General features: G+C 69.5%; 52 protein-coding genes (2 of these 52 only partly in view). 32 read left to right on the top strand and 20 right to left on the bottom strand.

What is annotated here, in order from left to right:
* A protein-coding gene (locus KF689_03080; GenBank protein MBX3132360.1) for a hypothetical protein crosses the window boundary here: on the top strand, window positions 1–26 show its 3' end. It extends 457 nt beyond the left edge of the window; 26 of the gene's 483 nt are visible here — the last part of the coding sequence; its start codon lies off the left edge, out of view; the stop codon is at window positions 24–26.
* Between the two features lie 24 nt (window positions 27–50).
* Here KF689_03080 and KF689_03085 read toward each other — a convergent pair whose 3' ends face one another.
* Both KF689_03085 and KF689_03090 read right to left on the bottom strand, forming a co-directional pair.
* Entirely contained in the window at window positions 51–1046 is a 996-nt protein-coding gene (locus tag KF689_03085; GenBank protein MBX3132361.1) for a hypothetical protein, read from the bottom strand.
* 26 nt (window positions 1047–1072) lie between these two features.
* Window positions 1073–3181, bottom strand: a complete 2109-nt coding sequence (locus KF689_03090; GenBank protein MBX3132362.1) for a dehydrogenase E1 component subunit alpha/beta — start codon at window positions 3179–3181, stop codon at window positions 1073–1075.
* Window positions 3182–3338: 157 nt separating this feature from the next.
* On the opposite strand from KF689_03090, the gene KF689_03095 reads away from it, so the two are divergent.
* Both KF689_03095 and KF689_03100 read left to right on the top strand, forming a co-directional pair.
* On the top strand, window positions 3339–4202 hold the full coding sequence (locus KF689_03095; protein ID MBX3132363.1) for a hypothetical protein: 864 nt from the start codon (window positions 3339–3341) through the stop codon (window positions 4200–4202).
* A 286-nt stretch (window positions 4203–4488) separates the two neighbouring features.
* Window positions 4489–4893: an HNH endonuclease gene (locus tag KF689_03100; protein ID MBX3132364.1), complete on the top strand. Its 405-nt coding sequence runs from the start codon at window positions 4489–4491 to the stop codon at window positions 4891–4893.
* A gap of 189 nt (window positions 4894–5082) precedes the next feature.
* Here the strand turns inward: KF689_03100 and KF689_03105 are convergent, their stop codons facing one another.
* A complete protein-coding gene (locus KF689_03105; GenBank protein ID MBX3132365.1) occupies window positions 5083–5973 on the bottom strand; it encodes a methylated-DNA--[protein]-cysteine S-methyltransferase in 891 nt (296 codons plus the stop codon).
* A gap of 133 nt (window positions 5974–6106) precedes the next feature.
* Window positions 6107–7954, bottom strand: a complete 1848-nt coding sequence (locus KF689_03110) for an NAD+ synthase (GenBank protein ID MBX3132366.1) — start codon at window positions 7952–7954, stop codon at window positions 6107–6109.
* Window positions 7955–8088: 134 nt separating this feature from the next.
* Between KF689_03110 and KF689_03115 the strand changes: the two genes are divergently transcribed.
* Window positions 8089–10086 (top strand): PBP1A family penicillin-binding protein, encoded by a 1998-nt coding sequence (locus KF689_03115; protein MBX3132367.1) that lies wholly within the window; start codon window positions 8089–8091, stop codon window positions 10084–10086.
* Between the two features lie 62 nt (window positions 10087–10148).
* On the top strand, window positions 10149–11072 hold the full coding sequence (locus tag KF689_03120) for a hypothetical protein (protein ID MBX3132368.1): 924 nt from the start codon (window positions 10149–10151) through the stop codon (window positions 11070–11072).
* Window positions 11073–11075: 3 nt separating this feature from the next.
* Here the strand turns inward: KF689_03120 and lon are convergent, their stop codons facing one another.
* Window positions 11076–13625: an endopeptidase La gene (gene lon, locus KF689_03125; protein ID MBX3132369.1), complete on the bottom strand. Its 2550-nt coding sequence runs from the start codon at window positions 13623–13625 to the stop codon at window positions 11076–11078.
* 225 nt (window positions 13626–13850) lie between these two features.
* On the opposite strand from lon, the gene KF689_03130 reads away from it, so the two are divergent.
* Together KF689_03130 and KF689_03135 are read left to right on the top strand one after the other, a co-directional pair.
* Window positions 13851–15749 (top strand): protein kinase, encoded by a 1899-nt coding sequence (locus KF689_03130; protein MBX3132370.1) that lies wholly within the window; start codon window positions 13851–13853, stop codon window positions 15747–15749.
* Window positions 15742–17778 carry a protein kinase gene (locus tag KF689_03135; GenBank protein MBX3132371.1) on the top strand — a complete coding sequence of 679 codons (2037 nt, stop codon included), beginning with the start codon at window positions 15742–15744 and terminating at the stop codon, window positions 17776–17778. The genes KF689_03130 and KF689_03135 overlap by 8 nt, the downstream gene beginning before the upstream one ends.
* Here KF689_03135 and KF689_03140 read toward each other — a convergent pair.
* Complete coding sequence (locus tag KF689_03140; protein MBX3132372.1) at window positions 17755–18585, bottom strand: alpha/beta hydrolase; 831 nt, start codon at window positions 18583–18585, stop codon at window positions 17755–17757. The two genes, KF689_03135 and KF689_03140, sit on opposite strands and share 24 nt — an antisense overlap.
* 272 nt (window positions 18586–18857) lie before the next feature.
* Here KF689_03140 and KF689_03145 point away from each other — a divergent pair, with 272 nt between their 5' ends.
* The 3 genes from KF689_03145 (at window position 18858) to KF689_03155 (ending at window position 22214) form a co-directional block, all read left to right on the top strand.
* Entirely contained in the window at window positions 18858–19862 is a 1005-nt protein-coding gene (locus KF689_03145; GenBank protein ID MBX3132373.1) for a hypothetical protein, read from the top strand.
* Window positions 19859–20746: an alpha/beta fold hydrolase gene (locus tag KF689_03150; protein MBX3132374.1), complete on the top strand. Its 888-nt coding sequence runs from the start codon at window positions 19859–19861 to the stop codon at window positions 20744–20746. The genes KF689_03145 and KF689_03150 overlap by 4 nt, the downstream gene beginning before the upstream one ends.
* A 373-nt stretch (window positions 20747–21119) precedes the next feature.
* Entirely contained in the window at window positions 21120–22214 is a 1095-nt protein-coding gene (locus tag KF689_03155) for a DEAD/DEAH box helicase (protein MBX3132375.1), read from the top strand.
* Window positions 22215–22305: 91 nt separating this feature from the next.
* On the opposite strand, the gene KF689_03160 is transcribed toward KF689_03155, so the two are convergent.
* The gene (locus KF689_03160; protein ID MBX3132376.1) at window positions 22306–22734 is read right to left on the bottom strand and encodes a GspH/FimT family pseudopilin; all 429 of its coding nucleotides are present in this window, start codon (window positions 22732–22734) and stop codon (window positions 22306–22308) included.
* Window positions 22735–22813: 79 nt separating this feature from the next.
* Between KF689_03160 and KF689_03165 the strand changes: the two genes are divergently transcribed.
* From KF689_03165 to KF689_03190, 6 genes are all read left to right on the top strand, one after another.
* Entirely contained in the window at window positions 22814–23062 is a 249-nt protein-coding gene (locus KF689_03165; protein ID MBX3132377.1) for a hypothetical protein, read from the top strand.
* 119 nt (window positions 23063–23181) lie between these two features.
* Complete coding sequence (locus KF689_03170) at window positions 23182–24264, top strand: ATP-dependent 6-phosphofructokinase (GenBank protein MBX3132378.1); 1083 nt, start codon at window positions 23182–23184, stop codon at window positions 24262–24264.
* Window positions 24265–24313: 49 nt separating this feature from the next.
* Complete coding sequence (locus KF689_03175; protein ID MBX3132379.1) at window positions 24314–24829, top strand: hypothetical protein; 516 nt, start codon at window positions 24314–24316, stop codon at window positions 24827–24829.
* A 161-nt stretch (window positions 24830–24990) separates the two neighbouring features.
* Complete coding sequence (locus KF689_03180) at window positions 24991–27522, top strand: DEAD/DEAH box helicase (protein MBX3132380.1); 2532 nt, start codon at window positions 24991–24993, stop codon at window positions 27520–27522.
* A 188-nt stretch (window positions 27523–27710) separates the two neighbouring features.
* On the top strand, window positions 27711–28307 hold the full coding sequence (locus KF689_03185; protein MBX3132381.1) for a TetR/AcrR family transcriptional regulator: 597 nt from the start codon (window positions 27711–27713) through the stop codon (window positions 28305–28307).
* 27 nt (window positions 28308–28334) lie between these two features.
* Window positions 28335–28940, top strand: coding sequence for a sigma-70 family RNA polymerase sigma factor (locus KF689_03190; GenBank protein ID MBX3132382.1), 606 nt, complete (start codon window positions 28335–28337; stop codon window positions 28938–28940).
* A 71-nt stretch (window positions 28941–29011) separates the two neighbouring features.
* Here the strand turns inward: KF689_03190 and KF689_03195 are convergent, their stop codons facing one another.
* Window positions 29012–29647: an ABATE domain-containing protein gene (locus KF689_03195; protein ID MBX3132383.1), complete on the bottom strand. Its 636-nt coding sequence runs from the start codon at window positions 29645–29647 to the stop codon at window positions 29012–29014.
* 36 nt (window positions 29648–29683) lie between these two features.
* Here KF689_03195 and KF689_03200 point away from each other — a divergent pair, with 36 nt between their 5' ends.
* Window positions 29684–30253 carry a DUF84 family protein gene (locus KF689_03200; protein ID MBX3132384.1) on the top strand — a complete coding sequence of 190 codons (570 nt, stop codon included), beginning with the start codon at window positions 29684–29686 and terminating at the stop codon, window positions 30251–30253.
* 158 nt (window positions 30254–30411) lie between these two features.
* Here KF689_03200 and KF689_03205 read toward each other — a convergent pair whose 3' ends face one another.
* Window positions 30412–31332: a universal stress protein gene (locus KF689_03205; protein ID MBX3132385.1), complete on the bottom strand. Its 921-nt coding sequence runs from the start codon at window positions 31330–31332 to the stop codon at window positions 30412–30414.
* 120 nt (window positions 31333–31452) lie between these two features.
* Between KF689_03205 and KF689_03210 the strand changes: the two genes are divergently transcribed.
* Window positions 31453–31884 (top strand): acyl-CoA thioesterase, encoded by a 432-nt coding sequence (locus tag KF689_03210; GenBank protein MBX3132386.1) that lies wholly within the window; start codon window positions 31453–31455, stop codon window positions 31882–31884.
* Here KF689_03210 and sthA read toward each other — a convergent pair.
* Entirely contained in the window at window positions 31862–33331 is a 1470-nt protein-coding gene (gene sthA / locus KF689_03215; protein ID MBX3132387.1) for a Si-specific NAD(P)(+) transhydrogenase, read from the bottom strand. The two genes, KF689_03210 and sthA, sit on opposite strands and share 23 nt — an antisense overlap.
* Before the next feature lie 95 nt (window positions 33332–33426).
* Between sthA and KF689_03220 the strand changes: the two genes are divergently transcribed.
* The 9 genes from KF689_03220 to KF689_03260 all read left to right on the top strand — a co-directional run bounded on the left by KF689_03220 (window position 33427) and on the right by KF689_03260 (window position 41065).
* Window positions 33427–34641, top strand: a complete 1215-nt coding sequence (locus KF689_03220; GenBank protein ID MBX3132388.1) for a 4-hydroxy-3-methylbut-2-enyl diphosphate reductase — start codon at window positions 33427–33429, stop codon at window positions 34639–34641.
* 5 nt (window positions 34642–34646) lie between these two features.
* Complete coding sequence (locus KF689_03225; protein ID MBX3132389.1) at window positions 34647–35615, top strand: hypothetical protein; 969 nt, start codon at window positions 34647–34649, stop codon at window positions 35613–35615.
* Window positions 35612–36499 (top strand): hypothetical protein, encoded by an 888-nt coding sequence (locus KF689_03230; protein MBX3132390.1) that lies wholly within the window; start codon window positions 35612–35614, stop codon window positions 36497–36499. Before KF689_03225 ends, KF689_03230 begins: the two co-directional genes overlap by 4 nt.
* Complete coding sequence (gene fahA, locus KF689_03235; protein ID MBX3132391.1) at window positions 36496–37815, top strand: fumarylacetoacetase; 1320 nt, start codon at window positions 36496–36498, stop codon at window positions 37813–37815. Before KF689_03230 ends, fahA begins: the two co-directional genes overlap by 4 nt.
* 22 nt (window positions 37816–37837) lie before the next feature.
* Window positions 37838–38704, top strand: a complete 867-nt coding sequence (locus KF689_03240; protein ID MBX3132392.1) for a PD40 domain-containing protein — start codon at window positions 37838–37840, stop codon at window positions 38702–38704.
* On the top strand, window positions 38701–39456 hold the full coding sequence (locus KF689_03245; protein ID MBX3132393.1) for a class I SAM-dependent methyltransferase: 756 nt from the start codon (window positions 38701–38703) through the stop codon (window positions 39454–39456). The genes KF689_03240 and KF689_03245 overlap by 4 nt, the downstream gene beginning before the upstream one ends.
* Complete coding sequence (locus tag KF689_03250; GenBank protein MBX3132394.1) at window positions 39453–39893, top strand: response regulator transcription factor; 441 nt, start codon at window positions 39453–39455, stop codon at window positions 39891–39893. Before KF689_03245 ends, KF689_03250 begins: the two co-directional genes overlap by 4 nt.
* A 114-nt stretch (window positions 39894–40007) precedes the next feature.
* Window positions 40008–40529, top strand: coding sequence for a DUF4199 domain-containing protein (locus tag KF689_03255; protein ID MBX3132395.1), 522 nt, complete (start codon window positions 40008–40010; stop codon window positions 40527–40529).
* Window positions 40530–40609: 80 nt separating this feature from the next.
* Window positions 40610–41065, top strand: coding sequence for a hypothetical protein (locus KF689_03260; protein ID MBX3132396.1), 456 nt, complete (start codon window positions 40610–40612; stop codon window positions 41063–41065).
* Between the two features lie 19 nt (window positions 41066–41084).
* On the opposite strand, the gene KF689_03265 is transcribed toward KF689_03260, so the two are convergent.
* Window positions 41085–43019, bottom strand: coding sequence for an ABC-F family ATP-binding cassette domain-containing protein (locus KF689_03265; GenBank protein ID MBX3132397.1), 1935 nt, complete (start codon window positions 43017–43019; stop codon window positions 41085–41087).
* A complete protein-coding gene (locus KF689_03270; GenBank protein MBX3132398.1) occupies window positions 43016–44788 on the bottom strand; it encodes an acyl-CoA dehydrogenase family protein in 1773 nt (590 codons plus the stop codon). Before KF689_03270 ends, KF689_03265 begins: the two co-directional genes overlap by 4 nt.
* Window positions 44789–44872: 84 nt before the next feature.
* On the opposite strand from KF689_03270, the gene KF689_03275 reads away from it, so the two are divergent.
* A complete protein-coding gene (locus tag KF689_03275; protein MBX3132399.1) occupies window positions 44873–46489 on the top strand; it encodes a mechanosensitive ion channel family protein in 1617 nt (538 codons plus the stop codon).
* Here KF689_03275 and KF689_03280 read toward each other — a convergent pair.
* From KF689_03280 to KF689_03290, 3 genes are read right to left on the bottom strand one after another with little or no spacing between them, the layout of a single operon-like run.
* Window positions 46477–47061: a nucleoside deaminase gene (locus tag KF689_03280; GenBank protein ID MBX3132400.1), complete on the bottom strand. Its 585-nt coding sequence runs from the start codon at window positions 47059–47061 to the stop codon at window positions 46477–46479. The two genes, KF689_03275 and KF689_03280, sit on opposite strands and share 13 nt — an antisense overlap.
* A 2-nt stretch (window positions 47062–47063) precedes the next feature.
* Complete coding sequence (locus tag KF689_03285; protein MBX3132401.1) at window positions 47064–48197, bottom strand: FAD-binding oxidoreductase; 1134 nt, start codon at window positions 48195–48197, stop codon at window positions 47064–47066.
* On the bottom strand, window positions 48194–49504 hold the full coding sequence (locus tag KF689_03290; protein ID MBX3132402.1) for a PLP-dependent transferase: 1311 nt from the start codon (window positions 49502–49504) through the stop codon (window positions 48194–48196). Before KF689_03290 ends, KF689_03285 begins: the two co-directional genes overlap by 4 nt.
* Between KF689_03290 and KF689_03295 the strand changes: the two genes are divergently transcribed.
* The gene (locus KF689_03295; protein ID MBX3132403.1) at window positions 49476–49979 is read left to right on the top strand and encodes an Lrp/AsnC family transcriptional regulator; all 504 of its coding nucleotides are present in this window, start codon (window positions 49476–49478) and stop codon (window positions 49977–49979) included. The genes KF689_03290 and KF689_03295 overlap by 29 nt on opposite strands.
* A gap of 21 nt (window positions 49980–50000) precedes the next feature.
* Window positions 50001–51299, top strand: coding sequence for a cation:proton antiporter (locus KF689_03300; GenBank protein MBX3132404.1), 1299 nt, complete (start codon window positions 50001–50003; stop codon window positions 51297–51299).
* Here the strand turns inward: KF689_03300 and KF689_03305 are convergent.
* The 5 genes from KF689_03305 to KF689_03325 all read right to left on the bottom strand — a co-directional run bounded on the left by KF689_03305 (window position 51296) and on the right by KF689_03325 (window position 56483).
* Window positions 51296–52444, bottom strand: coding sequence for an aminotransferase class I/II-fold pyridoxal phosphate-dependent enzyme (locus tag KF689_03305; GenBank protein ID MBX3132405.1), 1149 nt, complete (start codon window positions 52442–52444; stop codon window positions 51296–51298). The two genes, KF689_03300 and KF689_03305, sit on opposite strands and share 4 nt — an antisense overlap.
* 65 nt (window positions 52445–52509) lie before the next feature.
* Window positions 52510–53697: a divalent metal cation transporter gene (locus KF689_03310; protein MBX3132406.1), complete on the bottom strand. Its 1188-nt coding sequence runs from the start codon at window positions 53695–53697 to the stop codon at window positions 52510–52512.
* Window positions 53667–55040 (bottom strand): sodium:solute symporter family protein, encoded by a 1374-nt coding sequence (locus KF689_03315; protein ID MBX3132407.1) that lies wholly within the window; start codon window positions 55038–55040, stop codon window positions 53667–53669. The genes KF689_03310 and KF689_03315 overlap by 31 nt, the downstream gene beginning before the upstream one ends.
* A 7-nt stretch (window positions 55041–55047) precedes the next feature.
* Window positions 55048–55989 (bottom strand): hypothetical protein, encoded by a 942-nt coding sequence (locus KF689_03320; protein ID MBX3132408.1) that lies wholly within the window; start codon window positions 55987–55989, stop codon window positions 55048–55050.
* On the bottom strand, window positions 55986–56483 hold the full coding sequence (locus tag KF689_03325) for a VOC family protein (protein ID MBX3132409.1): 498 nt from the start codon (window positions 56481–56483) through the stop codon (window positions 55986–55988). Before KF689_03325 ends, KF689_03320 begins: the two co-directional genes overlap by 4 nt.
* 25 nt (window positions 56484–56508) lie before the next feature.
* On the opposite strand from KF689_03325, the gene KF689_03330 reads away from it, so the two are divergent.
* Both KF689_03330 and KF689_03335 read left to right on the top strand, forming a co-directional pair.
* Complete coding sequence (locus tag KF689_03330) at window positions 56509–57363, top strand: hydroxymethylglutaryl-CoA lyase (GenBank protein MBX3132410.1); 855 nt, start codon at window positions 56509–56511, stop codon at window positions 57361–57363.
* Window positions 57364–57470: 107 nt separating this feature from the next.
* Window positions 57471–57671 carry the 5' portion of an SDR family oxidoreductase gene (locus tag KF689_03335; protein MBX3132411.1) on the top strand. Its footprint extends 537 nt past the window's final position, so only the first 201 of its 738 coding nucleotides appear in the window; its start codon is at window positions 57471–57473; its stop codon lies off the right edge, out of view.

A 57671-nucleotide genomic window follows, 5' to 3' on the forward strand; every position in this document is an offset into this window, starting at 1 on the left:
AGGTGGTCACCGTCGAGGTGCGCTAGCGGGATTGCGCTGGGGCGCGTCGGCTAGCGCGACGCCGCCTCAGCGCGCCGCAGCCGCGTGAAGGGAAACCGGCCGCAGCCGGTGCGCGGAGTGGCGGGGCGGGCGCTGGTGTCCGCCTCCGCCATCGCCGCCGACACCTTATCGTAGGCGATGATGCAGTACGCCCACTCCCACGGCGCGCCGTCGAGGGGTACCCAGTCAATGCGCATCCAGGTGCCGCGGCTCGTGTCGGCCGCCGGCACTGTTTCGGCGAGGAGATAGCGGCGGCTCGGATGCCAGGCGCGAATCGCGCTGGGCGTTGAGTACCCGTGCCGCCACTCGGTGGCGCTGATCTCGTGTGCGGCACCGTAGTCGTCTACGAAGCTCCCGGTGGGGAACGGCGGCGCTGTCGGCACAAAGAGCTCGTCGTCCGCCTTCTCGGGAAAGAGCCGGGCGAGCTCCGGACGGCTCACCACGCGATACGCTGGTCGGTATGCCTCGAGGTACGCCGAGGAGTGACCGAGGAGTTCGTGGTCTCGATCCGTCACGCGGCGCAAGAAGCTTCGCACGGAGTCGCCATTCCAGGGCAGGGTGCCGGCATCGGCGAGCTCGGCAAGCTCGCGCAGCCCGTGCGCCAGGCGGAACGGACGCGGCGTCACCGACCGGCCCGAGCGCAGGAAAGCCACGAGCAGCGAGTCCGGCGCGCCGCCGGCGGCGAGGAACGGTCGCAGGTTGAGACGCACCACGCTCGTATCGCCAGCGATGGCTTCGGCGATGGGTTCCGCCGGCCCGGCTGGCAGCGTGGCCAGTTCGCGCTGCAGCCAGTTGGCCGCGCCGGCAGAGTCACCGGTGCCGTGCGCAGGGCCAAGCGCGCCGTGGAGCAGCGCGCTGTAGAGGTCTTCGAGCCCGGCGAGCGGGTAGCGCTCCAAGTGTGCGCGCACGACCGGCTCGATCGACGGCGTGGTCTCGCGGCAACCGAGCACGGCGACCACCACTGCGGCGAGTGCCGCCGCGCGCAGGAGCCGGAACCGACGAGCCACCGTGCGCGCGCTCGGAGCGAGACGCGCTAGAACCGCGCGATCTCCTCGTAGGCCGCCTTGAACGTGCTCACCTGTGGCAGCGTCGCGTCCTCCAGGCTCGGCGCGTAGCCCACGAACGTATCCGTCGACGCCACGCGCTTCACCGGCGCGTCCAGCCAAGCGAAGCAATCGTCGGCGATGCGCGCCGCGATCTCCGCGCCGTAGCCCCACGAGAGCGAATCCTCATAGGCCACGATGACGCGCCCGGTCTTACGCGCCGAGGCGTAGACCGCCTCTTGGTCCCAGGGCGAGAGCGTGCGCAGGTCGATGACTTCCACTGAAAGTCCGCTCTCCTCCTCGACCTGCTTGGCCGCGACCAGCGCGCGCTGCACCGTCGCACCGTAGGTCACGACCGTGACGTCCGTGCCTTCCTTGACCGTCTTGGCCTTCCCGAACGGAATCATAAAGTTCGGGCCGGGATACGCCGCCTTGTTGTACGTCTGGCGGTAGAGATGCTTGTGCTCGAGGAAGATCACCGGATCGTCCGAGCGGATGGCGGTGCGCAGCAGGCCGTTGGCGTCGAGCGCGTTGCTCGGGCAGACCACGCGCAGGCCCGGGCAGTGCGTGAACAGCGAGGCACCGGTCTGCGAGTGGTAGATGGCGCCGCGGATGTAGCCGCCGTAGGTGGTGCGCACCACCATTGGCGCGGCGAACTCGTTGTTGGAGCGCCAGCGCATCGTCGCGAGCTCGTCGCGCAGCTGCATATAGGCGGTCCAGATGTAGTCGAAGAACTGGATCTCGACCACCGGCTTGAAGCCGCGGATCGCCATTCCGATCGCGCGCCCGATGATGTTCGCTTCGGCCAGCGGCGAGTTGAACACGCGGGTGCCGCCGAACTCCTTCTGCAGTCCCCACGTGACCTTGAAGACGCCGCCCTTGCCCTTGACCTTGCCGAGGTATTCCTCGCGTGAGACGTCGGCCACGTCCTCGCCGAACATCACGATGCGCTCGTCGCGCCGCATCTCGTCTTTCATACAGGCGTTGAGCAGGTCCACCATCGTGGTCGGCTCGCCGGAGAACTGCGGGTCGTCCTCGGTGTCGAACTGCTCGCTGGTCGGGTCTACGTCCGGCGAGTACACGGCGAAGGGCACCGTGCTCCCGTCCGGCTGCGGCTGCGCGAGCGCGTCGTCCGTCGCGGCCAGCACGTCGGCGTCCACTGACTCCTGGATCGCCTTGATGTCGGCTTCGGTGCAGTAGCCCTCGTCCACCAGCCACTTGGGGAAGGTCGTGATCGGGTCGCGCGCGGCATCCGCTTCGCGCTCGGCGTCGGGGCGGTACATCACCTCGTCGTCGGAGAGCGAGTGCGAGTACGGGCGGATCACCTTGGCGTGCACCAGCGCCGGTCCCTTGCGCTTGCGGGCATAGTCCACGGCCTTCTGCATCACCTCGTAGGAGGCCAGCAGGTCGCAGCCGTCCACTTCCTGGATGTAGAGGTCCGGGAACGACGCCACGAGCTTGGAGATCGAGCCGCCCGCGGTGTTCACTTCCACAGGCACCGAGATGGCGTAGCCGTTGTCCTCGACGAGGTAGACGACCGGCAGCTTGAGGTTGGAGGCCGTGTTGAGTGACTCCCAGAACTCGCCCTGGGACGTGGTGCCGTCGCCGGTGGAGACGAAGACCACTTCGTCCTTGTCGAAGCCCTCCTTGATGCCCAGCGCCTTGGCGCGCACGGAGGCTTCGGCCGAGCCGACGGCCTGCAGGAACTGCGTCCCGGTGGGCGAGGAGGTGGAGACGATGTTGAGCTTCTTGTGCCCCCAGTGCGAGGGCATCTGGCGGCCGCCCGAGTTGGGGTCAACCGCTGCGCCGACGGCCGAGTACAGCATCTCGGCGGCCGTCATTCCCAGCTGGAGGCAGAGAGCCCGGTCCCGGTAGTACATATAGAACCAGTCGTAGCCGGGCTTGAAGACCATTCCCGCGGCCGTGAGCACGGCCTCGTGGCCGGCGCCGGAGATCTGGAAGAAGATCTTGTTCTGCCGCTTGAGCTGGATCTCCTTGTCGTCGATGCGACGCGACAGGAGCATCGTGCGGTAGGCGGCGAGGAGTTGGTCCTTCGTGAGGCCGTGGGTGGCGCGACGGGCCTTGGCGGAGGTGGCCATTGGACGCTGGGTTTAAGGGAAGCCGTTGAGACTCCGCAATTTACTATGTGGCGGGGGGTTTGGGACGGATGACGGAGGACGGAAGCGGAGGGCCGTGCATCTCGACCCTGAGGCTCCCACGAGGGTAGTATTCGGTTGACCCTGACCCTGCACGCGTATGTCCCGACTTCCCTCGATCCGACTCTCCGCGCTGGCCCTGACGTTCGCGGCCAGCATCGCTGCCCCCGCGTCCGCCGTGGCGCAGGACGCCGAGCCGCAGGTCCGCGAACCCATCAAGGCCGTCGAGATCCGTGACCGCACGGGCCAGCCGATTCCCTACGCCGTCGTCTCGATGGGCGCGGGCGCCCCGCGCGTGGCGGACATTATGGGCATCGCCGAGCTGCCCTCGGCGGTGACGGCGGACTCGGTGCAGATCGTGGTGCGGCGCATCGGCTACCGACCGTTCGGGGAGTACGCGAGCGTGATTGAAGACGGTCGCTTCGTGGTCACGCTCGACCCCCTGCCGCGGGCGCTGAACCCGCGGACCATCACCGAGCGGCGCGACACGCCGCTGGCGCGCCGCGGCTTCTACGAGCGGATGGAGCGCGTGCGCACGGGCGCCAACCTCGGCCGATTCATCACCCCAGAGGAGCTGGACCAGCGGCACGTCACGCAGGTCTCGTCGATCCTGGCCGGCGAGCAGTACCTCGTGATCCAGCGCTACGACCGCCGTCCCATCCTCTCAGGCCGCGGGGCTGGTTGCGCCGTCACCGTCCTGCTCGACGGGATGAAGATGACGAATATGGTCGAGGAGATTTACACCCGCGAAGGTCAGGATGAAATCCAGCGGCTCGGCGGCCGTCTGAATGGCACGGCGCGCTTCCTGGCGGGCCGGCAGTCGGTCGATGACCTCATCTCGGCGCTGTCGGTGGCCGGCATCGAGATCTACCCGACGGCAGCGGGCGCGCCGGTGGAGCTACAGCGCGCGGCGGGCAACAGCGCCTGTACGATTGTTGCAATCTGGAGCGGCAACAGGCAGTAATGACGCGCAATATCACAAATATACGACCTTCCCGCTTTCCCTTGCGTACACTCACGTGACCTCGCAATCATAGGCTCGTCAAACCCACACAGGAGCGTGGCTCGGAATCACTAGCCGCTGCGCTCCGCGACGGGAGGCCTGTGACCGTAACGTACGGACAGCCGTTCCAGCCGCAGTGGCCACGGTCGCTCACCGCGATCGCGAGCTGGAGCCTCCCCCACACTGAACGCACCCCGCCCGGGCCAGATGGCCTGTCGCGGGGTGTCGTCATTTCCGGCGAGGTTCGATGTCACACAGGGGCGTCCACCATATCGCTCTCGCCCGCGCCCCGCGCGGGCTATCCCGTAACGCTCGCCGCCTGCTCCACCAGCAGCACAAGCGTCAGGTCAAGCGTGCGACCTTCCGGGATTGTGGACGTCGCTGTGTCTATTGCGGGACCGGTCTCGGCCTCGAGAACGCCACACTGGATCACGTGATCCCGCTCTCGCGCGGCGGCTCGCACCAACCCGGCAACCTCGTCTCGGCCTGCCAAGCCTGCAACCAGCGGAAAGGCTCGCTGCTACCCACAGAATTCTTCGCCCGGTATCCTGTGGCCGGGCAGAACTTCATGCGGTACGCGCGAGCGGTGCACCGGCAGCTGAAGCGCGGTGCGAGGCGGGCGGTGAGCTTGTACTACGCACAGGCCGCGTAAGAGACAGGGGACGGAAGACTGAAGACGGAAGGGCGCGCCGAGATTCTCGGCGCGCCCTTCTCGTCTCCCTCTTCCCGTCTCCCAACCCTCTCCCGTCTCCCAACCCTCTCCCGTCTCCCAACCCTCTTCCGTCTCCCAACCCTCTCCCGTCTCCCAACCCTCTCCCGTCTCCCAACCCTCTCCCGTCTCTCAACCCTCTCCCGTCTCCCCTCTCCCCGCCATCACCCCCCTCCCCCCTCCCATCTCCCGTGTCAGCACCTCCCTCGCCAACATCACCTTCTTCCTCTCCACCCCCCACGCATACCCACCCAGCTCCCCGCTCGCCCGAATCACCCGGTGACACGGAATGAGATACGACACCGGATTCGCCCCCACCGCCGAGCCGACTGCCCGCGACGCATTGCGATCCCCAAGCCGCGCCGCAATCGCGCCGTAGGTTGTAACCTCCCCCTGCGGAATCGTCAGCAGCGCGCCCCACACCTTGAGCTGGAAGTTCGTGCCCTTCACGTGCAGCGCGAGTGACGGGACGGCAGCGCTGCCGGGCGGTGGGAACGCTTTCGCCGCCGCGGCACGCGTCGCGTTCTGATCCGGCACGAGCTGCGCCAAGGGCCAGTCGTGCGCGAGTCGCGCCAGCGCATCCTCGCGCGACACCGGCGCCACGAAGGCCAAATGACAGATGCCGCGCGACGTAAGCGCCAGCAGGCACTCGCCGAATGGCGTGGGATGGAAGCCGTAGCGCACGGTCACGCCCAACCCTCCGCGCTGCAGCTCGCCCGGCGTCACCGCCTCGGCGTTCACGATCAAATCGTGCAGGCGCCCCGGCCCGGAGAGCCCGGCTTCGTACGTCGCCTCGAGCACCGGCCGTCGCTCACGCAGCAGGCGCTTCACCACCTCGGCCGTGCGATGCTGCACGAAGCGCTTGGGCGAGATGCCCGCCCAGCGCGTGAACATCCGCTGGAAGTGCGACTCGCTCAGCCCTACGTGCGCCGCCACCGCGGCCAGCGACGGCGCCGCCGCACGCTCGCGGTCGAGGAAGCGGATGGCCCGCTCGATGCGGGCGTAGTCGGTTGCAGCGTCCATCGCGAACTCCAGTGAGGTCTGACGGAATGTCGCGGGGGCGGGGTGGGGGGGCGACCCGAAACTTGCGGTGAGTTAGCGACGGAGGACGGATGCTCACTGCTTCCGTCATCCGTCCTCCGTCTTCCGTCTTCCGTCAATAGTCGACTGGCCGCAAATAGCTCTCCCCGATCGCCGCGCCACTCACCATCGCCACCGTCGGCAGCTTGCGCTTCCAGTGCGTGGAGTCGAGCCGCTTCGTCACGAGCCGCAGGGCTTCGGGGTCCACGCCCTTGGCCAGCAGTTCCTCGCGCGTCCAGCCGTGCAGCAGCCAGTTGAGGATCTCGTCGGCGACGGCGTAGCTCACGCCGAAGTCGCTCTCGTCGGTCTGGCCGGCGATGAGATCGGCGCTGGCGGGCTTCTTCACGATCTCATCGGGCACGCCGAGGTAGGTCGCGAGCTGCCAGACCTGCGTCTTGAACAGGTCGCCGATGGCGTTCACCGGCGGTGAGTCGTCGGCGTGCCAAGTGAAGTAGCCGAGCAGGCGCTCGCTCTTGTTGCCGGTGCCGAGCGGCAGCGCGCGGTGCTTGGCCGAGAGATCGAAGAGCGCGATCATCCGCACCCGCGCCATCACGTTGCCGCGGCGGGCGGCGTCGGCCTCAGGCTCCTGCGCCAGGTAGCCGTCCACCGCGGCGGAAATGTCGAGCGTGCGCTGCTCGATGCCAAGCCGGTCCATCAGCAGCTGTGCGTGCGCCAGCGAGTCGGCGCTCGACGTGCGGTAGGGCAGCCGCACGCCGATGACGTTCTCCTTGCCCAGCGCCCGCGCCGCCAGCGCCGCCACGACCGCCGAGTCCACGCCGCCGGACACGCCGACGACCGCCTTGCTGAAGCCGCGGCGCTGGAACTCGTCGCGCAGGAAGGCCACCAGCCACTGCTCCACCAACCGCGCGTCGATGTCCAGCGAAGGCGGCGCGTGCGCCGCGCCGACGACCAGCGGCAGATGGTTGACGGCTGCGAGCGGCACGTCCCTCGGCGCTGCGGGACGGAAGTCGGAAGCCGGATGGGGGGTGCCGGAGCCTTCCGTCTTCCGTCTTCCGTCTGATCCCAACACCCGGTCCAGCTCCGCACGCAACGACGGCAACTGCGCCTTCAAGTCGCTCAGTAACGGCAACTCCGCCCGCACCCGCGCGATGTCGGCCAGATTCACCGTCGCGGTAACCATCGCCTCCTCGAAAATCGGCGCGCGCACGCGCACGTCGCCGCGCGGCCCGACGACCATCGACCCGCCCTGGAACATCCGGCCGCCTTCGCTGCCGACGAGGTTCACGAGCGCGGCGTAGACGCCGTGCTCGTCGGCGATGTCGCGGATGAGCCGCTCCCAGCGCGCGACGCTGCCGGGCTGCGAGCCCTCGTCGCGGGGCGTGACGCCGCGCGCCGGGGCGGCGGCGACCACGCAAACCACCTGCGCGCCGTCGAGCGCGGCGATGGTGCCGGTGAGCGAATGCCAGGCATCCTCGCAGATCAGGATGGCGAGGCGTCCCCACGAGGTATCAAAGGCCTGCACGCCGTAGCCGCGCTCGACGAAGCGCTCTTCGTCGAACAGGCCATACGTCGGCAGGAAGTTCTTGCGATGCAGGTGCCGCAGTCGCGACGGCTTGCCGCCCTCGACGGCGATGCAGGCCGCGCTGTTGTGTAGCGTGCCGTCCGCGGCCACCTCGTAGAATCCGAGCACCACGTCCATCGCCGGCAGGCTCGGCGCGAGACTGGCCAGGCGGCCGTCGAGCTCCGCCACCAGCTGCTCCGCGCTCAACGCCAGCTCGCGCACCCCGCCTTCCACGAAGTAGCCCGTCGTCACCGTCTCGGCGAACACCACCAGCTGCGGCTGCGGGTCGAGGCCGGCGGCCTGGGCGACCAAGGCGGCGATCCGGTCGAGGTTCGCGGAGAGGGCGGCCTTGGCGGGGCGGAACTGGGGGAGGGCTAGGGTGAGAGCTGGCACTCTGGAAATCTACGAGGGAGAAGGGAGGGGGGAGGGGGGTGACGGCGGGGAGACGGGAGGAGGCAGAGGGTCGGGAGAAGGCAAACGGCGCACCGCCAACCTCTAGTAGGCTGGGTGGCTCCCTCTGGGGTAGAATGCAGTCCGTGCGTACCCTCCTCCGACTTTCCTTTACCGCGCTGCTGTTGGCGCTGGGGTCCCGCCTGGAGGCGCAGGGGGAGGCGTCGCGTATCGTCACGCCGCCGCAGAGCTCGGTGGTGCTCGCCCGCGACGGGTCCTTGATCGGGCATATCGGGCGGGAGTGGCGCACGAACGTCTCGCTGTCCTCGTTGCCGGCGTATGTGCCGGCGGCCTTCGTGGCGGTCGAGGACCGGCGCTTCTACCAGCACGATGGCGTGGATGTCGTGGGGATCGCCTCGGCGTTGCGCGACAACCTGCTGGGCGCGAGCCGCGGGGCAAGCACGATCACGCAGCAACTGGTCGGCAATATGCATCCGACCATCATCGACCGGACCGACCGGTCGCTCTCGCGCAAAGTCCGCGAGCAGCGCGCCGCGCGCGAGATGGAGCGGCACTACAACAAGCAGCAGATCCTCGAGGCCTACCTCAACCAGATCCATTTCGGGCGGAACTGGTATGGCATCGAGTCGGCGGCGCGGCACTACTTCGGCAAGGCGGCCGCCGAGCTGAACATCGCCGAGGCCGCGTCGCTGGCGGCGCTGCCGAAGGGGCCGGCGATCTACGACCCGATTCGCTATCCCGACCGCAACAGGAACCGGCGCGACGCGATCCTCGGCTTGATGGCCGAGCAAGGGTACATCACGCGCGCGCAGATGACGGCGGCGCGCGCGGAGCCGCTGCGCACCGCGCCCACTGCCGGGATGTCGGTGGCGGCGCCGTACTTCGTGGACGCCGTGCGGCAGCAGCTCGAGCGCGCCGGAGTGGCCGTCGGCAGCGGCGGGTATCGCATCCAGACGACGCTCGATCCGGCGCTGCAGCGCGCCGCCGCGAGCGCGCTGGTGGAGGGCATCCAGGGCATCGAAGCGCAGAGCGGATATCGCCACCCGACCCCGGCCTCGGCGCCGCGGGCGGCGGCGGAGCATCTGCAGGGCGCGGTGGTCGCGATCGATCCCGCCACCGGCGACGTGCGTGCGCTGGTGGGCGGGCGCGACCACGCGACGGCGCCGTTCAACCGCGCGACCAACGGCGTGCGGCAGCCCGGCTCGACGTTCAAGCCGATCGTCTACGCGCGGGCGCTGATGGATTCCATCCCGCCCACGGCCATCGTGCCGGACACGGCGATCGCCATCGCGTACGACGCCGAGCTGTACTCGCCCAAGAATGCCGACGGAGAGTTCCTCGGGCCGATCACGCTGCGCACGGCGCTGGCGCGTTCGCGCAATCCGGTGGCGGTCACGCTCTGGCAGCGCGAGGGCGCCGACTCGGTGATTGCCTTGGCACGGGCGATGGGCATCACGTCGCCGATCGCGCCGTACCCGTCCAGCGCCATCGGCGCATCGGCGCTGCGCCCGATCGAACTGGTGGCGGCGTTCACCGCCTTCGCCAACCTCGGCAGCGCGGTGGAGCCACGCTTCGTCCTGCGCGTGCAGGACGCCGTGGGGCGCACGGTGTGGGGCGAAGGCACGCGCGTCCTGCCGCCGGCGATGGATTCGGCAGTGGCCTATGTGGCCGTGCAGTTGATGCGCGAGGCCGTGGACAACGGCACCGGCGGGGCGGCGCGGCGCGGCGTCGCCGAGGAGGTGCAGGTTGCCGGCAAGACCGGTACCACCGACGACAACACGGACGTGTGGTTCGTGGGAATGACGCCGAACCTGGTCGCGGGGGTATGGCTCGGGTTCGACCGTCCGCGGACCATCACGCCGGGTGCGGGCGGTGGCGGATTGGCGGCACCGGTGTTCGGCACGATGCTGGCGCGCTGGGGTGGTGCGGTTCCGGGCGGATGGCCGCAGCCGGAGGGCGTAGTGCTCGCGGAGATGGACCGCGAGACCGGCGACCTCGCGGAACCGTGGACGCCGACGGAGCGTCGGTACGTGGAGAGCTTCGTCGCGGGGACGGAACCGGGCGCGCTGCGGGTGGACGCCCGGCGCTTCATCCTGACCTTCGGACCGTTGCCGGTGTTCTGAGTCCAGTTGTGTGATGCAGGTCCTCCGTATTGCGCCGGTCCCCCTACGATATTTCGTCCTCTATGCGTCCGTCATTCCGTCGGTTGGTCCTCCCCTTCGCCGCCGTGGCGCTCGTGGGCAGCTGTGGCAAGGATCCCGGTCCGTCCGAGGATTCTCCCTTCACGCTCGAGCTGATCTGGCTGGGCACGCTGCCCAATGCCTCTACACGCTCGTCGTTTGACGCGGCGGGCAATACGATCCGCGCGACGATCACGGCGCCGCTGACGACGGTGGCGATCCCGCCGACGTTCACGAACCTCAGCCAGTGCGGGCTGAACGGGCACCCCGACATCGCGCGCGACAACATCCGCGGGCTGCGCATCTACGCGGTGATCGAGCCGATCGATTCCGTCGGCGGCACGCTGGGCCAGGCCGGCCCCTGCCTGATCCGGGCCAACGACATTCCCGCGCTCGGGATTATGCGCTTCGACTCGTGGGACGTCGCCGCGCTGCAATCCAGCGGACGCCTGACGCGCGTCGTGCTGCACGAGATGCTGCACGTGCTGGGCTTCGGCACGGTGTGGTTCGACCAGGTGCTGATCGACACGGTCACCAACGCGTCCGACGCGCGGTTCCTCGGCGAGAACGCGCGTGCTGCCTGCGCCCTCACCAACGGCGGCGCGACGCAATGTGCGGCGACGGTGCCCGTTCACAGCGCCGACGGCGAGGGCTCGCGGTTCTCGCACTGGCGCGAGTCCACCTTCGGGAACGAGCTGATGACGCCGTTCCTCAGCGCCGGGGCGACGCCGTACTCGGCCACGACGATCCGCTCCCTGGCCGACTTGGGCTACCAGGTGACGTTGGACGTAGCGGACCCGTACACGCTGCCCGGTGCGGCGCTGATGGCGAGCGAAGCGGCTCCGAGCCTGGTGACCTTCCCGGAGCCGATGCTGCCGCGCTGGCAACTCGACGGGCGCGGTGGGATGCGCCCGGTGCGTCCCCGCTAAGCCTTAGGCGACGGCCACCAGCGGCTCGCCCGCGCCCTTGCCGGGTTCGGGCAGCAACGCCAGCGCCAGCACGTCTTCCAGCGTCTCCACGAAGTGGAAGCGCAGTTGGCCGCGCGCCTCGTCCGGCACGTCCTCCACGTCGGCTTCATTGGCCTTCGGCAGGATCACGTCGGTGATGCCGGCACGCAGTGCGCCGAGCACCTTCTCCTTGACGCCGCCGATCGGCAGCACGCGGCCGCGCAGCGTGATCTCGCCGGTCATCGCGATGTCCTTGCGCACCGGACGGCCGCTGAGCTCGCTGGCCAGCGCCGTGGAAATGGCGACGCCGGCGGACGGGCCGTCCTTGGGGATCGCTCCGGCGGGCACGTGGATGTGCGTCTCCACCGCGCCGAGCTTGCCCTTCGGGATGCCGAGCTTCTCGGCGTTCTTGGTGACGTAGGTGAACGCGGCGCGGGCAGATTCCTTCATCACGTCGCCGAGCTGTCCGGTGAGGATCAGGCTCACCGGCGCGCCACCTTCGGCGCTGGGCGCGGCGAGCGCGCGCACCGAGGCCTCGACGAACATAATGTCGCCGCCCATCGGCGTGTAATACATCCCGGTGGCGATGCCGACTTCGTGCGCGACGTTCGCCTTTTCCGGGTGCACCTTCGGCCGGCCGAGCAGCTCGCGCACTTCCTCGGCAGTGAGCACGCCGTCCACCGTGGGATCGCTGCCTTCCTTGGTGGCGATGCGCCGCGCGACCTTGCGCGCGACCTTGCCGATCTCGCGCTCGAGCTGGCGCACGCCGCTCTCGCGCGTGTACTGGCTCACCAGCGAGGCGATCGCGGCGTCCTCGAACGTGAGCTTCTTGTCCGAGAGGCCGTTCTCCTCGAGCTGGCGCGGGATCAGGTACTTCTTGGCGATCTCCTGCTTCTCGCGCTCGGTGTAGCCGGCGAAGTCCACGACTTCCATCCGGTCCAGCAGCGGCCCCGGGATGTTCTGGATGAAGTTCGCCGTCGCGATGAACAGCACCTCGGAGAGGTCGAAGGGGATGCCGAGGTAGTGGTCGGTGAACGAGTCGTTCTGCGCCGGATCCAGCACTTCGAGCAGCGCCGACGACGGGTCGCCCTGGAAGGACTGGCCGAGCTTGTCGACTTCGTCGAGCAGGAAGACGGGGTTCTTGGTGCCGGCCTGCTTCATCCCCTGGACGATGCGGCCGGGCATCGCGCCGACGTAGGTGCGCCGATGGCCGCGGATGTCGGCTTCGTCGCGCGCGCCGCCCAGCGCCACGCGCACGTACTCGCGCCCCAGCGCGCGTGCGATGCTCTTGGCGATGCTGGTCTTGCCCACGCCCGGCGGGCCGGAGAAGAGCAGGATCGGGCCCTTGGCCATCGCGCGGGCCTTGGCCTCGCGCTTGTCCGTGATCTGCCGGTCCTTGTCCTCGTGGTTGGTCTTCTTGGGAATGGACGCGCTCGGCGCCTCCTCGGCCGTCGTCTTGAGCTTGGCGGCCGGGAACTCACCGGTACGGTCCATCTCCTCCGAGAGCTGCTGCGCGCGCAGCTGGCGCACGGCGAGGAACTCCAGCACGCGGTCCTTCACGTCCTGCAGGCCGTAGTGGTCCTCCTCGAGCACGGTGTGCGCGTGCCGGAGGTCGAGCTGGTCGTCGGAGCGCGTGTTCCAGGGCAGCTCGGCGATCCACTCCAGGTACGTGCGGATGACCTGCGCTTCCATCGACTCGCGGCCGGAGCGCTCGAGGCGTCCGAGCTCACGCTCGACTTCGGTGCGCGCCTCCTTGGGCAGCTCGAGCTTGCTGAGCTTCTCGCGCAGCTCCTCGATCTCCTTGGACTGGTCGTCGTCGCCGAGCTCCTTTTGGATCGCCTTCATCTGCTCGCGCAGGAACATCTCGCGCTGGCGTTCGCCCAGCTCTTCCTGCACCTGCGACTTGATCTCCTCCTGCGCCTCGAGGAGGGAGATCTGGCGCTGGACCATCACCAGCACCTTGCGGAGGCGGTCCTCGACTGAGAGGGTCTCGAGCAGGCCCTGCTTCTCGGCCACGGTGAGTTCGATGTAGCCGGCCACGAGGTCGGCGAACTTGCCGGGCTCGGTGACCGAATCAAGCACCTGGTGGACGACTTCCTCGGGCAGGCCGCGACGTTCGCCGAGCTCGGCGGCGCGCTCGCGGATCTCCTTGTGGAGGGCCTCGAAGGCGGCGTCCTTGTCGTCGAGCGGCCCCATCTCCTCCGTCTGGGTGACCACGGCCGCGAGGTAGCCTTCGGTGGTCTGGTACTGCAGCGAGGTGGCGCGCTGCTCGCCGTGGAGCAGCAACTGCACGCCGCCCAGGCCGCGCTGCACCTGGCCGATGCGGGCGATGACGCCCATCGAGTAGAGGATCTCGGGCGCCGGCTCCTCGGTGTTGTCCTTCTGCGCGACGGCGAAGACCAGTCGGTCGCCCTTGAGGGCGCTCTCGATGGCGCGCAGGGTGCCGGGGCGACCCGCCGCGATCGGGGCGGTCAGCCCCGGGAAGATGACCGTGCCGCGCAGGGGCAGGACGGGAAGGGTCTGGCGGGTGCTCATCAAACGGAGTCCTGAAGGGGAATCGGGTGCAATGCGTGAAGTAACCCGCAGGCGCAAGGACCGTTCCGCTCTGACTTACGACCTTTTGGCGGGGATTGCAACTTTCACGTGCCGTCCTGACGTACGGACTGCCACGCTCGTGAGACCGGGTCTGGCGTTTGGTATCCGGACCCTTCGGGCCGTATCTTTGCCGCTCCAGCTGTCCCCCCACATCACGACGCCTTCGTGAGCGAGTCGCGCCTCTCCCAATCCGACGCCGAACTGCAATCGCACATCGTGCGGGTGCTTGAGGCGCAATACGACGTGGAGCAGGAAATCGGCCGCGGCGGGATGGGCATCGTCTACCGCGGGCGCGACAAGCGTCTCAAGCGCCCCGTCGCCATCAAGCTGCTGCCGCCGGAGCTGGCCTTCCGCTCGGAGATCCGGTCGCGCTTCCTGCGTGAGGCCGAGATGGCGGCGCAGCTCTCGCACCCGCACATCGTGCCGATCTACAGCGTCGATGAGCGCGAAGGGCTGGTGTACTTCGTGATGGCGCTGGTGGAGGGCGAGAACCTCGGTAGCCGCATCGCGCGCAAGGGTGCCGTGGCGCCGGAAGAAGCGCGGCGTATCCTGCGTGAGGTGGGCGACGCGCTGGCGTACGCGCACTCGCAGAACACGGTGCACCGCGACATCAAGCCGGACAACATCCTGATTGACGGCGCGACCGGCCGCACGATGGTGACGGACTTCGGCATCGCCCGGGCGGTGAGCGAAGGCAGCGAGTCGAAACTCACGGCCACCGGCATCGCCATCGGCACGCCGGCGTATATGAGCCCCGAGCAATCGGCCGGCGACCGCGACATCGACGGACGCACGGACCTGTACGCGCTTGGCATTGTGGCGTACCAGATGCTCTGCGGCGACCTGCCGTTCAACGCCACGAGTGCGCCGGCGCTGCTGGTGAAGCACCTGAGCGAGAAGCCGGTACCGATCGAGCAGCGCGCCCACGTGCCGTCGGACCTGGCGCGCGCGGTGATGCTCTGCCTCGAGAAGAACCCCGACGACCGGTTCCCGGACGCGCGGGCCTTCGTGCAGGCGCTGGAGACGGGCAACGTGCCGCAACTGCCGGCGCGGATGGGCAATGCGTATCCGCAGGCCGCGCCGACCTGGTCGCCGCCGGCGGACTTCGACCCCGATGCGCCCACGCCTGAAGAACTGGTGCGCTGGCACGATCCGGCGGTGGTGTCGTTCCGCAAGGCGATTGCGCCGTTCCTCTTCGTGACGACGGCCTTCGTCGTGGTCAACTTCGTCGGCGGTCCCAACCTGCTGTTCGTCTCGGCGTTCTGGGGCATCAGCGTGGCGTACAAGTACGCGCGGCTCTGGAGCGACGGTTTTGACTGGCGCGATGTGTTCAAGCAGCCGCGCGACAAGATGATCGTGGACGTGGCCGCTGACACGGTGGACAGCGCCAAGGCGATTTTCGACCGCGAGAAGCGGGCGGAGGTGCGCGAGAAGGCGCGCCGTCGCCGGCTGTCGGTGGGCAACGCCTCGCCGGAAGGCGGGATGCGCGCGCTGTCGTCGGCCGATGCGGCGGCGCTGGGCTCGGGTCCGCACGCGGCCACGGCGCGGCAGGCGCTGCTCGACCGCGAGGAAGTGCTACGGCTGGTGGAGTCGTTGCCGCAGTCGGAGAAGGCGCGGATTCCCGAAGTCGTCCCGACGGCGCGGCAGTTGGCCGAGAGCGTGATGGGCCTGGCCTCGGCGCTGGGCGGTGTGGAGCGCGACCTCAACGGCAGCAGTGCCGCGGCGATGGAGAAGGAGATCCTCGCGCTGGAGGCGCAGGCCAACCCGCTCGACGTGCAGGCCAGCGAGGCGCGCGTGCGCCGGCTGGCCCTGCTCAAGCGCTCGCGGCGCGCCACCGCGGAGCTGGAGCAGCGCCGCAGCGACCTGCAGGCCAAGCTGGAGAACGTGGCGCTGACGCTGCAGAACCTGAAGTTCGACGTCCTGCGCCTGAAGGCAGGCAACCAGAGCTGGCAGCACGTGACGACGATCGCCGAGCAGGCGATGGCGCTCGCGCGCGAGGTGGACAGCGCGGTGTATGTGGGCGACCAGATGGCCCGCTTGGATCGCAGCAAGCCCCGTGGCTGACGACGCGCTGCGCCAACGCTGTGCCGCCGCGGTCGCGGGCCATTATGAGATCGAGGCGGAGGTAGGGCGCGGCGGAATGGCCGTCGTCTACCGTGCCCGCGACGTGCGCCTGCGCCGGAAGGTGGCGCTCAAGGTGCTGCCGCCGGAGCTGGCCTTCCGCGACGAGGTGAAGCGCCGCTTCCTGCGCGAGGCGGAGATGGCCGCCGGACTCGCGCATCCGCATATCGTGCCGATCTACACGGTGGACGAGAACGATGGCCTCGTGTGGATGGCGATGGGCCTGGTGGACGGCGAGTCGCTGGCCGAACGCCTGCACGGTGAGCCGCGCCCGCCCGTGGACGTGGTGCGCCGCGTGCTGCGCGAGGTCTGCGAAGCACTGGCCTACGCGCATCGCGAGGGCGTGGTGCACCGTGACATCAAGCCGGACAACCTGCTGATCGAACGCGAGACGGGGCGGGTGCTGGTCACGGACTTCGGGATCGCGCGGGCCGCCGAAGGCGACCAGCGCCTCACGGCCACCGGCATCGCGGTGGGCACGCCGGCATATATGAGCCCGGAGCAAGCGATGGGCGAGCGCGAGGTGGACGGGCGCGCCGATCTCTACGCCCTCGGCGTGGTCGGCTACCAGATGCTCGCGGGTGAGCTGCCGTTCCAGGCGGCCAACACGCCGACGATGCTGATGAAGCACCTGAGCGAGCGGCCGCGGCCACTGCGCGATGTGCGCGCCGACCTGCCGGACAATCTCATCTATGCGATCGATCGCGCGCTCACGAAGGGCCGCGACGACCGCTGGCGCACGGCCGACGAGTTCCGGGCGGCGCTGGCCGAGGACGCCGAACCGCCCAGCGTGCGCCGCCGCTCGACGGGGGCGTCGCAGGCGGTCGTGGGGCGCCCCAGCACGGGCGCCGCAGCAAGCGGCGCGAGCGAGCCGCTGCCGGCCGCCGACCCGCTCGACGACCTGAAGGCGCGCACGCCCGTGCCGGGACCGGAGTTTCCGAAGCTCCCGCCGGACTGGATCGCCGACCCGGAGAAGCGCGACGAAGGCGCCGAGGCGCTGCGGCGCTGGCGCGAGGAGGCGCGGCGTTGGCGCGAGCAGGTGCGCCACCAGCCGCGCGCGCAGCGCGAGGACCTGCGCGTGGCCGCGCAGCGGATGAGCGCCTTCGAGCTGCAGCAGAAGACGCCGGAGCAGCGCATCACCGCAGTGCGGCGGCGAATGGCGGCCGGAGTGGTGACGGTCGGGATGCTGGCGCTGATCAACGCGATCGTGACGCCGGGCTTCCCGTGGGTGCTGTTTCCGGCGATTGGCATCGGCTTCGGCGTGGTGAAGCGCCTCGCGGATCTTTGGTCCGACGGTATCCCGATCCGTGCAGTGTTCCGCAAGGCGAGGCCGGCAGCCGTGCGCGGCGACGAGTCGCCGCTGCGGCGGCTCGAACCCAAGCTCCCGGCGCCGCCCGCCGCGACGGCGGCGCAGGCCGTGCTCGACGCCGTGCCGGCCGACGTGCTCGCCAGCGCGCAGGGGCAGGCCGTGCGCGATGCCTTCAGTGCGCGCAGCAAGATCCGCGGCGTGCTGGCGCGCCTGCCGGAAGAGGAGCGCACGCTGTTGCCGGAGATCGAGCCCACGGTGGATGCGCTGGTGGAGCGTGTGCGTACGCTGGCCATTGCGCTGCACGCGCTCGACACCGAGGCCAATCCGGACGCGATGGTGCGCCTCGAGACGCGCATCGCTCAGGCTGAGCAGATGCCGGAGGGCCCGGAGCGCGAACGGCGCCTGGAGCTGCTGCAGCGGCAGCGTGCGACGCTCATTGACCTCGCTGAGCGCCGCGGTAGCCTCGCGGCGCAACTGGAGCAGGCCGTGCTGGTGCTGGAGACGATGCAGCTCGACCTCGCGAAGCTGCGCAGTTCCGGGATGGCATCGCGCGTGGCCGACCAAGGGCCACTCACCGAGGAGATGCGCGCCATCGCCCGCGACATCGAGCGCGTGGCCGAGGCTGTGGATGAGTCGCGGCTAGACCGCCGTCCCGGCAAATAGCGGCTCGAGCGCAATCCGCAGGGCGGCGGGTGCGTCCTCGGGCACGAAGTGCGCCGCCCCCGGGATGACCGTGAACGTGGAGCCCCGGAGCGCGCGATGCAGCCGCTCGCCGAGCTGCACTGGATAGAACGGATCGTCCTCGCCCCAGACGACGACGGCAGGGAGGTCCAGCTCGCCGAGCCGTGCCGACCAGGCGCTGGTGTCGCAGTGCCGCATCACCGCTAGGTGCGAGGCGAGGGCGTCGCGGCCGGCGGCGGTGGTGAAGTGCTGCAGGCAGGCGTCGAGCGTGAGGTGCGAGCGCTGGGCGTCGGCGAAGCCGCGGCGCACCGAGCCGTGTACGAGCCCGGCGAGCAGCGCGGGCGGCGTGTGACGCGCCAAGGGACCGAGGGCCCGCGCGAGGCGGGCGAGGCGCCGCGGCTTGATGCCGAACCCCGCACTGCTGACCAGCGCCAGGCCGCTCACGCGCTCGGGCCATTGCACGGCGAAGGCCTGCGCGACGCCGCCGCCAAGGCCGTGCCCCACGATGAAGGCGCGTTGGATAGTCAGGTCGTCGAGTAGGCGGCGAATCGCATCGGCGTGGGTGTCACAGCCGACGACCCCGCGGCCGAGCGGGTCGCTACGGCCGAAGCCTGGGAGGTCCACGATGATGAGGCGGTGCCCCGGTGCGAACTCGGGCGCCATCGCGCTCCAGAGGCGCGAGGCCAAGGGGAATCCGTGGATCAAGACGACCGGATCGCCGGCCCCGCGGGTGCCCGCGGCGTAGTAGTACAGCCTCGATCCCCCCACATCCACGAATTCACCGCGCATCAAGTGAATCTGGCGGAATCCGCAGGAAATGGTATCCTTTACGCTTCCTCAGGGTATGGGGACAGGCGTGCCGAGGATTTACGGCAGGCTAGGTGAGTCAAGTTGTTTTCTCGTAAGGCGTTAGCCACGGCCCCCGTTTGACGACTCCGATAATTTCTCCCGCATCGATCTTCGCGCCGCCCCCGCCCCCGGAAGCAGAAGTGACATTTCCGGTGACTTGGCTCCTCGACAACTCGCCAGCACCGATTCAGTATCGAGCCATTAACGATGTTGTGAAGCCGACCGATGGCACGGCGTTCGAGCCCGGAATCCTGCCGATGGCCCACCGGCCGGCATTGGAGCTCGCGGTGCAGGCCGACGTGCACGGCGTCTGGAACGACGCGATGCTCGCGCTGCCGTCGCAACGGGCGATGCACTTCGAAGGCGTCGGCACGATTCCGGCGATGCGGCGCCTGCTCGAGTACGGCTGGGACAAGGACTCGCCGCCGCTCGTCCACACGAAGCGCGTGCTGTTCCGGCTCCTGGCCGAGGACGCTGATCCGGCACAGCTCTACGAGTTGCGTCCTACGCGCGGCAAGGTGGAGGAAGAAGTCCTGGCCGCGCATCGGCAACTGCTGCGCGAAGCGGCCGGCGCGGCGCTGGCGACGGCTGGCTTCGAGGCTGACCCGCGGCTGCGCGGGCTGGCGCGGCGCACGATCGACCGCATCGCTGAGTACCTGCGCTCGCCGCTGGCCGAGAAGCCGTGGATCCGCGTCGGCAACAAGCAGGTGCTGGATCCGGACGCGGCGCCGCCGAGCATCTACGCGCTGCACCTGATCGCGCATATGCCGCTGTTCCAGAGCGAGCACTACGAGGCGATGGAGCTGCTGAACGCCTACCTCGCGCGGCCGATGCCGCGCCAGGAGTCGGTGCAGCAGGTCGGCACGACGCTGATGCCGATGCCCTACGCCGTCCTCGGCGACCCGCTGCCGCACCGCAATGCGGTGGAGGCGGACGTGCCGAAGGCGCTGGCCTGGCTGGAGCTGATGGCGCGCTTCGGCTTCCTGCGGCGCAACGAGACGTGGACGAAGATGTACGAGCGCTTCGTGGACGACTGCGGCCGCGACGGCGTCTGGCATCCGCACAAGGGCTTGGCGATGCCGAAGAGCACGGATCCCTATGTGTGGCCGATGTTCCCGCTGGTGGAGCCGCACGGCGGCGAGGAGCGGTGGTGCGACGTGACGTTCCGCATCGGGCTCATCGCGCGCGCGGCGGGGCGACCGATCGCGCTCGTGTGAGTCCCAGCGGCACGCGGCTGCCGCCGGCCGAGTGGTTTCCGGCGGGCGTCGAAGGCATCACGGTGCGTCGCGTCCCGCTGGCGGGGGGCCTGACGTTGCGCGTCCTCGAGGCCGGGCCCCCGACGGGCCCGGCCGTGCTGTTGGTGCACGGTTGGGCGGTGAGCGCCTACCTGTGGCGGCACAACATCCTGCCGTTGGCGGCCGCAGGGTATCGCGTGATCGCGCCAGACCTGCCGGGCCACGGACTCAGTGATGCGCCGTCCGCCGCAGGCAGCTACACCGAAGAGGCCTTCGCGCGCAGCGTGATCGAGTTGCTCGACGCCTGCGAGGTGGAGCGCGCCGTCGTCGCCGGCCAGAGTATGGGCGGCAAGGTGGTGGTGCGCGCGGCGCTCGATGCCCCGGCGCGGATCTCGCGGCTCGTCTTGTTTGGCCCAGTCGGATTCGGGCTCATCCCGCCCTGGCAGGCGCTGTCACCGCTGATTCCGACGCCGCCGGGCGAGCTCATCGCGAAGTTCATCCCGCGCGAGGTGATCGCGTTCGTGCAGCAGCGCGTGTACGGCAAGTTGGGCTTCTTCACCGAGCGCGACGTCGATGAGTACTGGGCGCCGACGCAGTTCCCGGCGGTGGTGCGCGCGCAGTTCCAGATGCTGCAGGAATTCCGCTGGGGACTCTGGGACGCCGCCACGCTGCACGCCCTGCACCAGCCGACACACGTAGTCTTCGGCACGCGCGACCGCACGGTGCGGCCGAGGACGGCCGAGGAGTTGGCGCGCGAGCTGCCGAACGGGCGGCTGACGTGGATCGAGGATGGCGGGCACGTGGTGATGGAGGAGGTGGCGGGGCGCGTCAACGAGCTCTTGCTCGGCGAGCTGCGGGGTGGGTGACTAGGTTTTGTTTACGATGACTAAACGGCAAGAGAGAGAAGGGGAGGCGGGTGAAGGCGGGGAGAAGGCGCCTTCGGCACGGAAGACGGCGGGGGCACGGAAGACGGCGGGGGCACGGAAGACGGCGGGGAAGACGGGCGGGAGACGGAAGTCGGGAGAGGGGGAGGCAACTGCAACCTCAACCGCAACGGCAACCGTAACCGCAGCCGCAACTCCAACTCCAACCGCAACCGACGCGACCGTGCTCGCGACGGGCACGCTCCTCCCGCACAGTGCTCCGGACGTCGTCTCGCCGGAGCTGGCCAAGTCGCTGGCGGAGCGCGAGGCCGCGACGGTGGACGTCACCTTCGCCGACCTCGGGCTGAGCGAGGCGATGTTGGCGTCGCTCGAGCGGAGCGGGTATGCGCGGCCGACGCCGATCCAGCAGCAGGCGGTGCCGCTGGCGCTCAAGGGGCGCGACCTGATGGGGCTCGCGCAGACGGGCACCGGCAAGACGGCGGCCTTCACGATCCCGATCATCGAGCGGCTGATGGACGGCCCCAAGCGCACGCGTGCGCTGGTGCTGACGCCGACGCGCGAACTCTGCCAGCAGGTGGAGGCCAGCGTGCGCAAGTACGGCGAGGGCGCGGGGCTCGAGGTCATCTCCGTGTACGGCGGCGTGGGTTACGAGCCGCAGACGGACGCGTTGCGTGCCGGCGTGGACGTCGTCGTCGCGACGCCGGGGCGGCTGATCGACCACCTCGAGAAGCAGAACGTGGTGTTCGACGATCTCGAGGTGCTGGTGCTCGACGAGGCCGACCGGATGCTCGATATGGGCTTCGCGCCGCAGATCAACCGCATCGTCGCGCAGATCCATCCGTACCGGCAGACGCTGCTCTTCTCGGCGACGATGCCGCCTGAAGTTGAGGCGCTGGCGCGGAAGTACCTGCGCAAGCCGGTGGTGGTGCAGGTGGGACGCCGCTCGCAGGCGGCGGCGACGGTGCGGCACTTCGTCTACCCGGTGCCGGGGCACCGGAAGATCACCCTGCTCGCGCACCTGCTGCGTGAAATGGCCGCCGACGACTCGATCCTCGTCTTCACGCGCACCAAGTCCGGCGCTGATCGCGTCGTGCGGCATCTCGAGGACGAGGGCGTGAAGGCCGACGCACTGCACGCCGACAAGAGCCAGGGGCAGCGCGAACAGGCGCTGCAGCGCTTCAAGGACGGTAAGACGCGCGTGCTCGTGGCCACCGACATCGCCCAGCGCGGCCTCGACATCTCGGGCATCTCGCACGTGATCAACTACGACGTGCCGCAGCAGGCCGAGGATTACGTGCACCGCATCGGCCGCACCGGCCGCGCCGCCAAGGAAGGCGATGCGTTCACGTTTATGAGCACCGACGAGATCGGGATGGTGCGGACGATCGAGCGGGTGATCGGCCAGGAGATCCCGCGGATCTCGGTGGCGGGGTTTGACTTCGGGACGTGAGTCGAGGACGGATGACGGATGACGGATGCGAGAATGGCGCGCCGATTGCAGATCAGAGCGCCCCGCAAGCTTCCGTCATCCGTCATCCGTCCTAATAACTCACCCTCGCCCGTCCGAGTCGCGACACCACCACGGTCTCCGCCCGCGCGCCGATGCTGACGACGATGGTCGAGTTGGCGACGCCGTAGCCGAGTCCGTTGGCGCCGAAGGTGACGGTGTCGCGCGTGGCGTGGAGGCGGACGCGATGCTGGCGCGCGAGGTCGCGGCGCCAAAGCGTGTCGCTGCCGGATTCGACGCGGATGGAGCCGGCGGGACGATCGACGACCAAGCGGGCCTGGCTGCCACGGCGGATGGCGGCGGCCCGGGTGAGCGTGACGGCACCGCTGACCTCGTGCGCGGCCTGGCGGATGCGCAGCCCGTCGAGCAGGTACTTGCCGCGCGGCAGTGCCACGCCGGCGAGGATGCCGACGAAGGCGCAGACGAGCACGAGCTCGAGCAGGGTGAAGGCAGGGCGCGTCACAGGGCGAGGATGCATAGATTCGTCGCGTAAGGCCGCATCGTCCCATCGCCGCCATCACCCGTTCGCCCCGGAGCCCGCCGTGTCGCGCCTCGCCCGCCTTGCCATCTTCGCCGCCGCCGCCACCGCGCTCGGCGCCTGCTACCAAGACCCCGAACAGCAGATCGCCCAGCAGCAGATGATGCTGGATATGAGCGACGCCGTGAACGACATCGGCCTCCAGCTGGCAGACTTGCAGGCGAAGGTGGATTCCCTGCGCGGCGTCATCGCGAAGCAGGACACTGCGATCTACCGGATGGCGAACATCACGGGTGTGCCGTACGTGAGATAGAGGAGAGAAGAGAGCGGACGAATCGCTACGTTGCCCTTCGTCTTCCCTCTCCCAGCCTCCTCCCCTCTCCCATCTCCCCGCCGTCACCCCCCTCCCTCCTCCCCTCTCCCCCTGTCCGAATGCGCATCGCCATCTCCACCGGCGGCGGCGACGCCCCCGGCCTCAACGCCGTGATCCGCGCCGCCACGCTCTCCGCCATCGAGCGCGGCTGGCAGGTGCTCGGCATCAAGCGTGGCTACGCCGGCCTCTTGGGCGAGGACGAAGTCGTTCCGCTCACGCGCGACTCCGTGCGCGGCATCGCGCATCTCGGCGGGACGATCCTGCGCACTACCAACCGCGGCAACCCGTTCGCGTTTCCGGTGCAGCAGCCGGACGGCAGCTTCGTGGAGGCGGACCGCTCGGACGAACTCATCGCCAACGCACGCAACCTGGGCATCGAGGCGATGATCGCCATCGGCGGCGACGGCTCGCTGGCGATCGCGCAGCAGTTGGTGGACAAGGGAATGCGCATCGTCGGCGTACCGAAGACCATCGACAACGACGTCGCGGGCACGGTGTATACCTTCGGCTTCGACACCGCCGTGCAGACGGCGATCGAGGCCATCGACAAGCTGCAGACGACGGCGGAGTCGCACGACCGTGTGCTGGTGCTCGAGGTGATGGGGCGCGAGGCGGGCTTCATCGCGCTGCACTCGGGCGTGGCGGCGGCGGCCGACATCGTGCTGATCCCCGAGATCGGCTGGAAGCTGGAGCACGTCTGCGAGGCGGTGATGCAGCGCGACCGCAGCGGCCGGAAGTTCGCGATCGTGGTGGTGGCCGAGGGCGCGCAGGACGAGAGCGGCCAGGTGTCGCTGATCGGCGAATCGATGCCGGGGCAGGCGCCGCGGATCGGCGGCATCGCGCACCATCTGGCCAAGGCGATCCAGGCAAAGACGGGCAAGGAGTGCCGGGCGATGGTGCTGGGGCACTTGCAGCGCGGCGGGATGCCCACGGGCTACGACCGTCTGCTGGCGACGCGCTTCGGCGGCGCGGCGGCGCAGGCGGTGGCCGATGCCAAGTGGGGGCATATGGTGGCCCTGCAGACGCCACACATCGTGACCGTGCCGATTCGCGAGGCCATCCAGGTGCCGAAGCGGGTGGATCCGAGCCACGATATCGTCGCGACCGCCCGGCGGATGGGAATCAGCTTCGGGGACCGCTGAGGAGCCTGCAGGGTAGAATTCTCTCCCTATGCAGCGATATTCCGTCCCAGTGACCCGCGCCTTCCTCGCCCTCGTGCTGTTCGCCGTGTTTCCGGCCCTGGCCGGGGCGCAGTCGCGTACGCGACCGCAGGAGCAGCCGCGGCTGCCGGCGCACCTGATGCCGCCGGCGGGCAAGTGCCGCATCTGGATGGACGGCGTGCCCGCGGCCCAGCAGCCGGCACCGACGGATTGCCAGACGGCCCTGCGACAGAAGCCGGCCAACGGCACGGTGGTCTTCGGCCCGAGCACGCGGGACGAGCCGAGCAACGCCTTCCGGCCGGCGACGCCGGCCTCGCGCGACACGTCGGGGCGGGGCAATGCGCGGCCGACGCGCGGGCGTCAGGATACGACGCCGGAGCGTGGACGCCCCCAGACGACGCCCTCGCGGGGACGTCCCGACTCGTCGGCGCGGCCGGCGCCCGGCTCGGGCGCCGGCTCGAGGGCTCCGGCCCGTCCCCGTCCCGACTCGGGTCGGCGCCCCGATGACTCGCCGCCAGCGCCACAGGCGCTGGAGCGCACGTCGTAGACGAGTTCGGTCCCACTCGCCCGGTCCGCGACGCCTACCTGCCGCCGGACCGCGAGGCGTTTCTCCGCGCCGGCGGTCCGCGCGGCCGCATCATCGTCATCGCGCCCACGCGCGCCGCCTGCGAGACCATTGAGCTCGCGTTCACTCTGGACATCGAGACGGTGCTGTGGACGTCGCGCGGCGCCGAGCTGAGCCGCTTGGCCGCCGAGCTTGCCGAGAGCGAGGAGCGCCCGCGCCGCGGCTTCGGCATCGTGGCCGGCACGGGCACGGGCAAGACGCTGGCCGTGAAGCCGATCGCCAAGCTGCTGCTCGGCACCGAGGACCTGCGCGTCGGCGTGGTGAACCGCGAGCGCGAGGCGACGCCGGAGACGCCGAGCTGGAACGTCGTCATCGTGACCACCGGCATCGCGCGGCGCTGGTTCCAGGACGGCGACATCCGGCCGCACGACACGCTGGTGGTCGACGAGATCCACCAGACCAGCGCCGAGCTGGAGCTGTGCCTGGCACTGGGCAAGCGTACCGGCTGCCGCTTCGTCTGGCTGTCGGCGACGGTGGATCCGTCGTTCTACAAGCGCTACCTGAACGCGGCGGCGGTGGTGGAGTCGAGCGCGTTTGATCCGAAGAAGGCGGCCAAGGTGGAAGTCGAGCGCAAGAAGCCGGCGAGCTTCCTCGACGACCGCTTCGTGCAGCGCGCGATCAAGGAGCGGCGCGGCATCGGCGTGTTCCTTCCGACGCGCGCCGCGGTGGAGGAAGTGGCCAGCGACGTGGGCGCGCGGTATCCGCGGATGCAGGTGGCGTTCTACCACGGCGGCGAACCCATCCGCGTCATCCGGCCCTTCCTCGAAGGCGAGGTCGAGAAGCCCTTCCTGCTGGCGATGACGGCGGCCGGGCAGAGCGCGCTCAACGTGCAGGGGCTCGACACGGTCGTCATCGACGACACGCGCTTCACGAACATCGTCGAGCAGGGGCGCAACGTGCTGACGCGCCTCCACCTCGGTGCCAACGAGATCCTGCAGATGGCGGGCCGCGTGCACGGTCGCGTGGCCGGCGGACGCGTGTTCATCCTCAGCGACCGTGACATCCGCTTCGACCGGCTGGAGCCGACGTCGCCGGAGTTCCAGCTGGCGGGCGACAGCGAGCGCGTGGCCCTGACCTGCGCGGCGCTGGGCGTGCGCGCCGACGAACTCGTCCTCCCGGTGCCGCTGGACAAGCTCAGTTACAAGCTGAGTCTGGAATTCCTCGAGTCGCGCGGCATCATCGAGGCCGGCCGGCTCACGGAGTACGGCAAGGCCGTCGAAGCGATGCCGGTGGACCGCGCCTGGGCCGAGCTCCTGGTGCACTGCGACGACGAGCTGCTGCCGTACGTGGCGGTGATGGCCAGCGTGGAGTCGTTGCATCGGATGACGCGCGAAGACCGCGATCTGGCGGGCCTCATCGTGCCGGGCAGCGACCACCTCACGACGTACAACGTGTACGCCGAGGCGTTCACGAAGTGCGGCTACCTGGGCGAGGTGTACGGGCTGCCGCGGCAGATGTTCGACGCGAGCATCGAGCGCTGGGCCGAGGGCCGGGGCGTGTTGGTGAAGTCGGTAGAAGACTCGGCCTTGGCGATGGCGAGCATCTATCGCTCGGTGGGCCTGCCGCTGCCGACGCAGATGCCGAGGACGACGCAGGCAGTCGAACGCCGCTGGGTGGAGCTGCTGGCGCGGATTATGCCGTTCGCGTTGGTAATCGACGAGCAGACGGCCTCGGGCGACGAGGCGCGCGTCTCGAAGACCAGTGTCTGCGGGAGCTGGGGCCCGATCGCCGGCACGCTGCGCTACTTCGCCGACAAGTTCGGCGTGGCGCGCGCCGGCATCGAGGGTACGCAGCTCGGGCGCGACCTCATCCGGCAGCACGCCATCGGGCACACGCCGCAGCTGGTGTACGACGCGCAGCAACGCGACCGCCCGCTGGCCCTGGAGCGGCGCCTCACGTACTTCGGCTTCGAGCTGGAACGCGAGCGTGAGACGGTGCAGGACTTTCCGCCGGGCCTGGAGGCCCAGGCGCGGCGCGTGTTGGCCGAGGCGCTGGCGCGCGGCGAGGCCCGTCACGCGGCGATGCCCTACAACCAGCCGCGCATCGCCGAGCTGCGCGAGGTGTGGCGTCGCAGTGGCGGCCGCACCCCGCGGCTGGGTCAGGCGGAGCTCGCGGCGTGGTACGAATCGCAGCTCGAGGGTGTGGCGAGTCTCGCGGCATTTCGCGCGGCGCCGCTGAAGTTCGACCCGGACGTGTTCGTGTCGGGCGCCGAGCGTGCCAAGTGGCTGCAGCTGCCCTCGCACGTGCAGCTGCGCGAGCGCGAGGTGCCGCTGCACTATGAGGTCGAGGAGACGCCCGAAGGGCCGCGCGGCGTGGTGCGCCTGCACCTGCCCGAGAAGATCGCGCGCACGCTGGTGGCCGAGGAGTTGCCGACGCTGGACCGGCCGTTGCGGTTTGCGATCGGGCGCGGGCAGCGCGGCACGATCAAGTCCGACACGCTCGAGGATGCGCAGGAGGAGCTGGCGCGTCCGTGGATGCGTGAGGAAGCCGAGCGTCGGCCAGGGCGCCGCGATGGGCGCGGTGACGGCCGCGGAAACGGGCGCGGGCGCGATGGCCGAGATGACCGCCGGGGCGGGCGTCCGCCGATCCCTCGTGGTGGCCGCCGCCGCCGCTGACGGCCGCTCCCAGGTCGCTCAGCGCGCCGCCTCACTGCGACCAGCCAGTACTAGTCTGACCAACACCGCGCTGCTATTGCGCCCGGTCCAAACTCCTGTCCAACAACTAAGTCATTTCATAGCATTGACTTAGATTGAACGGCACTCTCGCTGTTGTCGATAGGACTTTCGGTCCTAAGTTTGACGCCGTGACGCAGAAGCGTATCCAAATCCTCGATGCCGCGGCGGAGCTGATCGCCGAGAAGGGCTTCGTGCAGACGTCGGTGGACGACGTCATCTCGCGCGCGGGCCTCAGCGGCAAGTCGCACTTCTACCACTACTTCAAGTCCAAGGAATCGCTCGGCCACGAAGTGCTGGCACGGCAGTTCGACGTGCTGGCCGAACGCGGCCTCGCGATCCTGCGCGAGCCGACGCTGGAGCCGATCGAGCGCTTGCACGTCTTCATCGACTCGGTGGTGGCGCTGCAGGCCGAGCGCGGCGGTCGATCGGCCTCGCCCTTTGGCGCGCTGGCGACGGAGATGGCCGCGATGGACGAGGGCTTCCGCGTGCGCATCGCGCGCGTGTTCCGCTCGTGGACCGACGAGATCGCGGGCCTGCTGATGCAGGTGAAGGATCGGCTCGAGGACGACGCGGATCCGCTGCGCCTGGCGCGCTTCGTGGTGGCGACGCTCGAGGGCGCGACCACGATGGCGCGGATGAAGCGGGATGTCAGCCTGATGCACGGCGTGGCGACGGACCTGAAGCGGTTCGTGTCGGGCCACGTGAAGCGCGACGCAACGGCGTAGGACTCGGCGATTCCTGGAGGAATCCGAATGGCGACGATGGCGGCAGGGCTGGGGATCTTCGGAATGGACGAGCGCACGGGCGAGCGCGATCGGGCGGAGCGCCGTGCGCGCTTCGACGCCGAGGTCCTGGGACAACTCGACGCGCTGTACTCCTTTGCGCTGAAGCTGACGCGGGCGCGCGACGAGGCCGAGGACCTGGTCTCGGATACGCTGCTGCGCGCCTTCCAGCGCTGGGAGCAGTACCGCTTGGGGACGAACATCCGGGCCTGGCTCTTCACGATTCTCTACCACGCCTTCGTGAGCCGCAAGCGGCGCATTGATGCGCGCGAGGTGCAGCCGCTCGAGGACGAGGACGGGCGCGAAGTGTTCGAGCCGGTGGGTGAGGCCGATCCCGAGGGAACGTTCTACGACTCGTTCGTGGACCAGGAGATCGTCGATGCGATCCACGCGCTGCCGGAGGAGTATCGCGCGGCGGTGGTGATGAGCGACCTGCACGGGCTGCGCTATGGGGAGATTGCGCAGGCGCTGGGCGTGCCGGAGGGGACGATCAAGAGCCGGTTGTTCCGCGGGCGGCGTCTGCTTCAGGACAAGCTGCGGGGGTATGCGACGGAAATGGGGTACCTGAAGGCGTGAGAGGGGAGACGGGAGGGGGGTGACGGCGGGGAGATGGGAATTGGGAGAGGGTTGGGAGACGGGGCAGGGCCTTAGTCTGCTGCGGTCTTCTTGCGGGTCGCTTGTGCGCGGTGTTTCCGCGCCTTCGCCCGGTTGCCGCAGGTCGTCATCTCGCACCACTTCCGCGTCTTGCTCTTCGTATCGTCCGCGAAGTGGCGCGGGCAGCGGCGGTCGGCGCAGCGACGGATGCGCGGGAGTTCGGCGCGCAGGAGTGAATCGACCGCACTCTCCACGATCGGGATCACCAGGCCGCCGAAGGCGTCGCCGACGGGGACAAAGGTCCTCGCGTAGCCGGCGGCGGTCTCCTCCACCTTCCGCGTGCCGACGCTGCGGCCCAGGATCCGGTTGATCTCCTCCACCGCCTGATGCCGCGCGCGCGCCGACTCGGCGCCGCGGCCGTGCTCGGCGAGCTGCCGCAGGGTGGCGCGTACGCGACGGGCCTCGACAAGGGCGGCCGCAGCCCCGGAGGGCTGCTCGGTGGCTCGGCGTCGCAGGAGTGCGGCGCGCTCAGCGTCGACGACGTCGGCGGCGGCGAGCCAGTCCACGAATGCCTCGAAGGACGCGAGGCCGTCGACACGTTGGCCGAGCCTCGCATCGTCGGTGTTGACGAAGTCGAGCCAGAGACGACCGGCGATGAACACCGGAGGGGCGGCGGGCGCGGACGGCATTACCACGAAGATAGGCGCCGCGCCTAGATTCGGGGGATGCCGTCCTCGATCACGCGTGTCGCCGTGGGCTCAGCGAATCCCGTGAAGCTCGCCGCCGCCTCGGCGGTGATCCGTGGGTACGTCCCCGAAGCCATCGTCGAGGCGCGGCCGGTGCCGAGTGGTGTGCCGGACCAGCCGTTCGGCGACGAGCAGACCATCGCCGGTGCGCGTGCGCGCGCCCGCGGTGCCCGCGAGGCGGCCGACGCCGACCTCGGCGTGGGCCTCGAGGGCGGCGTCGTGGACGGCCCGGCCGGAATGCGCACCTGCGCCTGGTGCGTGGTGGTGCACCGCGACGGCCGCGAAGGCATCGGCGGCTCGCTGGCGATGCCGTTGCCGGACGCCGTGGCCGAGATGATTCGAGGCGGAGAGGAACTCGGCTACGCGATGGACCGCTTCGCGAACGAGCGGGGCACGAAGCACGGGAAGGGGGCCGTGGGGATTCTTACTGCGGGCCGCATTGACCGGCAGGCGGCGTATGAGGTGCTGGTGGCGTATGCGGTGGTGCCGTTCGTGAGTGCGGAGTTGTTTGAGCGGATGCCGGGAGACGGGAGAAGGGGAGGAGGGTGACGGCGGGGAGAGGGGAGATGGGAGAGGGGTGAGAGAAGGCAAATGGCCGGGAGAGGATGTGCCGCCCGATGGGTTGGCTTCCTCTCCCCACCGTCTGCCGTCTGCCACCTCCCTGCCGTCACCCTTCTCTCCGCCTCCCCTCTCTCGCTGCGCCCCCCTCAATCCTTCATCGGCCGCAACACCAATACCGGCCGCTTCGCCCCGCGAATTAGCTTGTCCGCCACCGACCCGACGAACAGGCGCGAGACCCCGCGACCCTGCGTCGCGAGCGCGAGCAGGTCGGGCTCGGTCTCCTCGACGTGCGCCAGCAGGGCCTTCACGGGCGAGAGTTCCACGCGCACGACGGCACGGGCCTTGACGCCGGCGTCGGTGAGGCCCTTCACGACGTTGTCGATGGCATCCTTGGCGGCCTGCGTCTCGGCGTCGATACCGTAGGGATCCGGCCGGTCGGACGAGGTGAGGATGCTGGCGACGTCGTTGGGGATGAACGGCGCGACCATCCGTACGACTTCGATCGTGGCGCCGAAGAGCAGCGCGAGATCGCGCGCGGCGGGAATGATTCCGTCGGCGCGCGAGGAGCCGTCGAGGGCCATCACGATGTTCTTGGGCACGAACGACTCGCCCTTGTGCGCGTCATTTTCGGGTAGGGCGAGCACGGCGCGGTTCGAGTGGCGAATGACCGCATCGCAGACGGAGCCCAGCCAGCCGGGCGCGAAGCCGCCGGCCCCGTGGGTGGTCATCACGATGAGGCCGGCGCCGACGTCGTCGGCGGCCTGGGTGATGCAGGCGCCCGGCGTGCCGTCCTCGACGCGCGCGGAGACCTTCACGCCCCATTCCTTCGCGAGGTCGTGGGCTTTCGTTTCCACGTAGCGCTTCGCGCGGTCCCGCAGGGCGTCATCCGCAGCCAGCATATCCTGCGTGAACACGCCCTCGGCCGTCGCGCCGACGATGGCCAGCGGCACGTGGGCGCGGACGAGGTGGACTTCGCCGCCGGCGCGGCGGGCGATATCGAGCGCGATGGGCAACGCGCGTTCGGCGAGCGCGGATCCATCCAGGGGCACGAGGATCGAGCGGAGCATAAGGCCTCCGGGCCTGAGGGGAGCATCTTCCGGCGCCCCGGTCGCGGGGCGCTGCTGGATGCTACCATTCTACACCGTGGGATGGCGTAGGTCCTTCCCCGAACCTCTGTCAGCGAAATCGTGACGACACCGCACAGCTTGCCCTTCCGCATCCAGACGCGCGTGCGCTGGAGCGACTGCGATCCGCTCGGCATCATCTGGTATGGCGCGTACCTCAAGTACTTCGAGGCGGCCGAGCACGAGATGATGCGGGCGGCGGGGTTGCCCTTCGAGACGCTGCGCCTGGAGCGCAAGGTGCAGATTCCGCGCAAGGCATTCCAGGTGGAGTTCCACTCGCCGGCGCAGATGGACGAGCTGCTCGATGTCGAAGTCGGCGTGGCCAAGCTGGGCACGACCAGCCTCACGCTACGCTTCGAGGTCTACCGGTCCTCGGACCGCGCGCACCGCGCGAGCGCGACGCTGACGGTGGTGAGCGTGGTGAAGGAGACGATGGAGAAGCGCCCGCTGCCCGACTGGCTGCGCGAGGCGCTCACGCCGTACGTGGTGGCGTGACCGGCGTCCCGATGGCGGGCGTGCGCGCGTTGGCTTCCATCGCGCGCGAGACGCGACGCTGCAGCCGCTGCAGGCCGTCGTAGGCGGCGTACTTGAAGGCGTCGCCGAGCGTGGGATAGTTGAAGACGGCTTCGATGAAGTAGTCGAGCGTGGCGCCGAAGTGCAGCGCCGCCGCCGGGACGTGGATCAGTTCGCAGGCCCCTTCGCCGACGACGCTGGCGCCGAGCAGGCGCTTGTCGTCGCTGCGGAAGACGAGCTTCACGAAGCCTTCGGTGTCGCCGATGATCTGCCCGCGCGGGTTGCCGCGGAACGAGGCCTTGCCGATCTCGCAGGGAATCCCCTTGGCGCGGGCCTCGTCCTCGCCGACGCCGACGGTGGCGATCTCCGGCACCGTCCACACGCCGTAGGGCAGCACGGTCCCCATCGCCAGCTTGTACTTGAGGTCGAAGGCGTGGCACATCGCGACGCGGGCCTGCTCCATCGCGGTGGAGGCGAGCGCGGGAAAGCCCACGAGGTCGCCGGCGGCGAAGATGTGCGGGACGTTGGTGCGGTAGGTGGCATCCACGGGCACGAAGCCCCGGTCGTTGGTGCGGACGCCGGCCGCCCCGAGCTGCAGGGACTCGACGTTGCCCTCGCGGCCGGCGCAGTAGAGCACGCAGTCGGCGGCGAGTTCCTGTCCGTCGCCGAGCGTGACGGTGGCGAGGTCGCCCTCGACGCGCACGCCGGTGACGGCGGCATCGAGCACGACCTGCACGCCGAGGCGCCGCGTGAGCTCGGTGCGCAGGGCTTCGGAGAGGTCCGCGTCGAGCTGCATCAGCAGGCGGTCGCGCGAGTTGATGAGCGTCACGCGCACGCCGAGGGCGCCGAAGATGCCGGCGTACTCGCAGCCGATGACGCCGCCGCCGATGACGACGAGGCGCCGCGGGATCTGCCCCAGCGTGAGGATGTCGTCGCTGTTGAGCACGATGCGGCCGTCGAAGGGAATGTCCTTCGGGTGCGAGGGCCGTGAGCCGGTGGCGAGCAAGAAGACGTCGGCAGCGATACGGCGCGCCGCCTGCCCGTAGCGGGCCACCTCGACCGTGTGCGCATCGGCGAACCGCGCCGCGCCCAACACCCGGGTGACGCGATGCTTCTCGAGGTTGGCGTCGATGGCCTGCCAGGCGTTCTCGACGACGGCACGCTCGCGGTGCATAAAATCGCCGATCGTGATGTCGCTCTTCACGCGGTAGTCCACGCCGTAGAGGCCGCGTTGGCGCAGGCCGCTCAAGTAGAGGGCCGTCTCGCGGAGCGTCTTGCTGGGAATCGTCCCGGTATTGACGGCGGCACCACCGGGCTTGGGTGCGCGTTCAATGAGGCAGACGGACTTGCCGAAATAGGCGGCCTGCGCGGCGCCCTTCTCCCCGGCGGGTCCGCTCCCGATGACGCACAGGTCGTAGTGCTCGGCCATTGCGCCAAGCTACCGCCCGTCGAGGCGCTCCGCGAGCCGGGGTCCACGGCACGGCAGGCCCGACGACCGCCCCTCCCGCCCCTTAGATTTCCCGTATGTCCCACGATGCCACGTACGTCCGGAAGGGCTTCGGCCTGAAGGCCGAGGTCCAGGAGACGCTGACCGCCGATTACGACGGCCAGCTGGTGGACCTGCTGCTGGCCCGCGAGCACACGCTGGTGGCCGGCGACGTCACCATCCGCCTGGCCAAGGAGTTCGGCTTCTGCTACGGCGTGGAGCGGGCGGTGGAGTACGCGTACCAGACGCGGCTCAAGTTCCCGGACAAGCGGATCTTCCTCGCCGGCGAGATCATCCACAACCCGCACGTCAACGCCAAGCTGCGGGAGATGGGCATCGTGTTCCTCAAGCCCAGCGACAAGGGCTTCGACTACACCGGCGTCGAGCCGCAGGACGTGGTGATCCTGCCGGCGTTCGGCGTGACGATCCAGGACTTTGAGACGCTGCGCGGCCTCGGCTGCGTGATGGTGGACACGACCTGCGGCTCGGTGCTGAACGTCTGGAAGCGGGTGGATGCCTATGCCCGCGACCGCTTCACCGCCCTCATCCACGGCAAGTACTACCACGAGGAGACGCGGGCGACGGCGTCGCAGGTGGAGAAGTATCCGGGCGGGACCTACCTGGTGGTGCGCGATATGGCGCAGGCCGAGGATGTGATGGCCTACATCGCGGGTACGTTCGCGGGCGGGCGCGAGGCCTTCCTCGCCAAGTACGCACACGCGGCGAGTCCGCACTTCGACCCGGACCTGCACCTGCAGCGCATCGGCGTGGCCAACCAGACGACGATGTTGGCACGCGAGTCGCTGGCCATCGGCGAGGCGGTGGGGCAGGCGATGGCGCGGGTGCACGGCGAGGCGCATCGGGCCGAGCACTTCCGCACCTTCGACACCATCTGCTCGGCGACGCAGGACCGGCAGGATGCGGTGAACGCGCTGCTGACCGAGCCGTTGGACGTGATGCTGGTGGTCGGCGGCTACAACTCGTCGAACACCATCTCGCTGGCGGCGCTGTGCGCCGAGAAGGTGCGCACGTATCACATCGAGGACGCCGCTTGCTTGGACCCGGCGGCGGGTGCGATTCGACACCGCGACCTCGCCACGGGCAAGGAAGTGTCGGAGGCCGCGTGGTTGCCTGCGGCGGGGGCGGTGCGCGTGGGGCTGACGGCCGGGGCGAGCACGCCGAACAACAAGATCGGCGAGACGGTGTCGCGCGTGCTGCAGACGCGCGGCGTGGACCTGGCGACCGTCGTCTGAGCGCCGTGCCTGCGTTGGCCGCCGCGGAGCCAGGCTTCATCGCCCTCGAAGGGGGCGACTCGCGGATTGAGGTGGTGCCTTCGCTGGGCGGCAGGATCCGCTCGCTGGATCTGTTCGGGCGCGAGTGGCTGCATCAAGGCGGCGCGGCGGAGCTGCCGCGCGTGAACCTCGCGGCGACGGCGGGCGCGGGCTGGGACGAATGCGCGCCCAGCGCCGGCGGCGGCAGCGTGCCGGAGTGGGTGAAGGGCGTCGGCGGACGGCCGATCCCGATCGGCGGCGAAGCGCGGACGCAGCATCCCGAGACGACACTGCTGACCGACGCCGACGGGCACAAGGTGACCTGCGTGTGGCGTGGCGAGCGGATGCCCTGGGTGCTGACGCGCACCGTGCTGGTGCGGCCAGACGGCGCAGTCGAGGCCCGCTACGAGGCGCTGACCACCGGCCGCGAGCGTCTGCCGTTCCTCTGGAGTGCGTGGATGACGCTCCCGCTGACGAAGCTCACGCGACTGCGTCTGCCTGACGGGGGCCGCTTTCGCGTGGCGTCGTTGAGCGGCGCCACGATGACCGGCGGCGTGATGGAGGGCGACGGCAAGTGGCCGCGCCTCATTCTGGACGAGAAGTCGCGCGACCTCTCGACGCCGTGGAGCATCCCGCGCAAGGCGCAGATCGGTGCGTGGCTCGACCTCGGCGGCGGACGCTCGATGATCCAGGTGTGGGAGGAGGAGGCGCGGCTGACCATCAGCTGTGACGGCGCGGGCGTGCCGTACTGCGGGGTGTTCATTGACCGCAGCGGGATGCAGCACGCGCGCTCCCGCGGGCTGGGCAAGGTCGGGACGCCGACGCTGTGCATTGCGCCGTCGCTGGGGGCGCCCGATACATATTTTGAAGCGCTCGGCGCGTGGCAGTCGATGACCTGGCTGGTGCCGGGCGAACCGCGCCGCTGGACCGTGACGATTCGAGGAGGCACTGCGTGACTGCGTTGGCGCCGTTAGTGGACGGCTTGGTGGACTATGCGGGCGTCTTCCCACCAGCCTCGCTGCCGATCAGCGAGGCGGTGGCGCGGTACGCCGCGTACCGCGGGGGCCCGGACCGCGAGATGCTCGGGCGATTCGTCGTGCCCGTCGAGGGCTTGGGCGCACTGGCGCTGGCCCGCAGCGGCATCACCCGCGAGCCCTGCGACGTCGGGCCCTGGCCCCTGGCCGTCCTGGCCAGCGCCGCCGATGCCCAAGCCATCGCGAGTTTCGACGCCGTGCACGGGGCGACGCTGCGCGTGGACACCATCGAAGCCAAGGCCGACGATCCGATGACCATCGCCGCGCTGGCGTCCACGTACCCGGAGCATCCGGTGTACGTGGAGATTGCGTCCGCGAGCGATCCGGAGCCGCTGATCCGCGAGCTGGCGCGGCACGGGCTGCGCGCGAAGCTGCGGATGGGCGGCATCGTCGCGGAGTCGTTCCCGGCGCCTGACGCCGTGCTGCGCTTCCTCGCGACCTGCGAAAAGCACCGCGTTCCCTTCAAGGCGACCGCCGGATTGCACCACCCGCTGCGTGGCGAGTTTCCGTTGACGTATCAACCGAACTGCGCGTCCGGCACGATGTACGGCTTCCTCAACGTGTACTTCGCGGCGCTGTTTCTCTACGCCGGATACTCCGCTGAGGCGGTGCGTCCGTTGCTTGACGAGCGTGATCCGGACGCGTTCTTCACCATCGGTGACGACGTGCTCTGGCGCGGACTGCGTCTGGACGCCGACACCATCCGCGAGACGCGGCTGCACTTCGTGGGCTCGTTCGGCTCCTGTTCGTTCGAGGAGCCGTCGCGGGAGCTCTCGCATCTCACGCTCCTGCCGTTCCTCTCTTGACGTTCGACGCGACGCTCGACCCGGCGCTCCGCAGCTGGGTGGACTCGGCGAACCTTCCCGGCGCCGATTTCCCGATCCAGAACCTGCCCTTCGGCTGCTTCCACCCGGCAGAGGGCCAACTGGCGCGCTGCGGCGTCGCCATCGGCACGCAGATCCTCGACCTGCTGGCGGCGCGCGAGGCCGGATTGCTCGATGGCCTGCGTGCAGAAGTGGTCGATGCCTGCGGCGCTGAATCGCTGACGCCGCTGTTCGCGACGGGCCGCAGCGGCATCAGCAGCCTGCGCCAGCGCGCGAGTGCGCTGCTCGCCAGCGGCGGTGATGCCGCGACGCGCGCCCGTGCCGTTCCCGGTCTGCTCGTGCCGCAGGACAGCGTGCGGATGGCGTTGCCGGCGGTCATCGGCGATTACACGGACTTCTACGCGAGCATCGACCACGCGACGAACGTGGGCTCGATGTTCCGGCCGGACAATCCGCTGCTGCCCAACTACAAGCACGTGCCGATCGGCTACCACGGCCGCGCGAGCTCGGTCGTGGTGAGCGGCGGCACGGTGAAGCGGCCGATGGGGCAGGTCTCGGCCAAGCCGGAGGGGCCGCCGACGTTCGGGCCCAGCGCGCGGATGGACTACGAGCTTGAGGTCGGTGCGTTCATCGCCGGCGGCAACGCGATGGGACACGCGATTCCGCTTGCCGAGGCGGAGCGTCACGTGGCCGGTCTGGTGTTGGTGAACGATTGGTCGGCGCGCGACGTGCAGGCCTGGGAGTATCAGCCGCTGGGTCCGTTCCTCGCGAAGAACTTCGCGACGACCGTCTCGCCGTGGGTGGTGACCCTGGACGCGCTGGAGCCCTTCCGCGTGCCGGCCCGCGAGCGCGACGCCGGCGATCCGGCGCCGCTGCCGTATCTCACGGACGCACGCAACGAGCGGGCCGGCGGATTCGGCATCTCGCTCGAGGTGTGGCTGCGCAGCGCGCGGATGCGCGAGGCCGGCGAAGCGGCGGTGCGCATCTCGCACGGCGACTTCACGCGGATGTATTGGACGATGGCGCAGATGCTCACGCACCACGCCAGCAACGGCTGCAACCTGCGGCCGGGCGACTTGCTCGCGAGCGGTACGGTGAGCGGCGCCACCAAGGATTCGCGCGGCTGCCTGCTCGAGCTCACTTGGCGCGGCAGCGAGCCGATCACGCTGCCCAATGGCGAGACGCGTAGCTTCCTTGCCGACGGCGACGAAGTGATCCTGCGCGGGTGGTGTGAAAGGCCGGGCGCGGTGCGCATCGGCTTTGGCGAATGCCGAGGGCAGTTGCTCCCGGCCGGATGAGTCCCCTGCGGAGGGTGTGTTGATGCGCGGATGGGCGGTGGCGATGCTGTTGGCCTGCGCTGGCCCCTCGTTGGGCGCGCAGGGCGGGACGGACATCTGGGTGCTGCGCCTCACTGAACGGGCCGGCAGCGTGACGCTCGGTCAGCCGCTCAACGTCACGCGGCGTGCGGGATACGACAACCAACCGGCGTTCACGCCAGACGGCCAAGGCCTGCTCTTCACGAGCATCCGCGAGGACGCGCAGGCGGACATCTACCGTGTGCCGGTGACGGGCGGTGCGGCCACGCGGCTGATCGGCACGCCGGAGAGCGAGTATTCGGCCACGCCGCTGCCTGGCGGCGACGGCGTGAGCGTGATCCGCGTGGAGATGGACTCCACGCAGCGGCTGTGGCGCTTCGGCTGGAACGGGCAGGCACAGCGCGCCTTGATTCCCGCGCTCAAGCCCGTGGGCTACCACGTGTGGGTGGGCACCGACCACATCGGCGCGTTCGTGCTCGGGTCGCCCAACGCGCTGGTGCTGATCAGCGCACTGACTGAGCGCGTGGACACGCTCGCGCGCGGCATCGGCCGGGCCTTCGCGCGCGTGCCAAGCCGACTCGCGTTCACGTTCGTGCACTTCCACGGGGATACGAGCTGGATTGGCGAAGTGGACGTGCGTACGCAGGCGGTGCGCCGCATCGCGATTGCGCCGCCCGGCGGCGAGTACCACGTGTGGACGCCCGGCGGCGCGCTGCTGGCGACGGCGGACAGCCGCATCTATCGCCGTGAGGGCGAGGCCTGGGTGGTGGTGGCCGACTACGCGGCGCTCGGCATCCGCAACATCTCGCGCATCGCCATCAGTCCGCAGGGTGACCGCATCGCGTTTGTCGCGGCGGATCCACGACCTTGAGCGCCGGGAGCGCGCACTTCGCGCATCTGTTCAGCGGACACGCGTCCACCTACGCGGCGTTCCGGCCCAGGTATCCCGATGCGCTGTACGAGTGGCTGCTCTCCCACACGCCGCAGCGTGAGCAGGCCTGGGACGTGGGCACGGGCAATGGACAGGTGGCCTTGGCGCTGGCCGAGCATTTCGCGCAGGTGATGGCGACGGACCCGAGCGCCGAGCAGCTCGCGGCCGCGCCGGCGCACCCGCGCGTGCAGTACCGCGTGGCGACGTACGACTCGGCGTTGGCGCCTGCGTCCGCGGGCCTCGTGACGGTGGGGCAGGCGCTGCATTGGTTCGACCTGCCGCAGTTCTTCGCCGAGGTGAAGCGCGTGCTCGTGCCCGGCGGGCTCTTCGCGGCGTTCGCGTATGTGCACAGCGGCGTGGATGCCAAACTCGACCAGGTGACGCGGCATTACCACGATGTGACCTGTGATGCGTACTGGGCGCCGGAGCATCACCTGATTCGCAATGCGTATCGCACGCTCGCGCTGCCGATCGCAGAGATTCCCGCACCGGAGATGTTCGTCGAGGCGACGATGACCCTGGCGCAGTATGCCGGGTTCTTCCGGTCGTGGAGTGCGACGCAGCGCTTGCTGCGCGCAGAGGGCGAGGCGCCGGTGCTGGCCTTCGAGCGCGCGTTGGCGGAGGCCTGGGGCGAGGACGTGCCGCGACTGGTGCGCTGGCCGCTGATCGTGCGCGCGGGGCGGCTCGTATGATGCGCAACGTGCTCGTGTACGGCGTCGTGGCCGGGCTCTGCGTCGCGTTCCTGCGGCTGATCGAGTATCGCTGGCTCGTGCTCGAGCATTCGTGGGAGATCTACGGCGGGCTCGTGGCGGCGCTGTTCGCGGGCCTCGGGATCTGGCTCGGACTGCGCCTGACGCGCAAGCAGGTGGAGCTGCGCGAGGTGCTGGTGCCGGCACCCGCCGTGTTCGTGCGCGACGAGGCCAAGGTGGAGTCACTGGGACTCACGCCGCGCGAGCTGGAGATCCTGGCGCTGATGGCGGAGGGGCTGAGCAACCGCGAGATCGCCGAGCGGGCCTTCGTGAGCGAGAATACCGTGAAGACCCACGCCGGACGGGTGTTCGAGAAGCTGGGCGCGGCGCGGCGGACGCAGGCGATTCAGCGGGCGCGCGAGCTCCGGTTGGTTCCGTAGGCCTCGCCCAAACGGGTGATTCTGGCCGTCGGGAGCGAAAATCACCCTTTCTGGTGACGCGCGGCGGCCGGGGCAGGGCTAGGATGCGGCCGACTTCTACCCTTGGAGAGACAGATGCGCAAGATCGTCCTGACGTTCGGCCTGATTGCCGGCGCGGTGATGTCCGGGATGCTGGTCCTCACGCTCCCGTTTCAGGACCAGTTGGACAGCAGCACCGGCGTCATCATCGGGTACACCTCGATGGTGTTGGCTTCGCTGATGATCTATTTCGGCGTGCGGCAGTACCGCGACAACGTCTGCGACGGGCGGATTCAGTTCGGACAGGCCTTCAAGGCAGGCCTCGCGATCTCGGCCGTGGCGGTGGCCTGCTATGTGGTGACCTGGGAAGTGGTGTTCAACGCGTTCCTGCCGGACTTCGGGGAGAAGTACTTGGCCGAGACCTTGGAACGGGCACGAGCGGCTGGCGCGACGGCAGCTGAGCTGGCGGAGAAGGCCGCCGAGGGCGAGAAGTTCTGGGCGATGTACAAGAGCAACCCATTGGTACGTATCGGGTTCACGATCCTGGAGCCGCTGCCGGTGGTGTTGTTGTTCAGCCTGGGGACTGCGGGGCTGCTCAAGCGGAAGCAGCAGGCCTAGGCTGACCGCTTGCCCGGTGCAGGGCCAGCGACACAGCTTGAATGGTCGCTGTCCCTGCTCGGTCCTCCACCAGAACCACTATGCCGTCCAAGAGCATTCCCCGTCCGTCGAAGCCCTCCGCACACCCTGTGCGCGATGCCGGCGATGCATTGCACCGTGCCGCCCAGGAGTGCTGCCATCAGCACGAACGCATCGGCGCGCTGATCAAGCTCGGTGCCGACGACCAGGAGTTTGAGTCGGCCTGGGATATGGCGGACCTCGCCGAGCAGCAGCTGGGGCTACGGACGGCGCACTATGAGGAGATGGCGGCGGCGGGGCGCGGGGCGGAGCCGGAAGACTGGTGGCATCGCGCAAACGCGCTCTGGATGGCGTGCCGGGAGTACTCGCGGCGGTACTCCGCGAGTGCGGTCGCGGCATCGCGGCGGAAGCGGCATACCGAGAAGGAACTGCAGGAGATCGCGGTGGAGTACGAGCTCGAGGTCTCGGCGCGGCTGGCGGTGAAGCAGGCGATGAAGGCGTACGGGGAGCGTGCGTAGAGACGTGGCGCGCCGCACCCTAGCTGCGTTCGGTTAGCTCAGCCCACGCATTCATCGCCGCATCCAGTTCCGTCCGCGCCTTGGCCAACTCCTGGTCAAGGCGCGCTGCCTTCTGCGCCCCATCGGCCGAGCCATCGTACAGGTCGGTGTCCGCGAGCGACGCCTCAAGCTCCGCCACGCGCGCTTCCCAGCGCGTCACCGCGGCCTCGGCGTCCTCCACCGCCCGCTTGCGCGCCCGCTTGGCGGCTTGGTCGTCGCCCTGCGAGGCCGCGTTCTTCTTGGCCTTCTCCTTCTCGGCTGCGCGGCGCTTGTCCTGCGCTTCGGTCTCGAGGCGCGACGCCTGCGCGGCCTTGTCGTGCCGCCAGGTCTCCCACTCCACGAAGGGGCCGTCGAAGTCCACGATCCGGTTGCCGTCAAAGGCCCAGACGCGCGTGGCGACCTCGCGCAGGAAGGCGCGGTCGTGGCTGACGAGCAGCACGGTGCCTTCGTAGTCCTCGAGCGCGTCCTCGAGCGCCTCGATGTTTTCGACGTCGAGGTGGTTGGTGGGCTCGTCGAGCACGAGGAGGTTGGCGTGCGAGAGCGTGATGAGCGCCATCGCCATCCGCGCGCGCTCGCCGCCGGAGAGCGTGCCGATCTCGCGGAACACCTCATCGCCGCTGAAGCCGAAGGCGCCGAGGTGGTTCTGTACGCCGCCGCGGCTCCAGAGCGGCCGCACGTCGAGGATGGCATCCATCAGCGACTTGCGCAGCGGGAGATCGGCGAGGTCCTGCCGGAACCACGCCGGCGTGATGCTGCCGCCGATGCGCGCGCGGCCGGCGGCGGGAGCGCGGTCGCCGAGGATGGTGGAGATGAACGAGGATTTGCCGGCGCCGTTGGGGCCGACGAGGGCGACGAAGTCGTTGCGCCGCAGCACGGCGGTGAAGTCGTCCACGAGCACGCGGCCGGGCACTTCGACGCGGAGTTGCTCGATGGAGATGACTTGGTCGCCGCCGCGCTCGTTGGGTTCGAAGCGCAGGCTCATCGCCGCGGGATCGCCGGGCGGCGGCGCGAGGCGGGGCAGGCGCTCGAGCCGCTTGCGCTTGCCCTTGGCCTGGAAGGAGTTCACCCCCGCGAGGTTCCGGCGGATGTACTCCTCTTCCTTCTTCACGTACGCGATCTGCTTCTGCATCTCGCGCTCGCGCGTGAGCCGGCGTTCGGCGCGCTGCGGGACGAACTGGCTGTAGTTGCCCCTGTACCACTCGCCGCTGCGGCCCTCGATGTGCAGGATGTGCGTGCAGATGGCGTCGAGGAAGGCACGGTCGTGCGAGACGACGATGATGGTCTCGTCGCACTCGCGGAGCCAATCCTGCAGCCAGGTGGTGGTGTCGAGGTCGAGGTGGTTGGTGGGCTCGTCAAGCAGCAGCAGGTCGGCGGGGGCGATGAGCTGCGCGGCGAGCCCGACGCGGCCGCGCTCGCCGCCGGAGAGCGTGGAGACGAGCCGCGTCTTGCTCTCCTCGGCGTCGAAGCCGAGGCCCTGCAGCACGGCGTCCACGCGGGCGTGGTAGATGTAGCCGCCGAGGTCGGCGAAGCGCTCTTGGTCGCGCCCGAACTTCTCGAGGAAGTCATCGGGGATGTTCTCGCCCATCTCGCCGAGTTGCATTGCCTGTTCGGCGATGGACTTCTCCAGCGCGATGACCTCGCGCCAGGCGGCGGCGGCGGCCTCCCAGACCGTGGTCGCGCCCTCGAAGGCGCGGTGCTGGTCGAGCAGGGCGTGGCGCAGGCCTGGCTTGCGCGCGACGCTGCCCACCGTGGGCTTGAGGTCCTCGGTGATGATCTTGAACAGCGAGGACTTGCCGGCGCCATTGCGCCCGATGATGCCCCAGCGATCCCCGTCACCGACCGTGAAGGTGACGTTCTTGAGCAATTCCGTGGCGCCGAACGAAATGCCGACGCCGGACATCGAGATACAGGTCACACGTCTGTCGGTGTGGGAACGGTGAGGTCCCCGGTGTCATAGGCGCGCTGGGCCAGCGCGCGCAGGCGCTCGTCCTGGTTCTTGTCGATCGCGCGGATGGCGCGGCGCGTGCGGCGCATTGCCATCGGGATGAAGATGCGGGCCGCGTCGAGGTCGTCCTTGGCAGCGGCGAGGCCCTGCGCCGCGATGACGGCGGTGCAGCGCGAGAGCACGGCGGTGGCCAGGTAGATGTCGATGGCCGCGTTGGCCATCCGCTCCTGGATCATCTGGCGCTCGATGATGTCCTTGCCGTGCTCGATCAGCGCGCGCTCCACCGCCAGTGCAAGGTCGTGGATGGCCGTCTCGACGAGATCCGCCTCGTCGGCCAGCTCCTCGTGCACCCTGGTGAACTTGTTCTTGGTGATGGTGCGCTTGGCGCGTCCGGTCACGTAGCTGGAGATGGCGCCGATGTTCTTGAGCGGGTTCTTGAAGGCCTTGCCGACCTGCTTGAGGTTCTCGCCCGGCTGCTGCAGGCCCATCAGCGCGATGAGGGCGCGCAGGATCTCGTTGGTGCCCTCGAAAATCATATTGATGCGCGAATCGCGGACGGCCTGCTCGTAGCGATACTCCTTGGAGTAGCCGATGCCGCCGGCCATCTGCATCGCGTCGGAGGCCGAGCGCCAGGCGAGTTCGCTGGCGTACACCTTGCACGCGGCCGTCTCGAGCGAGAAGTCCACGCCACCGCGGTCCACCATCCCCGCGCAGAGCATCCAGCCGGCGTCGGCGGCGTAACAGTCTGCCGCGGCGATGGCGATCTTGCGCTGGATCATCTCGAAGTTGCCGATCGGCCGGCCGAACTGCTCGCGCTGCTTCACGTACTCGATGGCCATCTTGAGCATCTCGCGCGTGCCGCGGCTCGAGCCGGCGGAAAGACCGAGGCGGCCCGAGTTGAGGATCTCGAGCGCGATCTTGAAGCCGGCGCCGACCTCGCCGAGGCGGTCCTCCGCCGGCACCTGCACGTTCTCGAAGGTGACGGTGCGCGTGTCGCTGGCCTTGATGCCCATCTTCTCTTCCAGCTTCCCGAGCGAGACGCCGGGCGCCTTGGCGTCCACGATGAAGGCCGTCACGCGCTGCTTGGGCTTGCCGTCCACGACCACCGGCACCTTGGCGAAGACGGTCATCACGCCCGCATAGCCGGCGTTGGAGATCCAGATCTTGGTGCCGTTCAGCGTGTAGCTCTTGCCGTCCTCGCTGGGCACGGCGGTGCTGAGCATCGCCTGCGCGTCCGAGCCCGAGCCGGGTTCGGTCAAGCAGAAGGCGCCGATGAGCTCGCCGCTGGCGCAGCGCGGCAGCCAGCGCTGCTTCTGCTCCTCCGTGCCGAAGAGGATGATGCCCTTGATGCCGATGCTCTGGTGCGCGCCGAAGTACACGGCCAGCGCCGCGTCGGTCGCGCCGATCTCGCCGAACACGCGGTTGAACACCATCGCGCCGGCACCGAAGCCGCCGTACTCCTCGGGGATGTTGAGGCCCATCAGGCCGAGTTCGGCCATCCCCTGGCGGACTTCGGGCGTGAACTTGCCGTCGTGGTCCATCTTGGCCGAGTCGACCGTGTCGGCGGCCCAGGACTTGAAGGAATCGAGGATCTGGCTGAGCGTCTCCTTCTCCTCGGCCGAGGGCAGGGGGAAGGGGAAGACCAGGTCCTCGTGGATCTCGCCCTGGAACACGCCGCGCGTGAACGAGGGGTTCTTGTCGGGGTCGGCGAGGTGGGGCGTCTTGGAGGCGGGGCTCATAGATCCGTCGCAGGGCTTGGGATGGACCTGAAATCTACTGTGGCCGAGGGTTGATTCGCTGGTGGCAAAGGCCGAGTTTGGAAGATGCGATTGACCCGACTGCTGCCGTTCTTTGTCCTGTTCCCGGCGCTGCTGGGCGCCCAACTGTCCGGCCGGCCCGGCGCGCCCGCGACGAACGCGGATGGCCCGCCCCCGGTGGTCGTGGATTCTGGTTCGCCCCGGGCGTCGGTGCTGGGTTACCTCCGTGCGGCGCGGGCCGGTGACTTCGAGGCGGCGGCGAGTTGGATTGACCAATCGTACCCGGAGATCGCCGCGCGCAGTGCGGACGTGGCGCGGCGGCTGAAGGCGGTGCTCGACGCGGGGCTGTGGCTGGACATCGACCGCATCTCGCCGCGCGCCGCTGGCGACACGGCGGACGGCCTCCCGCGCGACCGGGAATCGCTGGGGTCCATCAAGCTGCCGGATGGGAAGGAGGTTGCGATTCGCCTGGCGCGGCGCGATACGGGCGAGGATATCCGTTGGGTGTTCTCCGCAGCCACGGTCACGCAGGTGGACGCCCTGTACGAAGCCTTGCCGGACAACTGGATCCGGGAGCACCTGCCCGAACCGCTGCTCAGGCCGGGGCCGTTCGAGATCCTCTACTGGCAGTGGATCGCGCTGCTCGTGTTGCTGCCGTCCGCGGCGCTCATCGGTTGGACGCTACAGCGCCCGACGCGCCGCCTGCTCCAGGTCCTGGCGTCGAAGACCGACACCAGCTTCGACGACCTGCTGCTCGACGCGGCCAAGGGTCCGCTGACGCTGCTGTGGGGCGTCGCGGCGAGCCGTGTGCTGCTGCAATGGATCGCGCTGGCGCCGCCGCCCCACCGGTTTATGGTGGAGCTGCAGGCGGCGATCGCGACGGTGGCCGTGTTCTGGGTCATCCTGCGCGCGATCGGCGTGCTGCAGCAGACCATCCCCGTCTCCGACTGGGGCGCGCGGCATCCGGCGCTACGTTCGCTCATCCCGCTGGGCGGGCGCATCGCGCGCGTGATCGTGTTCGGCGTGGCGGTGCTGACGGTGATCTCGCAGTTCGGGTATCCCGTCGCGACGATCCTCGCCGGCCTCGGCATCGGCGGCATCGCGGTGGCGCTCGGTGCGCAGAAGTCGCTGGAGCACTTCTTCGGTTCCATCAGCATCGGCGTCGACCAACCGTTCCGCGTGGGCGACTGGGTGAATGCCGCCGGCGCGGAGGGGGCCATCGAGGCCATTGGCCTGCGCTCGACGCGGATCCGCACGATCGATCGCACGCTCATCTCCATCCCCAACGGCCAGCTCGCCGAGGCGCGCACGGAGAACTTCGCCGAGCGCGAGCGCATCCGGCTACGCGCGATGATCGGCGTGGAGTACGGCACCAGCGCGGCCACGCTGCGCCTGCTGCGCGACGAGATCGAGAAGTGCCTGCGCGCGCACCCGAAGACCTGGCCGGACCGCGTGCAGGTGCGGTTCTCGGAGTTCGGCGCCTTCTCGCTCAACATCGAGCTGTTCTGCTGGATCGAGACCACGGCGATCGACGAGTTCCGCGCGATCCGCGAGGAGCTGTTCCTGCAGATTATGGAGATCGTCGAGGGCAACGGTGCGGCGTTTGCGTTCCCGACGCAGACGATTCACTTGGCGGGCGGTGCCCCGGAGGCTGCGCGTCCGCCGCGCGGTCAGCCGTTGTAGACTGGCCCGCCGAGCGCGCGGTAGCGTTCGAGCACCGCGCGCCCCTCGGCGCGCAGCACGCCGTGTACGACCTCCACGCCGCGCGCCTGGAGGTAGCCGTAGGACTCGGCGAACACCGGCCCTTCGTCGAAGCCGATGGCGATGGCGTCGTCGCGCGAGGCGGCGATGACCACGCGCTGCACACCGCTCCACAGCGTGGCGCCGAGGCACATCGCGCAGGGCTCGCAGCTGGTGAACAGCTCGTGCTCGGGATGGCCCTCGGCGCTGAGCGTGTAGCTCTGGATGCGCCGTTGAGCGAGCTGGTAGGCGACCATCTCGGCGTGCAGCGTGCAGTTGTTGAGGCGCACCACGGAGTTCACGCCGACGCTGATCAGTTGGCCGCTGCCGCGCTCGAAGACGGCGGCACCGAATGGCCCGCCGGTCCCGTGCGCGACGTTCTCGTCGGCGAGGCGGATGGCGAGGCGCATCTTGTCCTCGTCCGACGCGTAGCGGACGTCGAAGTCCACGGCATCGCGCACCCAGGCGGGCAGCGAGACGGTGGCATCGTGCATCGGCGGCTTGTCCCAGCGCATCGTCAGTCCTCGAAGGGGGCGAGCAGGCTGCGGTCGCCGGTGAGAGCGAGGCGGGCCGCGCCGCGTCCGCAGACGGCGCCGACGAGGTTGCCCGTCCCCGAATAGGCACCGACGACGAACACGCCGCCACCCAATGCCCGTGCGATCGGCAGTCCGCTCTCGGTGAACGATACCGAGGCGGCCCATCGGTGCGTGACGTCGGCGGAGACGCCGAGCTTGCTCTCGAGCAGTTCCGTCAGGTAGGACTGGACCTTCTCGTCAGGGCCGTCATCGGTGGTCCACTCGTCATCTTCGAAGCGATCGCGGCCACCGCCGAGCAGGATTGAGCCGTCTTCCAACTGCTGCCAGTAGTCGAATCCGTAGCGCGTGGACACCGGCCGCGTGAATCGCCGCGGCAGTTGCGGCGTCGTGGCCAACATCTGCAGGCGCGCGGTGCGCACCTCGGCGAGCAGCTCGGGGAAGAGCCACTCCAGCTTGCCGTCCACGCAGACGATGACGTGTCGGCAGGTGATGGTACCGTGCTCCGTGCGCACGCGCCCGGGCTCGATGCTCCGGGCCACCGTGCCGCCGTAGAGTTGCGCCCCGCGCTCGCGCAGGGAGGTGGCGAGCGCGCGAGCACGCAACAACGGCTGTAGCACGCCGTCCTCGGGGAAGAGCAGGCCCTTGCCCTCGGGGCCGTCATAGTGCTCGACGGGGAGATTGTTGGCGCGCATCGCCTCGAACTGCCGGCGGCAGTCCTCGAGTTCGTCGGCGGATGAGGCGATGCGCAGCGAGCCCGGGAACTGCGCGATGCCCGGCGTCTCGGCGACGATGCGCTGCATCTCGCTCCGAGTGAGCGCGTGGATCTCCAGCGTGCGTTCGCGGCCGAACTTCGCGATCGCATCGTGGTGATAGTCCATCGGGCCGGCGAGCAGCAGGCCACCGTTGCGTCCGGCCGCCCCCGCAGCGACGTCGACGGCATCGATCCCGATGACCGACTGGGCACCGAGGTCCAGCGCCTCGCTGATGGCGGAGAGGCCGCTGCCGCCGAGCCCGACGACGCAGACGTCGGCGTGGCCATCGTGCGGCAGGGGTGGCAATGGCGACCAGTCGTGGTCGTCCCAGCGCGGGCGATTGATGACGTCGGCTCGGTTCACAGGGTGAGGGCGGGTACCTCCGTAGAATGCAACGGTGCACGCGCCCGCACCACGGCAAGGGCGCGGTCCAAGTCCGTCCAGAGATCCTCGACGTCCTCGAGGCCCACCGAGAGCCGCGCGAGGCCCGGCGAGATGCCCGTGGCCGCACGCGCCGCGGCGTCCACCACGCGGTGCGTGAGGGCGGCCGGCGGCTGGATCAGCGTGTCGGTGGAGCCGAGGCTGACGGCGGGCGTGATGAGAGTGAGCCCGCTGATGACCCGCTGCATCGCCTCGGCCGTGTCCTCGGCGAGGCGGAACGAGAGCAGGCTGCCTGGTCCCGCCATCTGCCGGCCAAGCAGTTCGCGCGGGTCGCGATGCGGCAGGTCCGGGTACATCACTTCCGCGATGCGCGCGTCGTCGGCGAGGCGCATCGCGAGCCGGCGCGCCGTCTCCTGCATCCGCAGCACGCGCAGCTCGAGCGTGGGTAGGCCGCGGTGGAGGAGATAGCTGGCCAGCGGATGCAGCACGCCGCCGGTGGCTGCGCGCAGGTGCTTGAGCGGCGCGATGGCGCTGTGCGCGCCCGCGACGACGCCGGCGAGCACGTCGCCGTGGCCGCCGAGGAACTTGGTGGCCGAGTGCACGACGAAGGTCGCGCCGTGCGCGAGTGGACGCTGGAGCACCGGCGTGGCGAAGGTGGAGTCCACGCAGACGGGCACGGATCCGGACTGGCGCACGACGTCGGCGATGTCGATGAGCGCGAGCGTCGGGTTGGCGGGCGTTTCGATGAGCACCAGCGCGGTGTCGGGACGTAGCGCATCGGCGATGTGGTCGGCGTCGGTCCAGGTGACGTCGAGGCCGAGCGTGCCGGCGGAGATGAGGTGGTCGGTGGTGCCGTAGATGGGACGGACCGCGACGATGTGACCGCCGCGGGCCTTGGCGTCCATCAGGACGGCGGTGATGGCGGCCATTCCCGACGCGAACGCGGCCGCATCCTCCGCGCCTTCGAGCTCGGCGAGTGCGCGCTCGAAGCGATCGGTGGTCGGATTGTAGAGCCGCGAGTAGATGCCGGAGCCTTGCGGCGCCTCGCCGGTGACGAGCGCGTCGAAGCTGGCGGCGGCGGCGCCGAGGTCCGGCGTGGGATAGGTGGAGGAGAGGTCTAGCGGCGGGGCGTGCACGCCGAGGGCGTTGAAGTCGTGGCGGCCGGCGTGGACGGCGCGTGTGGCGAAGGCTTTGGACACGGCACATCTCCTGATCGGGAATGTGCTATAATTCCGCCAATAATCGGCCGAGGAGCCACATTTGCCGCAGAAGATTCTGTCAGATGCCATTCCAGCCGCACTGGACCGAACGGATCACCTGATCTTGGCACATCTACAGCACGATGCGCGGTTGACCAACAAGGAGTTGGCCGCCAAAGTCGGGCTGTCGCCGTCGAGCTGCCTGGCCCGCGTGCGTCGGTTGGAGCGATTCGGCGCACTACAGGGATACCACGCCGAGGTGGCGGTACAGGTGTACGGCGTGACGCTGGAGGCGATGGTGTCGGTGCGGCTGGAGAAGCACGTGCGGGCGGCCATCTCGGCGTTCGAACGGCACATCGCGACATTGCCCGAGGTACGCACGTACTATCATCTTGCCGGAGCGAACGATTACCTCGTGCACGTGGCGGTGCGGGACGCCGAGCACCTGCGGGAGTTCGTGCTGTCGGCGTTCGCGGGACGCACCGAGGTGGCGCACCTCGAGACGAACCTGATCTTCTCGCACCGCCGCAATCCTGCCTTCGGCGTCGCTGCCGCGGCGCGCTAGCCCTCACGACCGGACCTGCACTTGGCCTCGACGATCCTCACGCTCGGCATCCTGTTCTTCTTCGCACACTTCCTGTCGAACACGTTCGACCGGTCGCGGGTGCCGGACGTGCTGGTGTTGATCGGGCTGGGTATCCTGGCCGGGCCGTCGGTGTTCGGCTGGACCGGGCCGGAGTCGTTCGGGTCGGTGGGCGGGGTGCTGACAACCATCGCACTGGCAGTGATCCTGTTCGAGAGCGGCACGACGCTGGACATCGGCGACATCGTGCGCTCGGCGCGCAGCACGCTGCAGGTGACGCTGGCGACGTCGTTGTTCACCATCGCGGTGGTGGGCGGTATCGCCTACCTCACGCTGGACCTGCCGATCCTGAGCGCCCTGCTGATCGGCACGATCGCATCGGGGACGTCGGCGGCGGTGGTGATTCCGATGGTGAAGGTGCTCAAGTTGCGCGAGCGCGCCGGGACGGTGGTCATCCTCGAGAGCGCCATCACCGACGTGACCAGCATCGTGTTCACCTTCGCGCTGCTCAATGCCGCGACGCAGGGCGAGGTGCACATCGGGCGGATGGCCGGCCAGACGCTGTCGGCGCTGATCTTCGCGGCCGTCATCGGCGTCGCCGGCGGCATCGGCTGGCTGCTGATCTGGGAGAAGGTGCGGCAGTTCCCGACGACGATCTTCTCGACGCTGGCCTCGGCCTTCGTGCTCTACGGCTTGGCCGAGCTATTGGGCTTCGCCGGCGCGATTGCCGTGCTCGCGTACGGCATCACGCTGTCGAACCACGAGCAGATGGGCATTTCCAAGTGGTTCAAGGGGCGGCCGTTCTCCGGCGTCACGCCGGTGGAATCGGATTTCTACAAGGAAGTGGTGTTCCTGCTCAAGACGTTCTTCTTCGTGTACCTCGGCGTCTCGATGCGCTTCGACGATCCGCGGCTCTTCGCCGAGGCCGTGGCGCTGATGCTGGTGCTCACGCTGGCGCGGCTCTATATGATGCCGAACCTCCTGCCGAAGACGATGATCCGGAAGGACGTAGCGGCAGTGGCCGTGCTGATCCCGAAGGGATTGGCCGCGGCGGTGCTGGCCGGCGTGCCGCTGCAGATGGGCATCCCGGGCGGCGAGACCATCCAGGCCGCGACCTATGCCATCGTGCTGGTGAGCATCACGATGAGCGCGCTGCTCGTCACGCTGAAGGACCTGCCCGGCCTGCGGAGCGTGTTCGACCGCGTGCTCGAGGCCTTCCCGGTAGACATCGTCGAGGAGCCGCGCCGGCCCTCGGGTTCGCAGCCGACGGTGCCGTCGCCGGCCGCGCCGCCAGCGCCCTAGGCGAGGACCTGCCGGAACGTCTCGGCGGCGCGCTGCATCTCGGCCATCGTGCCGATCGAGATGCGCGACCACTGCATCAGCGGCGGGAAGGCCCGCCCGACGATCACGCCGCGCTGCTGGCAGGCCGTGCGGAACGCGTTGGTGTCGCGGCGCACGTTGACGAGCACGAAGTTGGTCTGCGACGGGACCACCTGATACCCGAGATCGGTGAAGAGCTTGGTCGTGAACGCACGCGCCTCGCGGTTGAGCTCCTGTTCGCGCCGCATCTGGGCGGCGTCCTCGAGCGAGGCGAGGGCCGCGACCTGCGCCAGCGCGCCGACGCCATTGACCACGCGGTGCCGTGCCATCCGCTGCAGCGTCGCCGGCTGGCCGAAGGCGTAGCCGACGCGCAGCCCGGCGAGGCCGTAGATCTTGGAGAAGGTGCGCGAGACGAACACGCGCGGCTCGCGGCCGATGAACGACATCGCGCTGGCGTAGCTGGGGTCGTCCACGAACTCGTGATAGGCCTCGTCCACGAGGATGACGGTCTCGGGATCGGCGGCGAGCACGGCGCGGATGAAGCCCTCGACGGCCGCACGGCCGTGCACGTGGCCAGTGGGGTTGTTGGGATTGCACAGGAAGACCAACCCCGAGCCCTTCACCTCGCGCAGCATCGCGTCGAGGTCGAGGCGCAGCTGCGCGTCGAGCGGCACCTCGCGCACGGGATAGCCCATCGTGCGCGCGGCGGCGGTGGGACTCTCGAAGGTCGGCACCGCAGTGACGAGATGCTTGGTGGGCGAGCAGAACGCCTCGACCGCGATCTTGAGGATCTCACCGGATCCGGAGCCGAGCAGCACCTGGTCCTGACTGAGGCCGTTGGCGCGCGCGAGCGCGGCGCTGACGCGTGCTTCGGTGCTCGCCGGATACCACGCGGCTTCGTGGAAGCTGGCCTGCATCGCGCGGATGGCCGAGGGAATCGGTCCGTTGGGATTCTCGTTGCTCATCAGGCGGATGCCGTTGCCTTGCGCGATGCGCTCGAGCGCGGCAGCATCGGCCTGCCCGCCGAGTGATTCGAGACCGCGGGCGTGGACCCAGCTCGGGGCGGTGAGGGCGCCGGCGCCCCCGAGGCCAAGGGCACGGACGAATGAGCGACGCGAGACCGCCATTTGCGACTCCGGTGAGGGACGGGGAAAAGCTACCAGCAGTACGGCAGCGCCGTCAGCGGCGTTGGCTAGCGGAACATCCCGGGCAGGTCGCGCACGGCCACGTAGGCGCCAGCCACGGCCATCGCCAGCGCCGCCACCGCCCCGGCGGCCGTGAGCAGGCGTGGCTGCCGGTACTCGCCGATGATGTCGCGCCGGTACGCCGCGACGAGCATCGTCCCGAGCGCCAGCGGGAGGATGAGCCCGTTGAGCGTGCCGACCACGACCAATGTCCGGGCCGGACGTCCGGTGAGCACGAAGATCAACGTCGACACCGCGATGAGCACGATCACCGCGCGCTGCCAGTGACGATCGATCGCCGGATGCAGGTCGCGCAGGAACGACACGCTGGTGTACGCGGCGCCGATCAGCGACGTCACCGCGGCGCACCACATCACCACGCCGAACAGCCGGAAGCCCGCGTCTCCGGTGGCAAGACGGAACACGCTGCCCGCCGGGTTGGCGGGGTCGAGCCGCAGGCCTTGGTGCACCACACCCAGCGCCGCAAGAAACAGCACGACGCGCATCAGCGTCGCGGCGCTGATTGCCGTCACCGCCGACTGCGTGACGAGCGTCACCGACTCGAGGCCGTGCACGCCGGCGTCCACGAGCCGATGCGCACCGGCAAACGTGATGTACCCACCCACCGTGCCGCCGACGATGGTCACGATGGACAGCGCATCCACGGTCTCCGGCCACACGCTACGCAACGCCGCCTCAGCCACCGGCGGACCGCTGGTCACTGCCACGTAGAGCATCAGGGCGATCAAGCAGGCCCCCAGCACCACGACCAGGCGGTCGAGGATGCGGCCGGCGTCCTTGGTGACGAAGATGCCGATCGCGAGCGCTGCGCTGGCGATGGACGCCGGGATGACGGGCAGGCCTACGGCGGCCTCGAGTCCCACGCCGGTGCCGGCGACGTTGCCGACGTTGAACGCCAATCCACCGAGCGCCACGAGTAGCGCTAGCGCGGTGCCGAGCCCCTTGGCCACGAGATTGCCGACTTCCGTGGCGCGCTTGCCGGAGACGGTGAGCACGCGCCAGATGCTGACCTGCGCCGCGAGGTCCACGAGCACGCTCACGAGAATCGCGAAGGCGAAGCTCGGGCCGAGCCGCTCCGTGAATACCGCCGTCTGCGTGAGGAACCCCGGCCCGATGGCCGAGGTCGCCATCAGGAAGGCGGCGCCTAGGAGGACGCCTTGGCGTCGGTCGCGCATCCGAGTCCCCAGGTGGTGAGCGCACAGGCCAGCGAGACGAGGAACGGCGTCTCGAGTCCGGCTAAGACGCCTCCAACATAGCTCACGAGCCCGATGACCAGCGTCGCGGCCGCCGTGCGCGGCGAGCCGAGCGTGGTGAACAGGCCGAACAGCACCGTGATGACGATGCCGGTGCTGCCGAACGCCGAGGCCTGCTCCACCAGCGCGAGCACGCCGCTGGTGTTGAGCGCCAGCAGGTACGCGATGGTCCCGAAGCCGACGACGCCGGCGCGGGCGATCAGTACCTTGTGCCGCTCGTCGCGGACCTGCGTGAGCGGAATGATCAGATTGTGCGTCAGCAGCCCTGACGACACGAGCAGCGTGGAGTCCACGGTGGAGAGAATCGCCGAGACGAGTCCGCCGGCGAAGATCGCGAAGAGCAGCGGCGGCATCAGGTCGCGCGCCACGGCCGGCAGCACCGCCTCGGCGTCCGCGAGCCCAGGCACGAAGCTCGCCGCCAGCAGCGCGATGATGATGGGGATGATGCCGACGCCGAGGTACAGCGCGCCGGCCGCCAGCGACGAGCGCTGCGCGACGCGGCCACTGCGCGCCGCGATCACGCGGCCGATGACCTCCGTGGCGGTGAGCGAGCCGATGACGGGAATCGCCCAGGCCTCGAGCGTGAGATACCACGGACCCGCCGCCTGCGGCGCAAGGTTCACGCGATCGCTCTGCACGAGCAGTTGGGCCGCGGACGCCGTGCCGCCGACGTGTCCGACGACTATCACCAGGAGCGCGATGAGTCCGATGACGAGTACGCCGCCTTGGATCACGTCGGTAATGGCGTCGGCGAGCAGCCCGCCGAACGTCGTGTAGAGAATAACGAAACCGGCGGCGATGCCTACCGACAGCCCGATCGGCAGCTCGCCCACGAGCGCGAGCACGGTCCCGAAGGCGCGGATCTGCGCCGCTGCCCAAAGCACGGATGCCGGAATGAGGAGCACCGCCGCGAGGCGCTCCACACCGACGCCGAAGCGCGTGCGGTAGAGGTCCGCTAGCGTCGTGAGCCCGCGATTCCACAGCGGCTTGGCGATGAACAGCCCCATCAGCACGAGGCAGAGCCCGTAGCCGAACGGTTCGGCCGAAGCCAGCGACACGCCGTGCGCGTAGGTCTCGCCGGCGGAGCCGATCACCGTCTCGGCGCCGAACCAAGTGGCGAAGATCGAGAACGTCGCGAGCAGGTAGCCGAAGCGCCGGCCGCCGACGAGATAGTCGTCCTCGGTCGCGATGCGGCGTGAGACCCACACGCCGATGCCGAGCTGGAGTGCAAGGAAGCCGGCCAGCGCGAGCAGCGGTGCGGTCACGAGCGACTCAGCGGAAGAGATGCCGCAGGTCCGCGGCGGCGATCGGCGAACCATCGTGTACGAGGCCGCCGAGCTGCGCGGCGCGGCCGAGCACGGCCTCCGGCGTGGCACCGAAGGCACGCAGCTCACGCACGCCGGAATCGCCCGCCGACTTGCTGAGCTTTCGGCCATCGGCGTGCGTCACCAGCGGGTGGTGCAGGTAGCGCGGCGGTTCGTTGCGTCCGAGCAGGCGCGCGAGCAGGATCTGCCGGCCGCAGCTCTCGAGCAGGTCGTCGCCGCGGATCACGAGCGACACGCCTTGGTCGAGGTCGTCCACCGTCACGCAGAACTGGTAGGTGAAGTTGCCGTGACGGTCGCGGGCGAGCAGGTCGCCGCACTGCAGGCGCGGTTCCTGCACGCGCCGGCCCCAGCGCAGGTCCTCGAAGACGATCGGATCCTCGGCGTCCATCACGATGCGGCGGGCCGGCGTGCTGCTCGGGTCCACTGCGCGCTGGCGGCATCTGCCGGTGTAGCGCAGTTCCACGCCCTCGAGCAGCGGGATGCCCGCTTGCTCGCGCGCCCAGGTCTCGGCCCAGGCAGTCTCGATGTCGCGCCGGGAGCAGGTGCAGGCATAGGCGAGTCCGCGGGCCTCGAGCTGCCCCAGCACCTGTGAGTATCGGTCACCATTGTCGGTTTGCCGGAAGTGCGAGCGGCCCTCGCGGAATGCGCTCGCGGGCGGTTCGTCCGGCGCGAGCCCCAGCCACTCGAGGTCGTCGAGGATGCTGGCCTCGAACTCCGGACGGCAACGACCGCGGTCGTGGTCCTCGATGCGCAGCAGCACGCGGCCGTCGTAGGCGCGCGCGAGGCCCCACACCCAGACCGCATTCACGATGTGGCCGAGGTGCAGGTGTCCGGTCGGTGCGGGGGCGAAGCGGGTCGTGAAGCCTCGCGGGATCTCGCCTTGGATCACGAGGCCAGGGCGAGCAGTGCGTCGAGGTCGAGGCCGCGCGTGAACATCGTGAGCGAGCCATCGGGATTCTTAGGCCATTCGGCTTGTGGCCGATCCCAATAGAGCTCGATGCCGTTGCCGTCGGGGTCGTCGAGGTAGATCGCCTTGCTCACGCCGTGGTCCGAGGCCCCGGTGAGGGACACGCCGGCCTTCATCACGCGCGCGACGGCGACGGCCAGTTCACGCTCCTCGGCGAAAAGGATGGCCACGTGGTACAGCCCCGGTGCGCGACGCGGGGCGGGGCCGCTGCCGGCGCTCTCCCAGGTGTTGAGCCCGAGGTGATGGTGGTAGCCGCCGGCCGAGAGGAAGGCGGCCTGCGTGCCGTACAGCATCTGCAGCTCGAAGCCGAGCACGTCCCGGTAGAACGCCACCGAGCGCTCGAGGTCGGAGACCTTGAGGTGCACGTGCCCGATCGTCGTGCGCGGCGGGATGGTATAGACGGGGAGTGAAGTCATAGGGATGACTACATTATGCTTCAGAATGCCGCGTGACGTCACCATCGTCGAGGTCTCTCCCCGCGACGGGCTCCAGAATGAGCGGGCCGTCCTGCCGGTCGCGGCCAAGGTCGCGCTGGTGGACGCGCTGTCCGCGGCTGGTTTGCCCGTCATCGAGGTCACGAGCTTCGTGAGCCCGACGGCCATCCCGCAGCTGGCCGACGCCGAGCAGGTGATGGCCGGCATCACGCGGCGCTGCGGCGTACGCTACACAGTGCTCGTGCCCAACCTGCGCGGCCTGGAGCGCGCCCTGCCGACGCGGCCTGATGGCATCGTCGTGTTCGGCGCGGCGAGCGAGACCTTCTCGCAGCGGAACATTAACTGTTCCATCGAGGAGTCCCTGGCGCGGTTTGCGCCGGTGGTCGAGCGCGCCAAGGCCGCCGGGCTGCACGTGCGCGGGACCGTGAGCTGCGCGCTGGGCTGTCCGTACGAGGGAGAGATTGCGCCGAGTGCCGTGCGTGACGTCGCGGCGCGCCTGCTCGACCTCGGCGTGGATGAGCTGTCCATCGCCGACACCATCGGCGTCGGGACGCCGGAGCGCACGACGGCAGTGTTCGAGGCTGTGCTCTCGCTCGTGGAGGCCCCGCGCGTGAATGCGCACTTCCACGACACCTACGGCCGTGCGTTGGCGAATCTCGAGGCCTGCCTCGCGCTTGGCGTGCGCAGCATCGACGCCAGCGCGAGCGGCCTGGGGGGCTGCCCCTTCGCGCCTGGGGCGACCGGGAACGTCGCGACCGAGGCGGTGCTCGCGATGCTCGCCGCGCGCGGGCTGGAGACCGGCGTGGACGCCGTGCAGGTGCAGGCGGCCGGTGCGGCCGTGCGCCGCGCGCTGGCGGCCTGAAGGAATCGCCCTACCGGGGAGTCCCCCACATCGGGTGGTGAATCTCCCCGACTGACCGCGCCTGGTCCCGGTCCGACATTGCGCTCGTCCCCTACGCGAGGAGCGCGATGCAGCGGTTCAAGGGCAAGACGGTGATCGTCACCGGTGGTGGCAGCGGCATCGGCGCGGCAGCGGCCCTGCGCTTCGGCGCGGAAGGCGCGGCGGTGGTCGTGTCCGACATCAACCACGAGCAGGCGGTGGCCGTCGCCAACCAAATCAAGCGCAGCGGGCAGGCGGTGGCGCTGCAGGCCGACGTGTCCAAGGAAGCC

Source organism: Gemmatimonadaceae bacterium (assembly GCA_019637355.1).
In the GTDB taxonomy this organism is placed as follows: domain Bacteria; phylum Gemmatimonadota; class Gemmatimonadetes; order Gemmatimonadales; family Gemmatimonadaceae; genus Pseudogemmatithrix.

Bases quoted from the DNA above. Each gene is read 5' to 3' on its own strand.
- KF689_03090 (MBX3132362.1), bottom strand. From the start codon at position 3,181: ATGGCCACCTCCGCCAAGGCCCGTCGCGCCACCCACGGCCTCACGAAG.
- KF689_03095 (MBX3132363.1), top strand. From the start codon at position 3,339: ATGTCCCGACTTCCCTCGATCCGACTCTCCGCGCTGGCCCTGACGTTC.
- KF689_03100 (MBX3132364.1), top strand. From the start codon at position 4,489: ATGTCACACAGGGGCGTCCACCATATCGCTCTCGCCCGCGCCCCGCGC.
- KF689_03105 (MBX3132365.1), bottom strand. From the start codon at position 5,973: ATGGACGCTGCAACCGACTACGCCCGCATCGAGCGGGCCATCCGCTTC.
- KF689_03120 (MBX3132368.1), top strand. From the start codon at position 10,149: ATGCGTCCGTCATTCCGTCGGTTGGTCCTCCCCTTCGCCGCCGTGGCG.
- lon (MBX3132369.1), bottom strand. From the start codon at position 13,625: ATGAGCACCCGCCAGACCCTTCCCGTCCTGCCCCTGCGCGGCACGGTC.
- KF689_03140 (MBX3132372.1), bottom strand. From the start codon at position 18,585: ATGCGCGGTGAATTCGTGGATGTGGGGGGATCGAGGCTGTACTACTAC.
- KF689_03155 (MBX3132375.1), top strand. From the start codon at position 21,120: ATGTTGGCGTCGCTCGAGCGGAGCGGGTATGCGCGGCCGACGCCGATC.
- KF689_03170 (MBX3132378.1), top strand. From the start codon at position 23,182: ATGCGCATCGCCATCTCCACCGGCGGCGGCGACGCCCCCGGCCTCAAC.
- KF689_03190 (MBX3132382.1), top strand. From the start codon at position 28,335: ATGGCGACGATGGCGGCAGGGCTGGGGATCTTCGGAATGGACGAGCGC.
- KF689_03195 (MBX3132383.1), bottom strand. From the start codon at position 29,647: ATGCCGTCCGCGCCCGCCGCCCCTCCGGTGTTCATCGCCGGTCGTCTC.
- KF689_03200 (MBX3132384.1), top strand. From the start codon at position 29,684: ATGCCGTCCTCGATCACGCGTGTCGCCGTGGGCTCAGCGAATCCCGTG.
- KF689_03205 (MBX3132385.1), bottom strand. From the start codon at position 31,332: ATGCTCCGCTCGATCCTCGTGCCCCTGGATGGATCCGCGCTCGCCGAA.
- sthA (MBX3132387.1), bottom strand. From the start codon at position 33,331: ATGGCCGAGCACTACGACCTGTGCGTCATCGGGAGCGGACCCGCCGGG.
- KF689_03220 (MBX3132388.1), top strand. From the start codon at position 33,427: ATGTCCCACGATGCCACGTACGTCCGGAAGGGCTTCGGCCTGAAGGCC.
- KF689_03240 (MBX3132392.1), top strand. From the start codon at position 37,838: ATGCGCGGATGGGCGGTGGCGATGCTGTTGGCCTGCGCTGGCCCCTCG.
- KF689_03250 (MBX3132394.1), top strand. From the start codon at position 39,453: ATGATGCGCAACGTGCTCGTGTACGGCGTCGTGGCCGGGCTCTGCGTC.
- KF689_03255 (MBX3132395.1), top strand. From the start codon at position 40,008: ATGCGCAAGATCGTCCTGACGTTCGGCCTGATTGCCGGCGCGGTGATG.
- KF689_03260 (MBX3132396.1), top strand. From the start codon at position 40,610: ATGCCGTCCAAGAGCATTCCCCGTCCGTCGAAGCCCTCCGCACACCCT.
- KF689_03270 (MBX3132398.1), bottom strand. From the start codon at position 44,788: ATGAGCCCCGCCTCCAAGACGCCCCACCTCGCCGACCCCGACAAGAAC.
- KF689_03275 (MBX3132399.1), top strand. From the start codon at position 44,873: ATGCGATTGACCCGACTGCTGCCGTTCTTTGTCCTGTTCCCGGCGCTG.
- KF689_03280 (MBX3132400.1), bottom strand. From the start codon at position 47,061: ATGCGCTGGGACAAGCCGCCGATGCACGATGCCACCGTCTCGCTGCCC.
- KF689_03290 (MBX3132402.1), bottom strand. From the start codon at position 49,504: ATGGCATCTGACAGAATCTTCTGCGGCAAATGTGGCTCCTCGGCCGAT.
- KF689_03305 (MBX3132405.1), bottom strand. From the start codon at position 52,444: ATGGCGGTCTCGCGTCGCTCATTCGTCCGTGCCCTTGGCCTCGGGGGC.
- KF689_03310 (MBX3132406.1), bottom strand. From the start codon at position 53,697: ATGCGCGACCGACGCCAAGGCGTCCTCCTAGGCGCCGCCTTCCTGATG.
- KF689_03325 (MBX3132409.1), bottom strand. From the start codon at position 56,483: ATGACTTCACTCCCCGTCTATACCATCCCGCCGCGCACGACGATCGGG.
- KF689_03330 (MBX3132410.1), top strand. From the start codon at position 56,509: ATGCCGCGTGACGTCACCATCGTCGAGGTCTCTCCCCGCGACGGGCTC.